Origin of the sequence: Streptomyces sp. NPDC050508 (genome assembly GCF_040655155.1) — a bacterium.
GTDB lineage: Bacteria > Actinomycetota > Actinomycetes > Streptomycetales > Streptomycetaceae > Streptomyces.
Map to the genome: position 1 here is coordinate 171135 of NZ_JBFAJJ010000016.1, position 55675 is coordinate 226809.

General features: G+C 69.5%; 57 protein-coding genes and 1 pseudogene (2 of these 58 only partly in view). 37 read left to right on the top strand and 21 right to left on the bottom strand.

Going from position 1 to position 55675, the window contains the following annotated elements:
- The 9 genes in view from AB0I69_RS36770 to AB0I69_RS36810 are tightly spaced (at most 56 nt apart) and all read left to right on the top strand, a layout consistent with a single transcriptional unit that may run on beyond the window.
- Positions 1–527, top strand: the 3' portion of a protein-coding gene (locus tag AB0I69_RS36770; protein ID WP_363100072.1) for an amidohydrolase family protein. It extends 478 nt beyond the left edge of the window; the window shows 527 of its 1005 coding nt (coding positions 479–1005); its start codon lies beyond the left edge, outside the window; its stop codon occupies positions 525–527.
- Positions 528–538: 11 nt separating this feature from the next.
- Entirely contained in the window at positions 539–1552 is a 1014-nt protein-coding gene (locus tag AB0I69_RS36775; RefSeq protein ID WP_363100073.1) for a hypothetical protein, read from the top strand.
- Entirely contained in the window at positions 1549–2247 is a 699-nt protein-coding gene (locus AB0I69_RS36780; RefSeq protein ID WP_363100074.1) for a 4-carboxy-4-hydroxy-2-oxoadipate aldolase/oxaloacetate decarboxylase, read from the top strand. Before AB0I69_RS36775 ends, AB0I69_RS36780 begins: the two co-directional genes overlap by 4 nt.
- Positions 2244–2891, top strand: a complete 648-nt coding sequence (locus tag AB0I69_RS36785) for an RraA family protein (protein WP_363100075.1) — start codon at positions 2244–2246, stop codon at positions 2889–2891. The genes AB0I69_RS36780 and AB0I69_RS36785 overlap by 4 nt, the downstream gene beginning before the upstream one ends.
- Positions 2888–3529, top strand: a complete 642-nt coding sequence (locus tag AB0I69_RS36790; protein WP_363100076.1) for a dimethylmenaquinone methyltransferase — start codon at positions 2888–2890, stop codon at positions 3527–3529. The genes AB0I69_RS36785 and AB0I69_RS36790 overlap by 4 nt, the downstream gene beginning before the upstream one ends.
- Positions 3526–4557 (top strand): flavin reductase, encoded by a 1032-nt coding sequence (locus AB0I69_RS36795; RefSeq protein ID WP_363100077.1) that lies wholly within the window; start codon positions 3526–3528, stop codon positions 4555–4557. Before AB0I69_RS36790 ends, AB0I69_RS36795 begins: the two co-directional genes overlap by 4 nt.
- A gap of 56 nt (positions 4558–4613) precedes the next feature.
- Positions 4614–5759 (top strand): cupin domain-containing protein, encoded by a 1146-nt coding sequence (locus tag AB0I69_RS36800; protein WP_363100078.1) that lies wholly within the window; start codon positions 4614–4616, stop codon positions 5757–5759.
- A complete protein-coding gene (locus tag AB0I69_RS36805; RefSeq protein WP_363100079.1) occupies positions 5756–6607 on the top strand; it encodes a fumarylacetoacetate hydrolase family protein in 852 nt (283 codons plus the stop codon). The genes AB0I69_RS36800 and AB0I69_RS36805 overlap by 4 nt, the downstream gene beginning before the upstream one ends.
- On the top strand, positions 6604–7326 hold the full coding sequence (locus tag AB0I69_RS36810; RefSeq protein WP_363100080.1) for a maleylpyruvate isomerase family mycothiol-dependent enzyme: 723 nt from the start codon (positions 6604–6606) through the stop codon (positions 7324–7326). The genes AB0I69_RS36805 and AB0I69_RS36810 overlap by 4 nt, the downstream gene beginning before the upstream one ends.
- A 64-nt stretch (positions 7327–7390) precedes the next feature.
- Here AB0I69_RS36810 and AB0I69_RS36815 read toward each other — a convergent pair whose 3' ends face one another.
- The 4 genes from AB0I69_RS36815 to AB0I69_RS36830 all read right to left on the bottom strand — a co-directional run bounded on the left by AB0I69_RS36815 (position 7391) and on the right by AB0I69_RS36830 (position 11941).
- The gene (locus AB0I69_RS36815) at positions 7391–7546 is read right to left on the bottom strand and encodes a hypothetical protein (protein WP_363100081.1); all 156 of its coding nucleotides are present in this window, start codon (positions 7544–7546) and stop codon (positions 7391–7393) included.
- A gap of 680 nt (positions 7547–8226) precedes the next feature.
- Positions 8227–9588 (bottom strand): glycine cleavage T C-terminal barrel domain-containing protein, encoded by a 1362-nt coding sequence (locus AB0I69_RS36820; RefSeq protein ID WP_363100082.1) that lies wholly within the window; start codon positions 9586–9588, stop codon positions 8227–8229.
- A gap of 174 nt (positions 9589–9762) precedes the next feature.
- Complete coding sequence (locus AB0I69_RS36825; protein ID WP_363100083.1) at positions 9763–10893, bottom strand: MBL fold metallo-hydrolase; 1131 nt, start codon at positions 10891–10893, stop codon at positions 9763–9765.
- Between the two features lie 136 nt (positions 10894–11029).
- On the bottom strand, positions 11030–11941 hold the full coding sequence (locus AB0I69_RS36830) for a LysR family transcriptional regulator (protein ID WP_363100084.1): 912 nt from the start codon (positions 11939–11941) through the stop codon (positions 11030–11032).
- A gap of 759 nt (positions 11942–12700) precedes the next feature.
- Here AB0I69_RS36830 and AB0I69_RS36835 point away from each other — a divergent pair.
- The 5 genes from AB0I69_RS36835 to AB0I69_RS36855 all read left to right on the top strand — a co-directional run bounded on the left by AB0I69_RS36835 (position 12701) and on the right by AB0I69_RS36855 (position 18366).
- On the top strand, positions 12701–13867 hold the full coding sequence (locus tag AB0I69_RS36835) for a substrate-binding domain-containing protein (protein WP_363100085.1): 1167 nt from the start codon (positions 12701–12703) through the stop codon (positions 13865–13867).
- Between the two features lie 17 nt (positions 13868–13884).
- The gene (locus AB0I69_RS36840) at positions 13885–15468 is read left to right on the top strand and encodes a sugar ABC transporter ATP-binding protein (RefSeq protein WP_363100086.1); all 1584 of its coding nucleotides are present in this window, start codon (positions 13885–13887) and stop codon (positions 15466–15468) included.
- On the top strand, positions 15468–16496 hold the full coding sequence (locus AB0I69_RS36845; RefSeq protein WP_363100087.1) for an ABC transporter permease: 1029 nt from the start codon (positions 15468–15470) through the stop codon (positions 16494–16496). The genes AB0I69_RS36840 and AB0I69_RS36845 overlap by 1 nt, the downstream gene beginning before the upstream one ends.
- A 49-nt stretch (positions 16497–16545) precedes the next feature.
- The gene (locus AB0I69_RS36850; protein ID WP_363100149.1) at positions 16546–17151 is read left to right on the top strand and encodes a TetR/AcrR family transcriptional regulator; all 606 of its coding nucleotides are present in this window, start codon (positions 16546–16548) and stop codon (positions 17149–17151) included.
- A gap of 102 nt (positions 17152–17253) precedes the next feature.
- A complete protein-coding gene (locus tag AB0I69_RS36855; protein WP_363100088.1) occupies positions 17254–18366 on the top strand; it encodes a cobalamin-independent methionine synthase II family protein in 1113 nt (370 codons plus the stop codon).
- A gap of 197 nt (positions 18367–18563) precedes the next feature.
- Here AB0I69_RS36855 and AB0I69_RS36860 read toward each other — a convergent pair whose 3' ends face one another.
- From AB0I69_RS36860 to AB0I69_RS36890, 7 genes are all read right to left on the bottom strand, one after another.
- Entirely contained in the window at positions 18564–19631 is a 1068-nt protein-coding gene (locus tag AB0I69_RS36860; protein ID WP_363100089.1) for a chorismate-binding protein, read from the bottom strand.
- Between the two features lie 76 nt (positions 19632–19707).
- The gene (locus AB0I69_RS36865; protein ID WP_363100090.1) at positions 19708–20571 is read right to left on the bottom strand and encodes a bifunctional 5,10-methylenetetrahydrofolate dehydrogenase/5,10-methenyltetrahydrofolate cyclohydrolase; all 864 of its coding nucleotides are present in this window, start codon (positions 20569–20571) and stop codon (positions 19708–19710) included.
- Between the two features lie 204 nt (positions 20572–20775).
- Positions 20776–21684 (bottom strand): formyltetrahydrofolate deformylase, encoded by a 909-nt coding sequence (gene purU, locus AB0I69_RS36870; RefSeq protein ID WP_363100091.1) that lies wholly within the window; start codon positions 21682–21684, stop codon positions 20776–20778.
- Positions 21681–22553, bottom strand: coding sequence for a methylenetetrahydrofolate reductase (locus tag AB0I69_RS36875; RefSeq protein WP_363100092.1), 873 nt, complete (start codon positions 22551–22553; stop codon positions 21681–21683). Before AB0I69_RS36875 ends, purU begins: the two co-directional genes overlap by 4 nt.
- Before the next feature lie 202 nt (positions 22554–22755).
- Positions 22756–24099, bottom strand: coding sequence for an aminomethyl transferase family protein (locus tag AB0I69_RS36880; RefSeq protein ID WP_363100093.1), 1344 nt, complete (start codon positions 24097–24099; stop codon positions 22756–22758).
- Positions 24100–24212: 113 nt separating this feature from the next.
- Positions 24213–25184 carry a dihydropteroate synthase gene (gene folP / locus AB0I69_RS36885; protein WP_363100094.1) on the bottom strand — a complete coding sequence of 324 codons (972 nt, stop codon included), beginning with the start codon at positions 25182–25184 and terminating at the stop codon, positions 24213–24215.
- A gap of 86 nt (positions 25185–25270) precedes the next feature.
- Positions 25271–26695 carry an NAD(P)-binding protein gene (locus AB0I69_RS36890; protein WP_363100095.1) on the bottom strand — a complete coding sequence of 475 codons (1425 nt, stop codon included), beginning with the start codon at positions 26693–26695 and terminating at the stop codon, positions 25271–25273.
- A 446-nt stretch (positions 26696–27141) separates the two neighbouring features.
- Here AB0I69_RS36890 and AB0I69_RS36895 point away from each other — a divergent pair, with 446 nt between their 5' ends.
- From AB0I69_RS36895 to AB0I69_RS36905, 3 genes are all read left to right on the top strand, one after another.
- Complete coding sequence (locus AB0I69_RS36895; protein ID WP_363100096.1) at positions 27142–28074, top strand: LacI family DNA-binding transcriptional regulator; 933 nt, start codon at positions 27142–27144, stop codon at positions 28072–28074.
- A 714-nt stretch (positions 28075–28788) separates the two neighbouring features.
- Positions 28789–30132, top strand: coding sequence for an aminomethyl transferase family protein (locus AB0I69_RS36900; RefSeq protein ID WP_363100097.1), 1344 nt, complete (start codon positions 28789–28791; stop codon positions 30130–30132).
- Positions 30133–30292: 160 nt separating this feature from the next.
- A complete protein-coding gene (locus AB0I69_RS36905; protein WP_363100098.1) occupies positions 30293–30436 on the top strand; it encodes a hypothetical protein in 144 nt (47 codons plus the stop codon).
- A gap of 103 nt (positions 30437–30539) precedes the next feature.
- On the opposite strand, the gene AB0I69_RS36910 is transcribed toward AB0I69_RS36905, so the two are convergent.
- The 3 genes from AB0I69_RS36910 to AB0I69_RS36920 form a co-directional block, all read right to left on the bottom strand.
- Entirely contained in the window at positions 30540–31385 is an 846-nt protein-coding gene (locus AB0I69_RS36910) for an MOSC N-terminal beta barrel domain-containing protein (protein WP_363100099.1), read from the bottom strand.
- A 65-nt stretch (positions 31386–31450) separates the two neighbouring features.
- Positions 31451–32140, bottom strand: a complete 690-nt coding sequence (locus AB0I69_RS36915; RefSeq protein WP_363100100.1) for a M24 family metallopeptidase — start codon at positions 32138–32140, stop codon at positions 31451–31453.
- A gap of 44 nt (positions 32141–32184) precedes the next feature.
- A complete protein-coding gene (locus AB0I69_RS36920) occupies positions 32185–33483 on the bottom strand; it encodes a methyltransferase domain-containing protein (protein ID WP_363100101.1) in 1299 nt (432 codons plus the stop codon).
- A gap of 323 nt (positions 33484–33806) precedes the next feature.
- Here AB0I69_RS36920 and AB0I69_RS36925 point away from each other — a divergent pair, with 323 nt between their 5' ends.
- The 4 genes from AB0I69_RS36925 (at position 33807) to AB0I69_RS36940 (ending at position 36881) form a co-directional block, all read left to right on the top strand.
- Positions 33807–34226, top strand: coding sequence for a TOBE domain-containing protein (locus AB0I69_RS36925; protein WP_363100102.1), 420 nt, complete (start codon positions 33807–33809; stop codon positions 34224–34226).
- Between the two features lie 297 nt (positions 34227–34523).
- The gene (locus AB0I69_RS36930) at positions 34524–35168 is read left to right on the top strand and encodes a molybdopterin-dependent oxidoreductase (RefSeq protein ID WP_363100103.1); all 645 of its coding nucleotides are present in this window, start codon (positions 34524–34526) and stop codon (positions 35166–35168) included.
- Positions 35169–35255: 87 nt separating this feature from the next.
- Positions 35256–36221 carry an alpha/beta hydrolase gene (locus AB0I69_RS36935; protein WP_363100150.1) on the top strand — a complete coding sequence of 322 codons (966 nt, stop codon included), beginning with the start codon at positions 35256–35258 and terminating at the stop codon, positions 36219–36221.
- Between the two features lie 108 nt (positions 36222–36329).
- The gene (locus AB0I69_RS36940) at positions 36330–36881 is read left to right on the top strand and encodes a YciI family protein (protein WP_363100104.1); all 552 of its coding nucleotides are present in this window, start codon (positions 36330–36332) and stop codon (positions 36879–36881) included.
- Positions 36882–37008: 127 nt separating this feature from the next.
- On the opposite strand, the gene AB0I69_RS36945 is transcribed toward AB0I69_RS36940, so the two are convergent.
- From AB0I69_RS36945 to AB0I69_RS36965, 5 genes are all read right to left on the bottom strand, one after another.
- On the bottom strand, positions 37009–38022 hold the full coding sequence (locus AB0I69_RS36945) for a toluene hydroxylase (RefSeq protein ID WP_363100105.1): 1014 nt from the start codon (positions 38020–38022) through the stop codon (positions 37009–37011).
- A 62-nt stretch (positions 38023–38084) separates the two neighbouring features.
- Positions 38085–38399, bottom strand: a complete 315-nt coding sequence (locus tag AB0I69_RS36950; protein ID WP_363100106.1) for an MmoB/DmpM family protein — start codon at positions 38397–38399, stop codon at positions 38085–38087.
- Positions 38396–38746 carry a Rieske 2Fe-2S domain-containing protein gene (locus AB0I69_RS36955; protein WP_363100107.1) on the bottom strand — a complete coding sequence of 117 codons (351 nt, stop codon included), beginning with the start codon at positions 38744–38746 and terminating at the stop codon, positions 38396–38398. Before AB0I69_RS36955 ends, AB0I69_RS36950 begins: the two co-directional genes overlap by 4 nt.
- Entirely contained in the window at positions 38739–38993 is a 255-nt protein-coding gene (locus AB0I69_RS36960; RefSeq protein ID WP_363100108.1) for a toluene-4-monooxygenase system B family protein, read from the bottom strand. The genes AB0I69_RS36955 and AB0I69_RS36960 overlap by 8 nt, the downstream gene beginning before the upstream one ends.
- A gap of 14 nt (positions 38994–39007) precedes the next feature.
- A complete protein-coding gene (locus AB0I69_RS36965) occupies positions 39008–40492 on the bottom strand; it encodes a toluene monooxygenase (protein WP_363100109.1) in 1485 nt (494 codons plus the stop codon).
- Between the two features lie 208 nt (positions 40493–40700).
- Here AB0I69_RS36965 and AB0I69_RS36970 point away from each other — a divergent pair, with 208 nt between their 5' ends.
- The 14 genes and pseudogenes from AB0I69_RS36970 (at position 40701) to AB0I69_RS37035 (ending at position 51990) form a co-directional block, all read left to right on the top strand.
- Positions 40701–42653 (top strand): Xaa-Pro dipeptidyl-peptidase, encoded by a 1953-nt coding sequence (locus AB0I69_RS36970; RefSeq protein ID WP_363100110.1) that lies wholly within the window; start codon positions 40701–40703, stop codon positions 42651–42653.
- A gap of 108 nt (positions 42654–42761) precedes the next feature.
- The gene (locus tag AB0I69_RS36975) at positions 42762–43025 is read left to right on the top strand and encodes a hypothetical protein (protein ID WP_363100111.1); all 264 of its coding nucleotides are present in this window, start codon (positions 42762–42764) and stop codon (positions 43023–43025) included.
- Positions 43022–43210, top strand: a complete 189-nt coding sequence (locus AB0I69_RS36980) for a hypothetical protein (protein ID WP_363100112.1) — start codon at positions 43022–43024, stop codon at positions 43208–43210. Before AB0I69_RS36975 ends, AB0I69_RS36980 begins: the two co-directional genes overlap by 4 nt.
- Positions 43159–43380 (top strand): integrase core domain-containing protein, encoded by a 222-nt coding sequence (locus AB0I69_RS36985; protein WP_363100151.1) that lies wholly within the window; start codon positions 43159–43161, stop codon positions 43378–43380. Before AB0I69_RS36980 ends, AB0I69_RS36985 begins: the two co-directional genes overlap by 52 nt.
- 231 nt (positions 43381–43611) lie before the next feature.
- The gene (locus AB0I69_RS36990) at positions 43612–44439 is read left to right on the top strand and encodes a helix-turn-helix transcriptional regulator (protein ID WP_363100113.1); all 828 of its coding nucleotides are present in this window, start codon (positions 43612–43614) and stop codon (positions 44437–44439) included.
- 280 nt (positions 44440–44719) lie between these two features.
- Positions 44720–45670 (top strand): alpha/beta hydrolase, encoded by a 951-nt coding sequence (locus AB0I69_RS36995; RefSeq protein ID WP_363100114.1) that lies wholly within the window; start codon positions 44720–44722, stop codon positions 45668–45670.
- A 49-nt stretch (positions 45671–45719) separates the two neighbouring features.
- Positions 45720–46623, top strand: a pseudogene (locus AB0I69_RS37000) (alkene reductase); the annotation flags it as partial.
- A 22-nt stretch (positions 46624–46645) separates the two neighbouring features.
- Positions 46646–47176, top strand: a complete 531-nt coding sequence (locus tag AB0I69_RS37005; protein WP_363100115.1) for an SRPBCC family protein — start codon at positions 46646–46648, stop codon at positions 47174–47176.
- A 310-nt stretch (positions 47177–47486) separates the two neighbouring features.
- Positions 47487–48401 (top strand): NADP-dependent oxidoreductase, encoded by a 915-nt coding sequence (locus AB0I69_RS37010; RefSeq protein WP_363100116.1) that lies wholly within the window; start codon positions 47487–47489, stop codon positions 48399–48401.
- Between the two features lie 199 nt (positions 48402–48600).
- Positions 48601–49068 carry a cupin domain-containing protein gene (locus tag AB0I69_RS37015; protein WP_266527036.1) on the top strand — a complete coding sequence of 156 codons (468 nt, stop codon included), beginning with the start codon at positions 48601–48603 and terminating at the stop codon, positions 49066–49068.
- A 144-nt stretch (positions 49069–49212) separates the two neighbouring features.
- Positions 49213–49749, top strand: coding sequence for an LLM class flavin-dependent oxidoreductase (locus AB0I69_RS37020; protein WP_363100117.1), 537 nt, complete (start codon positions 49213–49215; stop codon positions 49747–49749).
- Positions 49737–50090 carry a hypothetical protein gene (locus AB0I69_RS37025; protein WP_363100118.1) on the top strand — a complete coding sequence of 118 codons (354 nt, stop codon included), beginning with the start codon at positions 49737–49739 and terminating at the stop codon, positions 50088–50090. Before AB0I69_RS37020 ends, AB0I69_RS37025 begins: the two co-directional genes overlap by 13 nt.
- A 193-nt stretch (positions 50091–50283) precedes the next feature.
- Entirely contained in the window at positions 50284–51237 is a 954-nt protein-coding gene (locus tag AB0I69_RS37030; protein ID WP_363100119.1) for an alpha/beta hydrolase, read from the top strand.
- A gap of 276 nt (positions 51238–51513) precedes the next feature.
- Positions 51514–51990 (top strand): DUF6884 domain-containing protein, encoded by a 477-nt coding sequence (locus AB0I69_RS37035; protein ID WP_363100120.1) that lies wholly within the window; start codon positions 51514–51516, stop codon positions 51988–51990.
- A 107-nt stretch (positions 51991–52097) separates the two neighbouring features.
- Here the strand turns inward: AB0I69_RS37035 and AB0I69_RS37040 are convergent, their stop codons facing one another.
- Positions 52098–52790, bottom strand: a complete 693-nt coding sequence (locus AB0I69_RS37040) for a DUF4232 domain-containing protein (protein WP_363100121.1) — start codon at positions 52788–52790, stop codon at positions 52098–52100.
- A gap of 507 nt (positions 52791–53297) precedes the next feature.
- Between AB0I69_RS37040 and AB0I69_RS37045 the strand changes: the two genes are divergently transcribed.
- On the top strand, positions 53298–53780 hold the full coding sequence (locus AB0I69_RS37045) for a hypothetical protein (RefSeq protein ID WP_363100122.1): 483 nt from the start codon (positions 53298–53300) through the stop codon (positions 53778–53780).
- 790 nt (positions 53781–54570) lie between these two features.
- On the top strand, positions 54571–55521 hold the full coding sequence (locus AB0I69_RS37050) for an RIO1 family regulatory kinase/ATPase (protein WP_363100123.1): 951 nt from the start codon (positions 54571–54573) through the stop codon (positions 55519–55521).
- An 86-nt stretch (positions 55522–55607) separates the two neighbouring features.
- Here the strand turns inward: AB0I69_RS37050 and AB0I69_RS37055 are convergent, their stop codons facing one another.
- Positions 55608–55675, bottom strand: partial view of a hypothetical protein gene (locus AB0I69_RS37055; protein WP_363100124.1) — the final stretch only. It continues 220 nt past the right edge of the window; only the last 68 of its 288 coding nucleotides appear in the window; the start codon falls outside the window, past its right edge; the stop codon is at positions 55608–55610.

The window sequence follows — 55675 nt, forward strand, 5'->3', positions numbered from 1 at the left end:
GCGACCGCTACTGGTACCCGCTGTACGAGGCACTGTGCGAGCTCGACGTGCCCGCGGTCATTCACTCCGCCGGGTGCCGTCCGCCGACCCGCGAGCCCTACAGCCTGCACTTCATCCAGGAGGAGACGGTCGCCGTCTGGAGCCTGCTGTCCTCCTCGGTGCTGACCGACTTCCCGGACCTGAAGATCGTGGTCTCGCACGGCGGCGGCGCGATCCCGTACCAAGTCGGCCGCTTTGAGCCGGACTTGGTGCGCTCCGGGGGCGGATCCTACGTCGACCGGCTGCGGCGGCTGTGGTTCGACACCTGCCTGTACACGCAGGACGCCATCGAGCTGCTGATCCGCACGGTGGGCGTGGACCGCTGCCTGTTCGGCACGGAGAAGCCCGGCACCGGCTCGCAGATCAACCCCGCCACCGGCGGCTGGTTCGACGACATCCACACCCTGGTCGACGGCATCGAGTGGCTCAGTGACGGGGACCGCCAGGCGCTCTACGAGAAGAACGCCGTCTCGCTGTTCCGGATCTGACGGAGGATCACATGGCTCGTATCGTCACGGGGATCGGCTCTTCGCACGGCCCCCAGCTGAAGATGGCACCGGAGTTGTGGCACGTGCGCGGCGCCGCCGACCGCCGCAACAGCTCCCTCGACTTCCGGGGTGAGACGTACTCGTTCGCCGAACTGGCCGCGCTGCGCGAGGACTTCACGGACCAGTGCACGGCCGAGGTGCAGACGCGGCGCGCGGCCTCCTGCCAGAGCGCCCTGGACGACCTCGGCCGGCATCTGGAGAAAGCCGACGTGGATGTGCTGGTCATCGTCTCCAGCGACCACAAGGAGGTCTACGACGACGAGTTGCTCCCTGCATTCGCCGTCTACTGGGGCGACGAGGTGGCCCATGTGCCGTTCACCCAGGCGCAGTTGGACGCGATGCCGCCGGGTCTGGCGGAGGCGGCGTTCGGGGATGTGCCCGACCACCTGATCGTCCGGCCCACCGCCTCGGCGCTGGCTCGCCACCTCATCGAGGAGACCGTCGGCGTCGGCTTCGACACGGCCGCCTCCAAGCGGCTGCCCGCGGGCGACTACGCCAACCACAGCATTCCGCACGGCTTCGGCTTCATCTACCAGCGGATCCTGGGCGAGACCTCGGCGGTGCCGTTCGTGCCGGTGTTCGTGAACACCTTCTACGAGCCCAACCCGCCGACGGCCAGGCGCTGCGTCGCCTTCGGCCAGGCTCTCGCCGCCGCCATCGCCTCCTTCCCGGAGGACATACGAGTCGGCCTTGTCGCCTCGGGCGGTCTGTCGCACTTCGTCGTGGACGAGGAACTCGACCAGCGTTTCCTGACGGCCCTGCGGGACGGGGACGCCGCCGCCCTGACGAAGTTCGCCCCCGAAGAGATGCGCTCGGGCAGCTCCGAACTCCGGAACTGGATCACCGTCGCCGCTGCCGCGAACGTCGCCGGACTGAGCGTGAACTCCGTGCGCTACGAGCCCTGTTACCGCACCGAGGCCGGCACCGGCAACGCGATGGGCTTCGTCACCTGGAGCCAGGCATGACGACCAACGCCCTTACGGACACCGCCGATCCCCTGGTTCTCAAGCAGCTGCGCGAGCTGGACGCCTGCGCCGTCTCCGACGCGCTGGACTCGCTGGGCCTGCCCGGTGCCGTCACCGGTATCGCCCCCATGTGGGCGGCACCGGGCGTCACGGTTGGCCGGGTCCGCACGGTCAAGGCAGTTCCGGTCGGCACCGACGGCCCCAGCACCCACATCGCGTCGCCCCTCGTGGCCGTCGCGGGAGCCGGTGATGTCGTGGTCGTCGACAACGACGGCCGGACGGACGTCTCCTGCTGGGGCGGACTGCTGGCCGAGGCCGCGACCGTCCGCGGCCTCGCCGGCGTCATCGTCGACGGTGCCTGCCGCGACGTGCAGGAGTGCGAGCAGCTCGGCCTGCCGCTCTTCGCCCGCGCCGCCGTACCGGTCAGCGCCCGCGGCCGGATCGTCCAACAGGCCATGGACGTCGCCGTGTTGATCGGCGGCGTGAGCGTCGAGCCCGGGGACTGGCTGGTCGCCGACCGCAACGGGCTCGCCTTCGTCCCACGTGCTCGCCTCGACGACGTCGTCGCCGCCGGCCTGCGGATCGTGCGCCGCGAACGCCTCATGGGTGAGGCCGTTCGGACCGGGCGCTCGGTCGTCGACGTCATGCACGACTCGCAGTTCACCGCCGCCCGCTTCCAGGAGCCGACCCCATGACCGACCTCACCGACTGGTCCGGCCTCTCCACGGCCACCGTCTCCGACGCCCTCGACCGTCTCTCGCTGCCCGGCTCGCTGCATGGTCTGGCGCCCCTGGGCTCCGGGCAACGGCTGGTCGGCCGCGCCTTCACCGTGCGCTACCAGGCCGCGGGATCCCCGCCGGGCACGGTGGGCGACTACCTCGACGACGTCACGCCCGGCCAGGTCGTCGTCCTCGACAACTCCGGCCGTACGGACGCCACCGTGTGGGGCGACATCCTCACCGCCGTCGCCCATCAACGCGGGGTGGCGGGAACCGTCATCGACGGCGTCTGCCGCGACACCCACCGCGCTCTCGGGCTCGGTTACCCGGTCTACAGCCGGGGCCGGTTCATGCGCACCGGCAAGGACCGCGTGGAGGTGGCCGAGGTCCAGGGACCCGTCGCCGTCGGCGGCGTGCAGGTGCGGCCGGGCGATCTGCTGATCGGCGACGAGGACGGCGCGGTCGCCGTGCCCTGGGACCGCGCCGAGGAAGTCCTCGGTGTGGCACGCGAGATCGAGCAGCGGGAGGCCGGCATCCTGGCCGCCGCGCTGGAGGGCGCCACCATCGCGGAGGCGCGGGCCCGCTTCGGCTACCACCTCCTGCAGCGGAGGTCGTCATGAGCGCCCTCGACACCGGTGAGCTGAAGGAACTGCTGGACCTCGGCTCGGCCACGGCCTACGAGGCATCCGGACTGCCGTGCGCCCTCCCGCCGGTGTTCCGGCCGGCCTGGGCGGGCGCACGGTGTGTGGGTACCGCCCTGCCTGTCGCCGCGGCACCGGGCGACAACCTGCCGCTGCACTGGGCTCTTGAGGCGGCGGTTCCGGGCGAGGTACTCGTCGTGGACGCCGGCGGCAGCGAGCACGGCTACTGGGGCGAGGTCCTCGCCGCCTCCGCCCTTGCCCGCGGTGTCGCAGGGCTGGTCATCGACGGTGGCGTGCGCGACACCGACCGGCTGCGCGAGCTCGGCTTCCCCGCGTTCTCGACGTCCGTCTCCATCCTGGGCACCGGCAAGTCCTGGCCCGGCCGGGTCGGCAGCCCGGTCCAGTTGCGGGGCCATCGCGTGGCACGGGGCGACCTGGTCGTCGCGGACGCGGACGGCATCGCGGTACTGCCCGCCGCCGAGATACGGCGCGTCCGGGACGCGGCGCTGGCCCGTGCCGCCAAGGAGGACCACTACATGGCACAGCTGCGCGAAGGCGCCCTCACCCTCGACCTCTACGGCTTCCGCGAACTGGGACAACCGGAGGACCACCGATGACCACCACACCATCCACCACCGCCCCCTCACCTCCGCAGGCGCAGAACCTGGCCGAGCTGGAGGACGCCTTCCGCGCCGCCGCCGGCCGCTTCGCCTCGGGCGTGACCGTCGTGGCCCTGCGCGGACCCAGCGGCCTGTACGGCCTCACCGCGACCTCGTTCGTGTCGCTGTCGCTGCGCCCGCTGCTGGTGTCGGTGTCGGTGAACACCGGCAGCGCCCTGCTGGACGAGGTGCGCGCCGCCGGTTCGTTCTCCGTGAACGTGCTGGGCCAGGATCAGCAGGCCGTGTCGAAGTACTTCGCGACGCGCGGCCGAGGGTTCAGCCAGGACGCGTTCCCCGGCATCCCGAGCCACGCGGAGGTCACCGGCGCGCCCGTCCTGGACGGCAGTCTCGCCTGGTTCGACGCGACGGTGGAGGCGATCCTTCCCGCCGGCGACCACGAGACCCTGGTCGGGACCGTCAAGGCCGCGGGCCGCCGCGACGGCGAACCCCTCGTCTACTGGTCCGGCGGCTACCGTCGCCTGGACCCGACGGATCCCGGTTCCCCGGATGACCGCATCGCTCCCCTGTCGGCCGCCCTGTCCGAGCAGTTGAGCGCCTCGGGCCTGTCGCCCGCGGACCTCATCGACGCCCAGCTCGCCCTGGAGCCGGTGGCCGCCGAACTCGCCGCGTTCCGCCACGACCCGGAGACTCTCGCCACGTTGCGCGAGACCATGCGCCGCGCCCACGCGGCGGCGGGCGACCCGGAGGCGTTCACCGCCGAGGCCGTCGCCTTCCACACCGCCCTGGGCCGGGCCAGCGGCAACCCCGCCATCCGCGCGGCGCTCGACACCCTGGTCCACGCCCGGCACCGGCACTACGCGGCCGGCACCGACGAAGCGGCCACCGCGCACACCAACACCGCGCATCAGCTGATCTACGACGCCATCGCCCGGGGCGACGCCGAGGCGGCCCGCGTGGCCATGACGGACCACCTGGCCGTCGTACGCACCGGTCTGCGCCAGGCCCGGCCCATGACCGGCGACTGACCGGATCGCACATCCGCCACCAAGAAGAACCAGTGAAGCAGCAGGAGGTTCTCCGCATGAGCGGAACCGACACGCCCGTCCGGCTGGAAGCCGTCGCAGCGGACGGCCAGCCCGAGGTCACCCCCGGACTCCGGTCTCTCTACCGCGGGTTCGAGGAGGAGTTGCTGGTCCCGCTGTGGACCGAGATCGGCGACCTGATGCCCGCACATCCTCGGTCCAGGGCCGTACCGCACCTGTGGCGCTGGGACCGGCTCCGCGAACTGGCGGGCCGGGCCGGGGAGTTGGTCCCGGTGGGCCGCGGGGGTGAGCGCCGGGCGATCGCCCTCGCCAACCCGGCGCTGGGCGGGCGCCCTTTCGCGACTCCCACTCTGTGGGCGGCGATCCAGTACCTGATGCCGGGTGAGGACGCCCCCGAACACCGTCACACGCAGCATGCCTTCCGTTTCGTCGTCGAGGGCGAGGGGGTGTGGACGGTCGTGGACGGCGACCCGGTGCCCATGCGACGGGGCGACTTCCTGCCTCAGGCTGGCTGGAACTGGCACGCCCATCACAACGCCACCGCCGAGCCGATGGCCTGGATCGACGGCCTGGACATCCCTTTCCAGTACGTCACGGAGGCCCAGTTCTTCGAGTTGGGCCGCGACCGGATCAGCGACGCGGAGCGGACCACGCCCGACCGCTCACGGTCGGAACGCCTGTGGGGCCACCCCGGACTCCGCCCCGTCTCGGCCGGTACGACGGCTCCCGGCTCACCGCTGCTGGCGTACCGCTGGGAACACACGGACCGGGCCCTGGCCGACCAACTCGCCCTGGATGCAGAAGGGTTCGGGGCAACGGTCGAGCCCGGTCACGCTGCGGTCCGCTTCACCGACCCGGCGACCGGAGCGGACGTGCTGCCCACCATCCGGGCCGAGATGCACCGGGTCGCACGAGGTGCGGAGACCTCCCCCGTACGCGAGACCGGCTCCTCGGTCTGCCAGGTCTTCGACGGCTCCGGCACGGTCACCGTGGGCGAGAGGACCTGGTCGGTCACGCGGGGCGACCTGTTCGTCGTCCCCTCCTGGGAACCCTTCTCGGCACGTTCCGAGGCGGGAGCCACCGACTCCGACTCGGGCTCCCTCGACCTGTTCCGTTTCAGCGACGCGCCCGTCTTTGAGGCGCTCCACCTCCACCGCACGCACACCGAAGGAGCCGCCCGATGAAGCTCGCCACCCTCCGCACCGACGGCACGACCAGGGCCGTCCGGCTCGGCGGAGACGTCCTGATCGACCTCGGGGACTCCGACCTCGGCACGTTCCTGGCCCGACCGGACTGGTACGAGCGCGCCAACAACGCGACTACGGCTGGTACGACGATGTATCCGGTGGCCGGTGCCGACTTCGCACCCGTGGTGCCCCGCCCCTCCAAGGTGGTGTGCGTAGGGCTCAACTACCGCAACCACATCAAGGAGATGGGCCGCGATCTGCCCGAACACCCCACGCTCTTCGCGAAGTTCGGGGACAGCCTGATCGGAGCGGGCGACGACATCGCACGACCGGAGGAGACCGCCCAGTTCGACTGGGAGGTGGAACTCGCGATCGTCATCGGCAAACCCGTCCGCCGAGCCACACCGGCCACCGCCGTGGAGGCGATCGCGGGGTTCACCGCGCTCAACGACATCACCTGCCGCGACTGGCAGTTCCGTACCCGCGAATGGCTCCAGGGCAAGATGTGGGACTCCTCGACGCCCGTCGGCCCCTACCTGGTGACGCCGGACGAACTGCCCGGCGGTGTACGCCCGGTGCTCGACGTACGACTTGAGGTGGACGGCGAGGTCATGCAGTCCGACTCCACCGGCGACCTGCTCTTCGACCCCGTGGCGCTCGTCGAGTACGTCTCCACGATCGTGCGGCTCAACCCCGGCGACATCATCGCCACCGGCACTCCCGGCGGAGTCGGCCACGCCCGCAAGCCTCCGCGTTTCCTGCTGGGCGGCGAGACCGTGGTGGCGGAGGTCGCGGGCATCGGCCGGCTCGACAACCGGGTCGTCAAGGAGGGCCAGGTCCGATGAGCCGATCCCTCGCGGACACGCGCCGCTGGATGCGGGAAGGAACCGAACTCCTCGTCCACGCCACGACCCGACTCGACGAGGCAGCGTACGACGCGCCCTCGCTCCTCCCCGGCTGGTCCCGCAAACACGTGGTGGCACACGTCGCCGCCAACGCGGACGCGCTGGCCAACCTGGTCCACTGGGCCGCGACCGGTACGCCGACCCCGATGTACGCCTCCCCCGAGGAACGCACGACCGGCATCAGGGAAGGCGCCCGACAACCCGGCACCCGCCTGGCGGAATGGCTCCGCCTCTCCTCCGACGCCTTGGAGAAGGCGATGGACGAACTGGACGACAACCAGTGGGCGTCCCGCGTCCTCACCGCACAGGGCCGTACCGTCGCGGCCACCGAGATCCCGTGGCTGCGCTCGCGCGAGGTGTGGGTGCACGCCGTCGACCTCGGCGACGGAATCGACTTCACCGCCGTGCCCACCGACTTCCTCACCGCACTGTGCGACGACATCGTGACCAAACGCCGGGGCACCCCAGGGCCTGAGGTCGTCCTCCGGCCGACCGACATGCCCACTCGCTGGTATCTGCCCGGCCCACCGGAGACGGCCGAGGAGGTGATCACGGTCACGGGCCCTCTCTCCGAGATCACTGCCTATCTGGCCGGCCGACCGCATGGCACGATGGCGATCGGATCAGCGACGGTACCGGTACTGCCTGCCTGGCTGTGAACACCGGGCGGGCGGTTCCGAGTCGTCCTGCCCCGGTCGCGAGAGGAACGAAGGTGACGGGTCGTCAGGCAACGGTCGGAAGATCGGGCGCCCGACGCGAGCGGGTCGCCTGCTCCACGCCGTAGGCCAGATTCAGCAGGTCCTCCTCGTGACAGGGCAGTGCCATGAGTTCCAGCCCGACGGGCAGCCCTTCGTCGGTGAATCCGGCGGGAAGGCCCACCGACGGCATCCACCGCTGGGACGCGATCACCGTGTTGGTCGGGCACTCCAGGCACCTCCCGCCGTGAAGCAAGCACTTCATCACGCGTCGGGGCCAACGGAATGATCAACTCCAGCCGGGGCAGCGGAGGGGGCACCTACGTGGTGGTCCCAGCTGCCGAGGATGCCGCCTCGCTCCTGAGCGAGTCGATCATGCTGGTGATTCCGAGCCGGGGACGTGTCCGTGGGAGAGGTGGACGAGGCACGGCTGACCGTGGAACGGCAGTGCGTGGCCCTGGCCGCGGAGCGGCGCACCGAGGCGGACCTGAAGGCGATGGCCGCACCGCCGGCCCGGGCGCAGGGCCCCGCGTTGGACATCACAGAGTGGCTGAGCACGGACCTGGAGTTCCGTCTTCGTCGACCCGCGCATCGCGTTCTCCCGCAGCCGCTGACCCAACTCCCGTCAGCAGCAGCTCCTATGACTGTTGTCGGAAAGTCCGGCCGGCAGAAGTCACGGAATACCTCCGGTCGCAGCTCGCGGTCAAGGCCCCGGGGGGTGGGCTGCTGTCACCGCACGTCACGTCAGCACGCGGGGCTCAGCCCGATCACGCCGCCAACTCCCGCCGCTCAGGGCTGACTTGACCGGTCCATGCGGGTGTGGGAGACAAAGGGCGGTGGAGATCGTGGAGCGAGGCGAAACGGTTACCGCGTAGTGACGTCGGTGCGCCGGTTGTCCGGCTTGAAGGGCAGCGATGTGACCGTCGCCCGGATCTCCCGCTGCGGGGTGCCGGGACGGCCCCACAGGACGACGACCTCCGTGCCGGGTGTCGTGTGCGCCGGGTCGAGCACGCAGAGGGAGATCATCGACCGCAGGGTCGGGCTCACCGTCCGGCCCGTGGCCACGCCCACCGGCTCACCCGACACCAGGACCTGGTCGAAGTGGGGACCGCGTGCACGCGGCATCTCCATCTGGTCGGGCAGCTCGGCCTCGCTCAAGAGCGAGGTGAGAATGTCGGTGACATCCTGTTCGTTCCAACGCAGACCGACCAACTGGCGGGCGGGTACGCCACTTTCGGCGTCCCTGAACAGTGAGTCCCGTCCGATGAAGTCACGGTCGGGGACGCCCTTGCGGAATCCCCAGCCGAGTTCGGCCGGCTTGCGGAAGTAGTCGGTCACCCCGCCCACCGGTACGAAACTGCCGCTGGGCGTGCCCTTACGGAACTGCCTCGGCGCACCCGGCGTCAGGATCGACGCCGGCAGATAGTCCAACCCGTTGGTCGCGATCCCGGCCTCGATGTGCTGAACAGGCTGGGCGCGGAAGCCCAGTTGACGGATGCCGACGTCCTGGCCGCTCGCCACGACCGCCGCCCAGATCTCGTTGGCGTGCTCGGTCGGCCCGTGCAGCTCGTACCCGAGTTCGCCCGAGATCCCGGTACGCAGGACCCGTACCGGGACCCCGTCGACCGTCGACATACGGCTGCGGCTGAAGCCGACGTCGCGGAGATCGTCCCCCGTCAGCTTCTCCAGCGTGGCCAGGGACGCCGGGCCCTGGACGCCGAGGATGAACGCGTCGGGGCTGATGTCGGTGGCGGCGGCGTCCCAACCGCCCAGGCTCAGCTGCCACAGCAGCCAGTCGCAACTGCCCGCCGTGTAGACGAACTCCTCGGGGCCGAGTCGGCACAGCACGCCCTCGGAGGCGATCCAGCCGTTCTCGTCGAGCTGCACATGGTGCTTGATCTGCCCGGTCTCGAAACGAGACAGGTCCCGCATCCCCAGCCGGCTCAGGAACGCGAGTGCCTGCGGACCGTGCACCTTCACCTTGTGCAGCGAGGTCCAGTCTCCGACGTAGCACGAGCCGACATGGGCGGCGCTCTCCTCGACCCAGTCCGAGTACTCCTCGGGGAGCAGGATCTGCGCGAAGCGGCCGTAGGTGCCCCGCGTGTTTCCCTCGTCCTGGGCCGCGGCGGCCGGGCTGAACATCGCCGGGCGCTCGGTGACGAACGGTGCGTCGTTCAGCCGGAGGACCGCTTCGTAGGTGCTGCGCTGTTGTGAGAGAAGGTTCATTTCACTCTCCGTCGAGTGGCCGTCGTCCAGGGTGCCGTCCGGAGCGGCGCCCCTGCGCTAGATCGATTAAGCCGGACGGTAACAGGCGTTTCGGGGCGAGGCGAGAGTCGTGACGCACCGGTGATCGGTCGCGCGGCGCAAGCAATGCGGAACTTCCGCGCGATGCCGGACCGGTCAGGATCGGCGGGGGCCACGCTGTCGTACCGGCAGATGCAACAGGTCGGTGCCCAGCACCATCGACCCGCCGAAGTCGGCCCGGCGGGCGCTGTCGTGGAGCAGGCTTCGCCAGGTCGCGTCGGAGACCACGGTCTGCTGTCCCGGGCCGAGGTGGGTGGCGACCAGCGTTCCCGCGTCCGACTCGGCGGCGATCCGGCCGAGTTGGGCCACGTCCGTGTGGGTCGACGTGATGTGGTCGATCAGCGCCTGGGGCAGGCCCAGGCTCGCGAGCCCCGCCGGGTAGAGGGCCTCGTGCACCAGGACGTCAGTGTGCGCCGCGAGCGTGATGATGTTCGGGGTCGGCGCGGTGTCGCCGGAGAAGACGACGCTGCCGTGGTCGGTGTCGAAACGGTACGCGTAGGCGGGGAACACCGCGCCGTGCGGGACCAGGACGGCGGTGACCTTCATGTCGTCGTTCTCCATGACGGTGAACGGCGCCATGGCCGGCGCGGAGTTCGTCGCCGAGGCGCCGACACCCGACGGCGGCAGCACGTCGTGGACGTTGAGCATCGTCGCCGGGTCGATGCCCGCGTGCTCGGTCATGAAGAAGGTCGGTGAGGCCGCGTACGCCTGACCCGCCAGCTTCGTCATCTCGACGGCGCCCGGCACGATCCCGGGAGCTCCGGCGACGGTCGACGCGATACCGGCGGAGCCGGGGCCGTAGACCTCGATCGGGTTCTGGAAGCCCTGTGCGCCCGAGGCGCCCGCCGACAGCAGCGGGAAGGAGTAGTAGTCGACGATGTGGTCCGCGTGCAGGTGGGTCAGGAAGATCCCTGCCAGCGACGGCATCGACAGTCCGGCGCGCAGATACTGGGTCACCGCTCCGCGTCCGCAGTCGATGACGTACGTTCTGCCGTTCACCGTCAGCGCCGACGAGATGCCGTATCGGTTGGCCAGCGGCGGTGGGCCGCCGTTGGTGCCGAGCAGCGTCACGGACAGGCCCGTTCCGGAGGGCGCGGATCCGGTGTTCGTCGCCGCCGCGGCCTGTTGCGCGCCGATCAGTGGTACGGCGACGGCGGCAGCGGCGGAAGCCGCCATCGCGCCCAGCATCGTCCGGCGGGACGTCGGTTCACCCAGGGGTTCGCACATGAAGAGACAGCTCCTTCGCGGCTCGATTCGCGTTGCCACAGTGGCCACACCGAGCACGGCTGTCCATCAGTCGGTATAAAATATGAGTTCCCGTGACGAACTATAAGCTTTCGCTCCGCGCAAGTGTCGGCGGATGTCAACGGCCGATCGTGGGAATCGGGTTCTCCGCGAACCACTGGGCGAGGAAGTCCAGGAAGACCGTGATCTTGCGCTGGGTTCCCGGCCCGGGCCCGTGGATCGCATAGAGCGGCCGGTCGGGTGCCGCCAGGTGGGGAAGCTGAATCTGGAGGGCCCCGGAGACGAGATCGTCGTAGGCGGACCGCTGCGGCAGCAGGGCGATGCCGCGCCCGTGGACGGCCGCCTTCTGCAGGGCGATGTAGGAGTTGGACGAGAAGGCCACGTTGCGGATCTTGTGCAGCGTGGAGGTGGGGCCGTGCCCGATGCGCCAGACCGGGTCGTTGACGTGCACCAGGCAGTCGTGGGCGGCCAGGTCGTTGGGGTGCGTCAGGGGGCCGCGTTCGTCGACGTACGTCTTCGACGCGCACAGGACGAAGGGCAGCGAGGCGATCTTCTTCAGCCGGACGTTGGAGTCCCGTAGGTCCCGGGTGTGGAACGCGAGGTCGAAACCGCCGTCCAGGAAGTCGTACGTCCGGTCGGACACGCCTCCCAGCTCGAACCGGACTTGGATCTTCGGGTACGCGGCGGAGAACGCGGCGATGGCGTCCCCGAGGTCCAGGCTCCCGATCCACTTCGGGCAGATGATGCTCAGCACGCCCTCCGCCCGGTCGTGCAGATCCGCGATGCTGGAGTCCTCGGCGTCGATCTCCTTCACGATGCGGGAGGCGAACTCGGCGTACCGCAGGCCCGGTTCGGTCAGGCTCACCGAGCGGGCCGTGCGGTTGACCAGCCGGACGCCGACCTGCCGCTCCAGCTCGGCGACATGCCGCGACACCAGTGATCCCGACGACCCCAGCGCCTTGGCCGCGCCACTGAAACTGCCGAGGTCGGCAACGATGACGAAACAACGCATGAGAAGCAGACGGTCCATGGCGGTCCTCCGGTCGTCCACGGCACCGGTGTCCCTCCGGGCCGCGTCGAACATGGGGCGATGCAGTCGGGCGGAGCCATCTCGCAGGCGGCGAACCCGGACGGCAGACGCTGACGGAGCGGAAGACCGTCAGGGTCACATCGGTCAACGCAACTACCAGCACTATATCGATCTAGTGAAAGTAACGGAACCCCCCCTCGCGACCGCGAGGCCTGAGCTGGAAAACCCGGTTCGGCACAGTGCCGGGCCCCTTCGCTCCGTAACAGCACCGGACGCCCCGGACTGGTGCCGTACAGCGCGACGGCGTCGGCGAGGGCAAACCCCTGGGGAGGCCGCGGTCCGTGCGCGACTCGCAAACTTAACTTGTTGCCGATGCGCTTCCGCGTGCCTGCCGACATGCACACACTTTCGGCCATTGACGGGAATGGGTCCGCGAGCTGGGCCTTTGCGGCAGGCAGGGGTTGACGATGCGGTTCGGGAATCCTCGGCTGTCGGACGACCGCGCGGTCCGCATCAGTCCGCGGTCTTTGTGATCGACGAGCGGTACGTGGACGAGGGCGCATCGGTGGCCCCACCGAGCCACGGTCCGCTCCGCGATCCGGTTCAGGTGTGAGGTGCCGCTGCGGCTCAAGTCACGGTCCAGGGCCTGAACGCACTCCTCTCGTATCTTCTCCGCCCACGCAGTGACGGTGGGCGGTTCCGGACACCACCAGCGTCCGCTCAAGGATGTACGGACGCTCGGCCATGGAGGCATAAGCAATGGCGCTTATCAGAGAAAGATGGCTGGCCTCGGGCACGGCTGTGCTCGCCGCGTCGGCGATGCTGGCAGGCTGCGGCAGCTCCGGCTCCGACTCCGCTTCCGGCTCCACCACATCGGGCAAGGACAGTTCCGCATCGGGGCTTGCCACGGCCGAGAAGAACGTGGCGGCCCTGCAGGCCGTCGCCAAGACCTACCCCGTCCCCACCGCGAGTGTGCCGGGCGTGGACAAGTTCAAGGGCCGCAAGGTCTTTTACATCCCGATCGTCCAACAGGTCCCCGCCTTCGTCGCCACGGCCGGGTCGACGAAGCAGGCGCTGTCCAAGGCCGGCCTCTCGCAGCAGGTGTGCGACGGCAAGGCCCAGCCGACGGCGATCGCCTCCTGCGTCCAGCAGGCGATCACCGCGGACGCGGCCGGGATCATTCTGGACGCGATCCCTTACGGCATGGCGCAGAACGCCCTCGACGCCGCGAAGGCCAAGGGCATCCCGATCGTCGTCGCGGACCAGAACCCCCCGGCCGGAGTCGAGAACAGCAACCAGGTGAGCTATGTGCCGGGTGCGAGTTCTCAGGCGTCCGCGATGGCCTGGTGGATCATCGCCGACTCGAAGGGCAAGGCCAATCTGATCATCGCGCAGAATGCCGACAGCCCCACAGCGATCAAGATGGTGGCCGACTCGCTGCCGATCTACAAGAAGTACTGCCCCGGCTGCAAGGTCACGGTCAAGGAGATCACCGCCTCGACGCCGGCCCTGCTGGCCTCGAAGGCGAGTTCCAACGTCCTGAGCAACCCGAATGCCGACTACTACTACACCGAGTTCGAGGACAGCCTCCAGGCCACCCTCCAGGGCGTCCAGCAGTCGGGGCGTTCTTCGAACATCTCCGTGTCCACAGCGGCCGGTTCGGTGAACGGACTGGGCCTGATCAAGACCGGTTCGGTCAAGGCGGTCGTAGCCGCGGACCAGCTCTACATGGGCTTCGGCTTGACCGACGAACTCCTGCGCATGATGACCAAGGCCGGGCCCATCGACGAGGCCCAGCCCATGCGGCTGTTCACCAAGCAGAACATCGCCAGCATCAAGGTGACGGCCGCGGCCCAGGCCTCGGGCGAGTGGTTCGGCGACGGTTCCTTCCAGGCGGACTTCGCCAAGCTCTGGGGCATCGGGTGACGAACGAGGCGCACACCGTGAGCGCCGGCTCGCGGACCGACCCGCCGGACACGGCCCCGCGCCATCGTCTGGAAGTGGCCGAACTGTCCAAGGCGTTCGGCTCGACCCGGGCGCTTCGCGGGGTCCATCTGCGGATCACCCCCGGAGAACTGCACGGGCTGGTCGGCCAGAACGGGTGCGGGAAGTCCACCCTCGTCAAGATCCTCACGGGCGTGTACGCGCCCGACCCGGGAGCGTCCATCGCGGTGGACGGACAGCAGTTGGCGCTGCCCGTCCGCCCGATGCAGCAGCGCGCGGCGGGAGTCTCGGTCGTCCACCAGAACAGCGGACTGGTGGACGACCTGACGGTGTGGGAGAACGTGCGGCTGGGGCACTACCGGGCAGGCCGGCTCTCGCGGCGCATCAACCGCCGCGAGGAGCAGCGGGCCACCGAGCAGGTCCTGGCCCGGCTGGACCGACCCCTGGAGGTCGGCCGTAAGGTCGGGCAGCTCTCGGCGGAGGACCGGGCCGTGGTCGCCATCGCCCGGGCGGTGCAGGACCACCGCCCGGGAGGTGGGCTCATCGTCTTCGACGAGTCGACACGGGCGCTGGGCAGGTCAGCGCGGGCCCGTTTCTTCGAGCTGGTCCGGTCGCTCGTCGACGAGGGCACCTCGGTCCTGCTGATCTCACACCAGTTGGAAGAGGTCGTCGAAGCGACCGACCGGGTCACCGTGCTGCGCGACGGCGCCGTGGTTGAGGCAGGCCTGCCCACGAGCGAGGTGGACGAGGTCTCGCTCACCCGCATGATGCTCGGACGTCACCTCGTGACGCACGGGCGGGTCGGGAGCCACGTCAAGGACGAGGTCGTCGCCTCGGCGCGGGGTCTCGCGGTCGGCCCGGTGACCGGGCTCGATCTCGACGTCCGGCGCGGCGAGATCCTCGGCCTGACCGGGCTGATCGGCTCGGGCTTCGTCGAGACGGCCGAGGCGCTGGCGGGCGCACGCCCGGCCGACGCCGGCACGCTGTCGGTCCACGGGCGCGACCTCGCCCTGGACCGCAGACGTGGATGCACCGAAGAGTTCGTGGACGCGGGGGTGGCGTTCGTACCCGAGCGTCGCCTGGAGGCGGGGGTGGCCGCCGAGCTCTCGGTGGCGGACAACCTGACACTGCCACGCGTGCGCGCCCGCGGCAGCCGACTGCGGACCGGCTCCGCATGGCAGGCCGAGGAGACCGCCGCGATGATCGCGAAACTCGACATCCGGCCGCCCCACCCACAAGCGCCGGTCCACACACTGAGCGGCGGCAACCAGCAGAAGGTCCTGCTCGCCAAGTGGCTGGCCGGCGCACCGAACCTGCTGGTGCTGCACGAACCGACACAGGCTGTCGACGTCGGCGCCCGCCACGACATCATCGACGCGATCCGGGAGGCCGCACGGGACGGCTGCGGAATCGTCCTCGCCTCGATCGACCCCGTCGACCTCGCCGTGCTGTGCGACCGGGTGCTGGTGTTCCGCGACGGCCTGGTCGCCAAGGAACTGAGCGGCGAACTGGAACAGGACGCCATCGTCCAGGCGGTCTTCGGCGACGACACAAAACCTCAAGAAAAGGGGCAGGGAGACTGATGGACGTCACCAGCCGGCAAGACACCGACACACCCCCCGCCGCGCCGAAGGCGACGCGAACCGGGACGCTGACATCAGCCTCCGCCTTTGCCGGGCATTTCGCCTCGCGCTACTCGGTGATCGGCATCTGGGTGGCCATGATCGCGGTGTATGCCGCCGCGGAGCCGGGGGTGTTCCTGACCAAGGGCACCTTCCAGACCATCTTCGGCTCCCAACAAGCCCTGGTGTTCCTCACCATGGCCCTGCTGTGCACCGTCTGCGTCGGAGAGTTCGTGGACCTGTCGGTCCCGGCGGTCTTCGGGTTCTCCGCCACGATCCTGCCCGTTCTGGTCGTGGAGCACGGGTGGGGAGTGTGGCCGGCGGCGTTCGTCGCCGTCCTGGGCGCGATCGTGGTCGGCGTGGTCAACGGCCTGCTCGTCGTCGTGGTCGGGGTGAACACCATCGTGGTGACCCTGGGCATGGGCACCTTCCTGGGCGGCATCGCCCTGTGGCTGTCGCACCTCAACACGGTCAGCGGTCTGCCGACCGGGTTCGGCAAGATCGCGTTGTACTCCGTGGGCGGGCTGCCGATCTCGTTCTACTACGGCGTAGTGCTGGTGGCGGGCTTCGCCTATCTGCTGGCGTTCACACCGCTGGGCCGCCACATCCGCTTCGTCGGAGCCAACAGAGAGGTCAGCCGGCTCTCCGGCATCCGCGTCAACCGGATCCGCTTCGGCTCCTTCGTCGCCTCCGGCGCCCTGTGCGGTGTCGGCGCGGTCATCTCCGTCGCGGCCCTGGGCGGCTACAACCCCACCACCTCCGACACTCTGCTGCTGCCGGTCTTCGCCTCGGTCTTCCTCGGCACCGCGATCGTCCTGCCCGGACGCTTCAACCCGGTCGGTACCTTCGTCGGTATCTACTTCCTGGCGACCGGCATCCTCGGGCTCCAACTGCTGGGCCTGGAAGCGTGGGTCTCCTCGGTCTTCTACGGAGGTGTCCTGGTGGCAGCGGTCACCATCTCGACCTTGCTGCGCCGCCGCGGTCCATGACCGGCTCGCCGAGACCGGCAGGCAGACACCTAACATGGCCGGTGTGAGGATGACAGCGACGGACCGGCGACAACTCATCACGCGGGCTGCGGGTGAGCTGTTCATCGCTCGCGGCTACGCGGGTGTCTCCATGGAGGACGTCCTGGCGGCGGTGGGCGGCTCCAAGGCGACCCTCTACCGCTATTTCACCGACAAGAGCGCCCTGTTCCGCGCGTCCGTGGAGGCGCTGTGCGACGAGTGGTCCCAGCCGCTGCACACGTTCACGCCGGGCAGCGAGAACCTCACCGAAACGCTGGTCGCGCTCGGTGAACACTTCGCCGGTGTCGTCCTCACGCCCGAGGCGATCGCCCTGCACCGCCTGGTCACCTCCGAAGCCGTACGCATTCCCGGGCTCGGCGAGGTCTTCGCGGACCATGGGCCGAACGCGGGTCACGCGGTGCTCGGGCGCTGCCTCCAACAGGCCCACGACGACGGCCTGATCAAGGTCGAGGACCCGGTGCGAGCGGCGGAACAGCTCTACCAGGCCATGCTCGGCCACGCCCAGATGCGGCTGCTGACGGATGCGCCGGTCAAGCTGACGGACGCCGAGGTCCGTGCGTCCATCAACGAGGCGGTACGGGTCTTCCTGCACGGCGTTTCCGTCGACCCGGTCTAACCTTCCCCACGGAGCCCGCCGTAGCCGCCAGATGTCTTGCCCTCGAAGCGTACTGGACCGTACCGTACAGTCGCCCGAGTGTCAGGCGTGAAGGGACGGCCGATGCCGACGACGATCCGAGCCGAACATGTGGGAAGCCTGTTGCGCCCCGAGGAGTTGCTGACGGCACGCGCCGCACGCCGTCGCGGTGCGCTCTCCGACAAGGAACTCACCGAACTGGAGGACCAGGCCGCGGCAGCCGCGGTGAAGCTGCAACAGGACGCCGGGATACAGGTCTTCACCGACGGCGAGGTGCGCCGGGACGACTTCATGGCGTCGGTGGTGGAGACGGTCGGCGGGCTGGCACCCGCCGAGGAGTCCTCGTCCCGTCCACGCTGGATCCGCGACAGCGACGGCGCCAAACTGGAAGGCGACGTCGCGTCGGTGGCCATCACGGAGCCCCTGTACCGGCGGACCCCGCTGCCCCTCGCCGAGGCCCGCTGGCTGTCCGGGAACGCACCGGGGCCGTACAAGATCACCATGGCCAGTCCGACGATGGTGGCGGGTTTCTGGCGGCCGGGGATCTCGGACGGCGTCTATCCGACCCGGCAGGACGCGGTGGCGGCGCTGGCCGACATCTACCGGCGGGACATCGCCGACCTGATCGACACCGGGGTCTCCTGGCTGCAGCTCGACTCGCTGGCCTACTGGGCCAACATCGATCCCGAGGCCGCCCGGATGCGCCGGGTGACGGACCTGGAGGGGCATCTCTCCCACATCATCGACACGGACAACGGCCTCATCCGTTCCGCCCGTTCGAGGCGCCCCGACATGACCGTGGCCATGCACTTCTGCCGGGGCAACATGCGCAGCGCCTGGTCCGCCCAGGGCGGCTACGAGCCCATCGCGGAGCGGGTGTTCGGCGAGGTGGAGGTCGACCGCTTCCTGCTGGAGTACGACACGGAGCGCGCCGGCGGTTTCGAGCCGCTGCGGTTCGTGCCGCCCGCCAAGACCGTCGTCCTGGGGCTGGTGTCGTCGAAGGTGGCGGAGCTGGAGTCGGTGGATACGCTGCGGCGGCGCATCGACGAGGCGTCGCAGTATCTGCCGCTGGAGCAGCTCGCCCTCAGTCCGCAGTGCGGTTTCGCCTCGACGAGCCAGGGCAACCTGCTGACCGTCGACGACCAGCGCCGCAAGCTGGAACTCGTCGCGAAGACGGCGCGTCTGGTCTGGGGCTGACTGCGGAACACCGCACACCGCCCCGGGGCCTGATGTGGCGGGCGAGTAACTCGGGTGCCGGGGCGGCGGGGCCTCAGGCAGCGCAGCGGCCGGGGCTGGGGGTCAGGTGCCGTAGCGGCCGGAGGTCGGGCGCCATAGCAGGCCGGGGCTCAAGCGCCACAGCAGCCGGGGCCTCAAGCACCGCAGCCGCCGGGGGCTCAGGCGCCGGGGCGGGCGGCGAGGCGTTGGTGCGGCTTCGCGTCGTAGGGTGAGCCGTTGGACGCGATGGTCAGCAGTCTCTCCGCCTTCAACTCGGTTTCCTGCCATTCCCGTTCGGGGTCCGAGTCCCAGGTGATGCCCGCTCCGGCGCCGAAGTTGAGGCGCTGCCGGGCACGGTCGATCCAGAACGTGCGGATGCCCACGGCCAGTTCGCCGGTGCCGCGATCGGCGTCGACCCAGCCGATGCCGCCGCAGTACGGTCCGCGCGGCGCGGTCTCAAGGGCGGTGATGATGCCGAGGGCGCTCTCCTTCGGGGCGCCCGTGACGGATCCCGGCGGGAAGGTCGCCGCCAGCAGTTCGGGCCATCCTGCTCCGTCCCGCAGTTCTCCGCGCACCGTGGAGACCAGGTGGACGAGGCCGGGATGACGTTCCACCGCGCACAGGTCCGGCACGGTGACACTGCCGGTGGCGCACACGCGCCCGAGGTCGTTGCGGACCAGGTCGACGATCATCACGTTCTCGGCGTAGTCCTTCTCCAGGAGATCCGCCTCGGTACGCCCGGTGCCCTTGATGGGGCCCGACTCGATCAGGCGCCCGTCGCGGCGCAGGAAGAGCTCGGGGGAGGCCGAGGCCACCTCAAGTCCGAGGCTCGGCAGTCTGATGAAGCCTGCGTACGGGGCCCGGTGCCGCGCGGCCAACCGGTCGGCCAGGGCCTCGATGTCGACGTCCGCCGTGATGGGCGCGGACAGTACACGGCAGAGGTTGGCCTGGTAGACCTCACCACGCGCGATGTGCTCGCGGATCCGCCGTACGCCCTGCGTGTAAGCGTCGCGGTCCAGCGAAGTGGCCCACAGGCCGGGCGCGGGCCCGTCCCATCGGGCAGCTCGGACGGGGTGCTGCGCGGCGGGCCGTACGTCACGAAAGCGGGCGCAGGTCAGGCGTCCTTCGAAGTCGGCCACGACGGCCCAGAAACCCGCGGAGTCGAGCGCGGCGGGGTCATGGGTGACGTCGGCCAGTCCGGTCGCCACCCGGCCGCCGAGCCGGGCCGACGGCGGGAGTTGCATCATGTCCGGCACCTTTCCTGAGCACGGACGAACAGCGCGGACACGCAGCACCGCCCTTGGCGCCGACCGCCCAACTCGCTTATACGGGCACGGTCTTGGGCACGGCGTTCCACTCGGCCGCCCGGAGGGTGTTGACCATCAGCATGGCGATGGTCATCGGGCCGACCCCACCCGGTACGGGCGTGATGCGGCTGGCGATGCCGTCGAGCTCGGCGGCCCGGACGTCACCGGTCAGGCCCTCGGGGGTGCGGTGGATGCCGACGTCGATCACGGTGGCGCCGGGCTTGACGTGCTCGGGTCCGACAAGTCCCCGTACTCCGGTGGCGACGACGACGATGTCGGCGGGGCGGGTGACGGCGGCGAGGTCGGCGGTGAACTCGTGGGCGACCGTGACGGTGGCGCCGCGCCGCAGCAGCAACTGGGCCAGGGGTCGGCCGACGAGTTCGCCCCAGCCGACGACAGCGACGGATGCGCCCCTGAGTTCGATGCCCTCGGTGTCGAGGAGTTCGATGACGCCGCTCGGGGTACAGGGGCGCAGTCCTCGTTCGCCGCGGGCCAGTCGGCCGGCGCTGGCCGTGGTCAGTCCGTCGACGTCCTTGGCAGCGGGAATCCGGTCGATCAGGGTCGCGGCATCGAGCCGGGCGGGCAGGGGCAGTTGGAGGAGGATGCCGGAGACGTCCGGGTCGGCCGCCAACTCGTCGATGACCGCGGCGACTTCGTCCCCGGAAGCGTGCCGGGAGAGGTGTCGGTGGAAATCACGCATGCCGGCCTCGCGGATGGCGCGGCGTTTGGCGGCGACGTAGACGGCGCTGGCCGGGTCGTCGCCGACCAGGATGGTCGCCAGACCGGGCACCCGTCCCAGGGCCGCGGTCTCGGCGACCCGTTCGGCGACCCGGGCCCGGATGTCACGGGCGATCCGGGCCCCGTCGATGGTGGTTGTCATGATGGCGAACCGCTTTCTGCTGGTGAACGCTTCACCCGGTCAAGAGAACTGCCTGCCGAGGTCGCGGCGGGCCGACCGCGGATGTGTAGATGTACGGCACCGGGACCGCGCGTCGGATGGGGGCCCTGCCGTGTCCACCGCCCCCCGGTAACCAGGGGCGACACAACCACCGTTCCCTGCAGGGGCGTTGGGCCGATACGCGGTTCAGGCGAAGACGATGGTGTGCTTGCCGTTGCGTATGACCCGGTCCTCGGCGTGCCACAGCACCGCGCGGGACAGTACGGCGCGTTCGACGTCGGCGCCGCGACGGGTGAGGTCGCCGGCGGTGTGGGCGTGGCTGACGCGCACGACGTCCTGCTCGATGATCGGGCCCTCGTCGAGGTCCTCGGTGACGTAGTGGGCGGTGGCACCGACCAGCTTCACGCCGCGCTCCTTGGCCTTGGCGTACGGGCCGGCGCCGATGAAGGCGGGCAGGAAGGAGTGGTGGATGTTGATGATCGGCACGCCGACCCGCTCGATGAAGTCGCCGGAGAGGATCTGCATGTAGCGGGCGAGGACGACGAAGTCGACGTTGTCCTTGAGCAGCCTCAGGTGCTCCGCCTCGGCCGCCGACTTGTCCGCGCCCATGGACGGCACGTGGAAGAAGGGGATGCCGAACGACCGTACCTCCTCGGCCGTGTCCGGGTGATTGGAGATCACCATGGCGATGCTGACGGGGAGTTGACCCTGCCGGTGGCGCCAGAGCAGGTCGAGCAGGCAGTGGTCGGACTTCGAGGCGAAGATCGCCACCCGCTTCGGCACCGACAGGTCACGCAGCGTGTAGGAGAGGCCGTACGGCTTCACCAACTCCTTGTCGAAGTCGGCGCGCAGGCCGGGCAGTTCGGCCCGCAGGCCGTCCAGTCCGAAGACGGTGCGCTGGAAGAAGGCGCCGCCCTGCGGGTTGTCGGAATACTGGTCGAGGGAGACGATGTTGGCTCCGTGCCGGCCGAGGACCGAGGTCACGGCCGCCACGATGCCGGTGGCGTCGGCGCCCTGGACGATCAGCGAGGCCTGGTGCCCCGCTCCCCCGGTCTTCTGGGCGGTGCGGGTGGGGGCGGCCTGCGTGACGGTCATACGAGGTTGTCCTTCCTGAACTGTGCGATCCATTCGGATGTGGCCCGCAGGCCGCCGAAGGTGTAGAAGTGGATCTTTATGTCTCCGTGGCGGGCCGGGTCGTGGCCGTCGGCGAGCGCCCGCAGGAACTTGTCGGGGCCTGCGGTGCCCATCAGGTTGGTGATGGACAGGCCGTATTTCTTGGCGATGGAGGCGCTGGTGCCGACGCCGAACCGGGTGGCGTAGGACATCAGGCGCCGCACGCCGGCTGGGCCGGGGACGCCGATCCGGACGGGAAGGGTGATGCCCTGCCCGCGGACCTTCTCCAGCCAGGCCAGGACGGGGTCCACGTCGAAGCCGAACTGCGTGATGACGCTGCCGTCGAGTTCCTGCCCGGCGATGGACGCGTTCTTCTCGCGCAGCGCGGACCACAGCGCGTCCCCGGCGATGTCCGGGTGGCCTTCGGGGTAGCCGCTGATGCTGACGTGCCGGACGCCGTACTCCCCCAGCAGTCCCGTCTCGATCAGGGCGAGCGAGTCCTCGTAGGGGCCCTCGGGGCGGGTGGGGTCGCCGCCGACGGTGAAGACGTTGGCGCCGGTGCCGTCGGCCCGCAGGGCGGCGAGGAACTCCTCGAACTCGGCCCGCGAGCCGAGGCGTCGGGCGGAGATGTGCGGCACCGGCACGAAGCCGAGGCGCTTCACCGCCCGGGACGCCTCCAGACGCATCTCCAGGTTCTCGTTGCCGAGGAAGGTGACGTTGATGCGGGTGCCCTGCGGGATGGAGTCCCGGGCCTCTTCCAGCTTGGGGACGTCCTTGCCTGTCATCTCCAGGGAGAAGTCCTCCAGCAGCGATGTGCTCACCGCCGCCGAGGCTGTGCTGAGGGGGTTCATCGTGCTCCTTGTCGATAGGGAAGGGTGGGGCTCTCGGCCCGGGGAAGGGGGAAACGGGCAGGGCGAGGGGCAGAGGGTGGCCGGACGCGTGACGCTGCCTCCGGCCACCGGCCGTGCACGGTGCGCGCCCCGCAGGGGCGCGGGGAACTGCGCGACCAGCCACGACGGACCCGCAGACGACGCACCGGCCCCCCGCGGAGCGCTACGCGTTACGCCGGTACTCGGTGCGCGCGTGCCGGTCGAACGGGCTGGCCTGAACCGTGGCGCGGATGCGCGGGAACCCGAGGTCGGCCTCGGGGTCGGCACCCGGGCCCGGGTGCTCGCCCCAGACCACGGTCACCTCGGTGCCGGGCTCGGCGTGCGCGGAGTCGATCAGCGTCTGCGCCAGGACGGTGCCGACGGGGTCGATCGACGCGGTCTGCATGGTCGTACCGACCAGACCGGCCGAGGTTTCCACCCGATGGCGGGCGTAGGTGAGGACGAAGCCGGGATCCTCTCCCCCGCCGACGACCCGGCGCACGTCGTCGGCGTCGAACACCAGGGTGACCTTGGTGCGGCGGGGCTCGTCCTTGGCCTTGAGGAGGGCGTCACGGCCGTGGAAGTCGTGCCCGAAGTGGATCAGCTTGCCGTAGCCCAGCTCGTACGGGGAGACGTAGTAGTCGGCGATGTCCTCCGAGAAGTAGCTGCCGTTGAGGGGACGCTTCCCCTCAATGCCGAACAGGGGCAACCAGGCGCGGTATTCCGCGAGTTCGGGGTCCACGTAGATGCCCGGGACCGGCGAGGGGATCCAGCCGCTCTCCACACTCGGCGTCGTGTACGCCAGCGCACCGACCTGGACCAGCCCCAGCGGTTCGCCTGCCTTGAGGAACGCCTCGTGCACGTACGCCGCGTGCTCCCACGGACCGATGAACTCGTAGCCGGCCTGCCCCGCCATGCCGTGGCGCAGCGCCTCGAAGGAGCGGCCGTCCAGGGTGACCGGCGTGGAGTGGAAGAACTTGGTCTCCGGCAGCGGGCCGCCGAAGACCTTCTCGATCAGCTCCAGCGCCAGCGGGCCCTGAATCTGGTAGCGGAACAGCTTGGGGTCACCGCCGCCGGGGCGGAAGGCGGAGGACGTGTCGGTCTCGAAGGCGACGTCGTAACCGCCCTTCTCCGCGTGGTACTGCACCCAGTGCTGGGCGGCGGGGACACCGCTGAGGAGGTACTTGTTCTCGGCGCGCCGGGCGAGGATGCCGTCGGTGACGATCTTGCCGTCCCGGGTGACCGGTACGTACTGCTTGGCCTGGCCGATCGCGAACTTCTCGAAGTTGTTGGCGCCGTACTCGGCCAGCACACGGGTGGCGTCCGGGCCCTCGATCCACAGGTCGTACATGTGGTGCGAGAGGTTGAGCAGTGCGACGCCCTCGTGCCAGGCCGCCTGCTCCTGACGCCAGCCGACGTACTCCCGCTCGACCACTTCCGGGGTCCACGGCTCGGCGTTCGGCTGCCACAGCAGACCGATGGGCGAACCGGCCTTGTCGATGCCGTCCTGAAGACTGGGGATTGCCATTGCGGCTCCTCTCAAAGCCATCTCCCTGAAGTGCTAGATCGATCTAGTGACGCGGCTCGTCACATGGTGATCGGGTCAACTTCGGGAAGGGAAAGGGGGATCGCTAGAACGATCTAGCGCAAGTTAGCAGACGGGTTTGGAGCTTGGCGAGACTCGTGCAGCGCCTTTCCGCACCGGCTCCGCACGACGGTCTCCGGCGCCGAGACCTGGCGATCGCCCGCCCAGGCGGCGGCCACACACACCGCGTGCAGGCTGGAGCGGACGTCGTGCACGCGCACACAGAACGCGCCCGCTGCGGCGGCCAGCGCGGACACCGCCGTCGTCGCCGCGTCACGGTCGCCGGGCACGGAGTCGATCCCCGCCCGATCGCTCAACGCGGCACCGATGAAACGCTTCCTGGACGCCCCCACCAGCACGGGAAAACCGGTGGCCAGCAGGGCGGGCAGATGCGTGAGCAGTTCCCAGTCGTGGGTGGCGCGCTTGGCGAACCCGAGTCCGGGATCAATGATGATGCGCCCCGCATCGATTCCGGCCGCGGTGAGCGCCTCCACGCGGCGCAACAGTTCGGAGGCCACCTCGCCGACAACGTCGCCGTAGACCGCGTGACGGTCCATCTCGCGACCGGGCGCACGCCAGTGCATCGCCACATACGGCACCCCGGCCTCCGCGACGACGGCGGCCATGGCGGGATCCGCCAGCCCGCCGCTGACGTCGTTGACCAGACACGCGCCGGCCTCGATCGTGGCGCGGGCGACCGCCGCGTGCATGGTGTCCACACTGACGGCCACCTCCGCGCGCACCAGTTCCCGCACGACGGGCACCACGCGGGCCAACTCCGCCTCCACCGGGACGGGTTCGGCTCCCGGCCGGGTGGATTCGCCGCCCACGTCGACCAGGTCCGCGCCCTCCTCGGCGAGCCGCAGGCCCTGTTCCACGGCCCGTCCGGTCTCGGCGTATCTGCCACCGTCGGAGAACGAGTCGGGAGTCACGTTCAGGATGCCCATCACCAGACATCGGCCGGGCTGCGGGAGCCCCGCCGGGCCTCTCGGGGGTGGTTGCGCGAACGCGCATCGCATGTCGATCATCGGTCGAACGACCTCCTCCACTGCGGGCGTCCGCCCTGCGAGCTGGAAAAGCTAAATCGATATAGCGAACACGTTACAACGGACCGCTAAATCGTTCTAGTCCTTGGCGGTTCAATTTCGTCGCCCGTCATCCGACGCCGCCCCTCGACGTGGGCGCAGCGGTCGTGACCGACCAGAGCGCTACGGCGCCAGACGCCGGACGTGTCCCGCAACCGGATCTCGTCGCGATGGGCGACCACGTCGCCGACCGGCTCGGCACGCAGCCGAGCGACCACATAACCGGCGGCCAGACCGGTGATGTCACAGACCACCCCCATGGGCAGCAGCGAGCGCGTCTCAGCGATGGCGTCGTCCTCCCCCGCACGCATCACCACGCGGATGTGCGGCGCGACCCCGTGGGCGGCGAGGGCCACAGCCACGTTGTCCAGGTCGTCGGATCCGACGGCGGCCAGCGCCCGGGCGTGACCGAGACGCAGCCGTTCCAGCACATGGCGGTCGCCGCCGTGACCGTCCATGACGGGAATGCCGAGGGTGCGCGCCAGCCGCGCGGTGGCGGCCCGCGGGTCGCGTTCGACGCCCACGACGGGGATGCCGAGTCCTTGCAGCTCGACGCAGAGCCGCATGCCGACCTGGCCCATTCCCACCACGATGACGTGCCCCGCGCGGGGCAGGGTGCGTGGACCGATCAGCCCGATCAGACGCGGACCGAGCATCCGCTCGACCACTCCCGCGGTGAAGAAGGCGGTGAAGACGACCGTGCTCAACATCGCGAGGACGGCGAAGAGTTGGTAGCCGTGGGCATCCCGCGGCGCGGCGGCCGGACCGACTCCGGCCACGACCCGGGCGGCCTCGAACAGCGCCTCGGACGGGCGATGACCGGCCGCCGTGAGCCACACCCAGTCAGCGGCGAGGACGACGAGCATCGCGAGCAGGCCCAGGACGAGCAGCCGGGTGCCCGGATCGTGGGAGCGCAGCTGCAACCCGACCCACCTTCTGCGGTACCGGCGACGCCACTGCCCCGGCAGGGCCGATTCCTCGGCTTCCAGGACGCCGTCGCACTCTCGGACGACCTGGACACACCCTCCGCGTCGGCGGGCGGCGACGAAGGAAGGGTCCAGGCATGGGCCGGCCAGTGACGGCGCCGCGAGGTCGGCCGGCGAGGTGACGTCGCACTGAGGCAGGAGGCGGGAGAGCTCGTCGGCGATGGTGCGATCGAAGATGGTGACGATCAGAGGTACGTCGGGCGCGACGTGCGCGACGGCCAGCGCGTAGCGCAGGGCCGCGACGTCGTCGTGGAGCAGTACGGCCACGCCCGCCGGCCGCAGGGCCAGCGCCGCGCGCAGTTCGGGGTCACGTGGACGCGGGAGGTGCCGCACCGCGTCGGACGAGGTGTGAAGGGCACTGCACACCCGGCCGGCCAGGTGGGTGTCACCGATGACGACATACGGACGGATGGGGCCTTGATGCGTGTGATGCGCGCGATGTGCGTGATGTGTCGGATTCGAGGTCATGGGGTCGACGTCCTGTCTTGAGAGATGACGGTGAGCCGATGGGCAGCCGACTGGCTGGAGCCCGTCCGGGGAGCCGAGCCGGTAGTCAACTGGCCTTCGGCCGACGGTGATCGTCGGGGATGACCGACGGAGGAGCCACGGCCGGCCTTCCGATGGCGCCGCGGCGTACCGCCTCTCGCCCGTCCTTTTAAGACGGCTCGGCGCGACGACGCGAGGGCACAGAGGGACGCGGAACTCGCGGTACGAGCCCGCTTCAAGGTCCTGATCCCCGCCGCGCCGTACCGTACGGTTCAGTGCCGTACGAAGCAAGGCAATTCGATCCGGCAGAACCGGTGCACTCGGCGTCCCGTATCCGCCAGTGCTTCGGCTCCCGTCGACTTCCTTACAATGAGTCAACGCCGTGTCGCTGGGACTCAGGTGTGCACGACAACGTCGGAGCAGGGGTGATGGGGACGTCCAGAAGAGTCACGCTGAACGACGTGGCCGCGGCGAGCGGTGTCTCTCGCGCCACCGTCAGCTTCGTCCTCAACGACGACCCTCACCAGACCATCTCGGCCGCCACCCGCGACCGGGTGAAGGAGGCGGCCCGGACGCTCGGCTACGTTCCGCACGGTGTGGCGAGAGCCCTGCGCGAAGGGACCTCCCGGGTGGTCGTCCTGAACATCGACGCGGGCATGGAAGGCGCGTACTCCCGCAGCTACATCCACGGACTCGACGCAGAACTGGCCGCCCACGACCATGTCCTCCTGGTCCGGCACGGCCACCACACCGAACAGTCCACACAGCAGGTCCTCGACGTCATCGTCCCCCGCGCGGTGATCCGCTTCGGCGAGACGTACCTCACCGGTCACGCACTCGACGACATGGGAGGCGGCTGGCGTAACGGTCTCGCCGCCCACACCGCCCTCCAGCTCCGTCACCTCGTCGACCACGGCCATACCCGCATCGCCGTGGCACTGCCGGACACCGAGTCACCGCTCGCCGCGACCCGCCTGCGCTTCACCGGGCACGCTGCGCGGAACCTGGGCATCCCCACTCCGGTGTCCTTCATCGCCCCTCATGATCGGTCCGCCTGCGCCGACGCCGTCAGCGCCTTCCTCTCTCAAGCCCCCGAGGTGACCGCGATCGCCGGCTTCAACGACGACGTGGCCCTGCGTGTCCTCACCGCCCTGCGCGACCTGGGCCGGCGCGTGCCGGACGACACGGCTGTGATCGGCTTCGACGACAACGGCTACGGCGAGCATGTCATCCCCTCCCTGACCACGATCAACGTCGACGGCGAGGCCCACGGCCGGCTCAGCGCCCGGCTCGCCCTGGGGCTCGACACCAGTGGTCTGGAGCCCCCGCCCGCACGGGTCGTCGTTCGTGAGTCGGTCTGACGGGGCGGAGCTCCGCATCGTGACCGTGCACCGCACGTCGTCTCCCAGGAGGTACGCGCCTCACCCGCGGTGATCATGGAAACGGCGTCGTGTGACTACACCGACCGGAGGCCCTACGCCCTCGCCGGCACAGGCGGGCACTACCTCCGGGCCTGCGGCCGGGCTCGGCTTCACGTGCACGCGTTCACCGCCGAGAGCGTCCGCCGTGATCGCCGCCGACGCCACTCCTCAAGACACGGTCAGTCGTAGTCCCTTATAACCATGAGTTCCGACAGCGTCGGTTCCTGTGCCTCGAATACGCCGCGCACGTCCCTGTCTCCACTGACGCCGAAGACCTCCTGAACGCCTCGGCGAAGACCAGCGCCCGCCGGGTTGTGCATGGGGTCCAGGGCACCCGTCGGGACTCCCGCGCGACGCCATCCGCCCCGGGGACGAAACAGTCCGGGCCCCCTCATGAACCCTCAGGAAAATCCGCGCCCCGGCTCTTGAGCACACCACGAGTGTACCGTACCGTACAGTTCACATCGCCGACGGAGACTTCCCCCTCCTTCGGCGTGCCCGCCCGTACGTGCTGTACCCATCAGCCGTGACACCCCGAGCCGGGTCACTCACGACGCCAGGCGCCGCAAACGGCTTCGCCCCGCCGCCACAACGGCCGGCTCCAACGCCCTTGCCACCGCCTCACCTACGCATCGCGACGACATGGAGAAACCGATGGCACACCTCGAAGACCAACTCCAGGCGGCCGGAGGCCCGTTGGGCCTGCTGCGCAGCGGCCGTTCCGGTGCCTACCCGTTCCCGATCAAGGCCGAGTTCACCAACTGGCGTGACGAGCAGGAGAGTTGGCGCAACTCGGCGGCCCTGATGGACCTGTCCCACCACATGACCGACCTCACCGTCCAAGGACCCGACTGCTACCGGCTGTTGGCCGACGTCGGCGCCAACACCTTCCAGGGCTTCGGCCCGATGAAGGCCAAGCAGTTCATCGCGGTCAACCAGGACGGCTACATGATCGGCGACTGCATCCTCTTCTGCCTCGCCGACAACCACGTCCGCCTCGTCGGCCGCCCGCCGGCCCTCAACTGGGTCCAGTTCCATGCCGAGACCGGCGGCTACGACGTCACCCTGCGCCGCGACGAGCGCACCGCGCAGAATCCCAACGGCCGCGAGTTCTTCCGACTCCAGCTCCAGGGCCCGCATGCCTCGGCGATCTTCGAGAACGTCAACGGCGGCCCCATGCCCGACATCCCGTTCTTCAGCATGGGCAAGTTCAGCATCGGCAAGCACGAGGTCACCGCCCTCAACCACCGTATGTCGGGCTTCCCCGGGCTGGAGTTCTTCGGCCCCTACGAACACATCGACGACGTCCGCGACGCCATCCTGGAAGCCGGCGAGCCCTTCGGAGTCCGTCAGATCGGCGCCCGCGCCTACGCTTCCGTGGCCACCGAGTCCGGCTGGATCGCCAACACCGTCCCCGCCGTGTACTCGGGCGACAGCATGAAGACCTACCGCGAATGGCTCGGCGTCAGGACCTTCGAGGCCAACCTCTCCCTCGGCGGCAGCTTCGCCTCCGACCGCGTCGAGGACTACTACGTCACCCCCTGGGACCTCGGCTACGGACACATCCTCAAGTTCGACCACGACTTCATCGGCCGCGAGGCCCTGGAGCGCCTGAAGGGCGAGAAGCACCGCCGCAAGGCATGGCTCGCCTGGCACCGCGACGACGTCGCCCGCGTCTTCGCCTCCCAGTACGAACAGGGCGACCGGCGCTTCAAGCACATCGAGATGCCCGCCGCCTTCTACGCCGCCTCCCAGTTCGACCGCGTCGAGAGCAACGGCCGGCTCGTCGGCATCTCGACGCTGTGCAGCTACACCTCCAACGTCCGCGGCTGGATCTCCGTCGTCATGGTCGACGACGACGTCCACTACGGACAGCAGGTCGAACTGGTCTGGGGCGAGCCCGACGGCGGCTCCGCCAACCCCACCGTCGAACGCCACTCCCAGACCACCATCCGCGCAACCGTCACCCGCAGGCCCTTCGCCGGCGACAAACGCTGACACCGACCGGCTACGGCATCTCCCCCGCTCCCGGCGGGGCACCAGGCAGGCGGCTCCCGCCTGGTGCCCCGCCCGCACCACACCCCGCTCCCCACGCGCACAACCGCGCGAGCACTCGCCCCGACGCGGAGATACGCACGCCGTGGAAGTCGGTGGTCAAGTGGTCCAGGATCAGACCGGCGACGGCAAGGCCCTCGAACGGGTCTTCCACCAGGCCGCGTTCTGCTCGATCCAGCGCGATGTCACCTCGCGGACCTTCTACGACCGCAGACGATCGGAGGGCAAGCGGCACCATCAGGCCTGATCGCCCTGGCCCGACGCAAGGTGAACGTCCTCTACACCATCCGGCGCGATCGCCAGCCCTACCGGGCCCGGCCGCCTCTTCGTCTCGTGGCTTGAGAACAGCATTAGGCAGCCTCCTCCAACGCGATCGGGTCGCCCACCCGGACCGTCCCTGCCTCCAGGACGTCCAGGTACACGCCGACGCACGCCAGTCGGCCCAGGTCGAAGACCGGTATGCGGTGCTCCCGGGCGACCGCGCGCATGATGCCGGGGTCCGGCGGCAGTTCGTCATGGCCGAGGGTGGGGACCACACAGCGCGGTGTGGGCACCAGGACCCGGAACAGCGCCTCCCCCACCCGCAGGTGTGACCCCACCCAGGCGTCCTCCGGAAAGCCCGGCCCTCCAGGGGTGTTCACGACCAGGTTCGGCCGGAAGCGGCGGGCGTCGAAGTCCCCCGCCGGACATACGGTGCGCATCCGCTCCAGGGCGGCCGTGGTGACGAGATGGACCCGGCCGAAGTCGAAGAACGTCCCCGGGGCGACACCGCCCGTCGTGATGCTCTCCCCGGTGACGTCGACGGTTGCCGACTCCCGCGCGGCGTCCGGGACACCACCGTCGTACTCGGGTACGGCGCGTTCCAGTCTGCTGTCCTCCGGTACGACGGCCGAGAGGAACACCTGACGACCCATCAGCTTGGACAACTCCCCGTCCAGGTCCGGGTCTTCGACCGGGAGGGCGGTGCCGTCCGGCAGTACGACCCGGACCACGCCGGAGTCGTCCAGCCGGCTCCGGCAGCGCAGCAACTCACCCCATTTGCGCGGGTGTTTGGCGCTGCCCACCGCGCCCGTACCGTCGAGGACGGCGTACACCCGGTCCCCGGACAGCCCACTTTCCGTGACCGCCACGGCGCTCACGGCCTCCCCCAGCATCGACTTCACCGGATACCGGTACAGCGCCTCCACAGTCCCCATGGATCAACTATCGCGGCAGGTCCCGTGGAATCCCGGTCAATTTCGGAACACGGTCGCCGACAGGGTCAGAGGGTGAGCAGTTCCTCGTAGAAGCCGCCGAACCCGCGCTCGCGGTCGATCAGATGGATCTCCAGGATCCAGTGGCAGGTGCGGCCGGTCTTGTCGGTGCGGCGCATGGGGGTGGCGTTGTCGGGGGCGACGTACGACTCGACGTGAGCGCCCTCGATCGTCTCGTGCGGGAACTCACCGACCAGATGCCCGGCGTGCCAGCCGCCCAGTTCCCAACCCGCCTTGTCGGCAAGGCCTGCGACCTCGGCGTAGAGGCGTTCGCCGGTGATGTCCGGGGTGTTCTCGAAGAAGCTCTTCCCGGCCGCGAACATCTTGGGCAGGTCGTCGCGCAGTCGGTGCTTGACCGGGTCGTCGCCGAGGACGAAGGTCCGGCCGAAGTCGGCCTCGTACTCCTCGAAGATCGGCCCGAAGTCGGCGAACACGATGTCGTCCGCGCCGATCACCCGGTCCGGCGGGTTCTCCTTGTACGGCTTGAGCGTGTTCGGTCCCGAGCGCACGATCCGCTTGTGCCAGTGCCGGGTCGTGCCGAACATCTCGTTCGCGAGGTCGCGCACCCGGTCGCTGACCGCCCGCTCCCCCTCGCCGGGCGCCACGAGCCCGCGCTCCTCGATCTCCGTGAAGAGCAGTGCGGCCTTGGCCTGGGCATCGAGCAGGCGTGCGGCCCGCGTGGGTTCGTCATCAGCCATGCGGCGAACCTAGCCAGGTAGATCGTTCCCGGCAACGGTATTCCCTACGGCCGGCTCGCTTCACCCCGTGAGGCGACCCGTGACGCGCGGGCCAGGAAGTGGTGCGGTGCGTCCTCGTAGCAGGAGAGGTCCCAGCCTGCCGTCCGCAGGGCGGGGCGCAGGTTGGTCTCCGCGAGAGGGTCGTCCGGGTCGAGGGGGCGGCCGTGGCGGGCGGCGCGTTCGGCGCGGCCGGACGGGTGGAAGAGCAGCAACGTGCCGTCCGGGGCGGTGACTCGGGCCCATTCGCGCAGGGCCGTCGCGGGGTCGGGTACGTGGTTGACCAGGCCCGCGCTGAAGATGGCGTCCAGCGTCGCGGTCGGCAGCGGCAGTCGGCAGGCGTCGGCCAGCAGCAGGTGCCCGTCCTTGTCACGGCCTTCGCGGAGGGCGGCGGTGAGCATGGCGGGCGTGAGGTCGATGCCGAGGACGAGGCCCGTGTCGCCGACCTGTGCGCGGAGTGCGGGCAGCGCCCGGCCGGTTCCGCAGCCCAGGTCCAGGACACGGTGGCCGGGGCGCAGTTCCATCCGGTCGACGGCCGCCGCGTACCGGGGGCCGTCGCCCGTGAACCGTTCCTCCCAGGTGGCCGCCCGCCGGGTGAAGAAGGCGCGCGTGGCCGTCTGTTGGGCGCGCGCCGCGACGAAGGCGGCGAAGCGCTTGAACACGCCGTCACGGTGGCGGGCCAGCACGGCCAGTTCCGCGGGCGCGGACTCCACGACGCCGGGGGCGGTGGCCGCTTCCTCCGGGAAGGCGTCGGCGAAGGCACCGACCGCCGACTCGTCGGCCTCCAGGTGGAACTGCATGCCCCACGCCGAGCCGCCGATCCGGAACGCCTGCACCGGGTAGCGGTCGCAGGAGGCCAGCAGTGTCGCCCCGGCCGGCAGGTCCATCGTGTCGCCGTGCCAGTGCAGCACCCGCAGCCGCTCGGGAACGGTGGTGAACAGGGCGTCGGCGTGCGCGGCCTCCGTCATCCGTACGTCGGCCCAGCCGATCTGTGCACCATTGCCGGGCCGGGCCGCACCACCCGCCGCGACGGCCAGCAGCTGCGCGCCGAGGCAGACACCCAGCACGGGGATGTCGGCGTCCAACGCGGCGCGCAACAGGGCCAGTTCGGCGCTACGGCCGGGGAAGTCCTCGTAGGCGGCCATGGCTCCGCCCATCACCACGAGGCCCACCAGGTCGTCGGCCGTGTCCGGCATCCGGTCGCCCGCCCAGGTCCGGCAGACCCGAGTCGGCAGCCCGGCCGCCTCCAGCGCGGCGCCGAGGGCGTAGGGGCCTTCCTTCGGTGCGTGCTCCACGATCTGGATCACGGGCCACCACCTCCCGCACGACCGTACCCGGACGACGGCCTGATCGAAACGCGGATACGGGACGAAGGATCCGGATCGCCTTGCATTTGCCAGCTCATTTCCTTCACTGATCCAGCATGCGCGAACACCTTCGACGGAGCGGCGGGATTCCGCCGGTCGACGTCGCCGATCGCGAGTTCCTCCGATCTGCCAGGACGAAGCGAACTCCCAGGTGGCGGATGCGGTGGGGTCGGCGACGGGCGCGCCGGGAACGGCTAGCTTATGGACTCACAGTCAGCAACAAATCCGGCAATCCAGACCTTTTCTCTGTGAGGCGTTCCGTCATGAGCTTGAGCATCCGCAACCAGATTCCCGGCACCGTCACGGCCGTCACGCCGGGCGCGGTGATGGCGACCGTGAAGGTGCGCCTCGACGGCGGCCAGGACCTCACGGCGGCGATCACGCTGGAGGCGGTGAAGGACCTGGGGCTCGCCGAGGGCACTGCCGTACGCGCCATGATGAAGTCCACCGAGGTCGCGCTCGCCACCGGCCGGGTGGAGGGGCTGTCGATCCGCAACCAGTTGCCCGGCACGGTCAGCGATGTCGCCACCGGCGGGGCGATGGCCGTCGTCAAGGTCACGGTCGCCGGAGGCGAGCTGACCGCCGCGATCACCAAGGACGCGGTCGGTGACCTCGGCCTGGCGACCGGTTCGCCGGTCGTCGCCCTGATCAAGTCGACCGAAGTGTCCCTAGCCACCGTCTGACTCGGGTCCGTCCCGGTCAGGAGTTGATCGGCCCGGGCCCTTCGCGACGGACCCGGGCCTCGCGCCGCCCCCTGCCGTGCCGTGTCCTCCCGTTCGCCCATGATCGCGGCCCTCCCCGCTCGACGCGTCGGCTCCGGGAAACCCCCTGCTGGGCGAGGTGCCGCGACCTGAATGCCGGTGAGAGGCGACGCGTGCGCCCGCACCGGGACCCGCCCTCGGCCCCGTCGCGCGTGACCGCCTACGCTGCTCGGGGAAGGTGGCCGTAACCGGTGCACCGGCGAAGAAGGGACGTCCCGCGTGGCAAGCGACCGACAGGGCACAGCCGAGGCCGCCGCCGACGCGTCCCGCCGGATCCCGCCGGGCCAGCGCCATGTGCAGGGATGGCCTGTCTCGCACTACGGGCCGGTCCCCCGTTTCCGCGCCGAGCGCTGGAACCTCCGGGTCCACGGCGCCACCGCCGACGGCACCGAGCACAGCTGGACCTTCGACGAACTGGCTCCCCTGCCGCACGTCACGGTCGTCGCCGACCTGCACTGCGCGTCCGGCCCGACCTCCACCGACCACGAGTGGTACGGCATCCCCGCGACCGCTCTGCTGGCCCTGGTCCCGCCCGCGCCGGAGGTCACGCACGTCATGGCCTGGGCGGAGTACGGCTATTCCGCCAACCTCCGCCTGGCCGACTTCGCAGCCCCGCAGACCCTGCTGGCCACCCACCACAACGGCGAACCCCTCACCGCCGAACACGGCTTCCCGCTGCGCCTGGTGGTACCGCACCTGTACGGCTACAAGAGCCCCAAGTGGCTGCGCGCTGTCGAGTACCTCACCGAGGACCGCCGCGGCTTCTGGGAGGAGCGCGGCTACCACAACATCGCCGACCCCTGGAAAGAGCAGCGCTACTCCTACCAGGAGCAGGACGAGGACGGCACGGAACAGCACGACTGAGCGGCCGGGACCCCACCTCGGGGCCAAGACCCGCACCGCCGCCCGAAGATCACGACACGTAGGCTCGTCGCCATGGTTGCGCATCGAATGGTTGACGTGAACGGCGTCCGGCTGCACATCGCCGAGCAGGGCGAAGGCCCCCTGGTGGTGCTGCTGCACGGCTTCCCCGAGTCATGGCACTCCTGGCACCGCCAGATCGGCCCGCTGGCCGACGCGGGCTTCCGGGTGGTCGCCCCCGACCAGCGTGGATACGGCAGCAGCGACCATCCCGACGACGTCGACGCGTACACCATCTTTCATCTGGTCGGCGATGTCGTCGGCCTGATCCAGGCCTTGGGCGAGGAGAAGGCGTACGTCGTCGGACACGACTGGGGTGCGCCGGTCGCCTGGCACACCGCGTTGCTGCGGCCGGACATGGTGCTCGGGGTGGCCGGTCTGAGCGTGCCGCCGCCGCACCGGGGGACGCAGCGTCCGCTGGCCATGATGCAGGAGCTCTTCGGGGGCCGGTTCTACTGGAACTACTTCGACCGCCCCGGTGTCGCCGACGCCGAGTTCGCCAGGGACACCCGCACCACGCTCCGCAAGTTCCTCTACTCAGCCTCCGGTTCCGCCTCTCCCAGCGGCGAGATCATGCAGCCTCTCGTCGACCCCGAGAAGGGCTGGCTCGCGGCCATGGAGGATCCCGAGGTGCTGCCGGAGTGGCTCACCGAGGACGATCTCGACGTACTCACCGAGAGCTTCTCCAAGGGCTTCACCGGCGCCCTGAACTGGTACCGCAACCTCGACCGCAACTGGGACCTGACCGCGCCGTGGCGCAACGCCGTCGTCACCCGGCCCGCCCTGTACATCTACGGCGACCGCGACCTCGTCCCCGCCTTCCCCGGCGCGCGTGAACTCATCGAGCAGCTGCCGGACTTCATGCCCAGTCTGTTGCGCGCGCCCATCGAGCTGGCCGGCTGCGGGCACTGGACCCAGCAGGAACGCCCGGACGAGGTGAACGCGGCGCTCATCGAATTCCTGAAGGCATGCGAGCAGGGTGTCGGCGCCGGGTGAGGAACGAGGTCGGACCGGTCATGATCACCTGAACCGCATGACCTGGTCGGAGGGTCGGGCAGGGAAACCCGCTCGACCCGGCCACCTCCACGAGGAGATCCTTCAGACATGGAGTTCCTCTGCTACCACCGCGACCGGCCCGGCTCCCTGGCACTGCGCGACGAACTGCTGGAACAGCACTGGTCCTACATGGATCAGTACGCCAAGGAGATGATCGCCCGGGGCCCGACCCTCGCTGACGACGGCGACACCCCCACCGGCAGCGTGCACATCCTCGACCTGCCCGATCCGGCCGCCGCCCGCGCGTTCGCCTTCGACGAGCCGAACTACCAGGCCGGGGTCTACCGGGACGTGCTGCTGCGCCGGTGGCGCAACGCGCTGGGCCGCACCATGTGGGACTTCCCCGGCGGTCGGACCGGCGGCAACCGGTATCTGGTGATCGGCCTCGGCACCGGGCAGGCCGTGGACCTCGCGGTACCGCCCGGCCGGGACGAACTGATCGCGTACGGGCCGCTGTTGTCCGACGACGGTGCCACTTGGCTGGGCACGGCGGCGCTGCTCCGGGCACCGGACCCGGTGACGGCACGCGCCGTGCTGACCGAGGACCGGTACGCGGACGTCGAGGTGCACAACTGGCAGTTCGGCGGGCGTCCGTCCTGATCCGGGGATTGTCCCAACACCCCTTGCCGTACTACCCGTTGACCGGCCGGTCCGTCGAGGGTGAGTCGGCCGCACTGCTCGGCCGGATGGACGCCGCCTGGTCAACTGACGCCGGACTCCCCCGAGTTCACGCCGACGATGTCCGGGGGCGGGCCAACCCGCCGACTGACAGCAGTTGGTCCCATGTGTCCAGTGCCGTGGCCTCGATGTCCGGCCTGCCGATCAGCCGGGCGCCCGCGGCGGCCATGGCGGTGCCGTGTGCGGCCCAGGTGTCGAGGTGGCCCTGAAGGACCGCCCGGTTTCCGGGGTCCGCGTCGGAGAGGAACTCCAGCAGGGCCCGGGTCCAGCGGGCCGAGCGCTGGGCGTCCCGCCACAGGTCGTCGGTGATCAGGGAGTCGAGGGGTACGCCGACGGTGTCGAGGCGGCGGGCCAGACCGTGCAGGAGTACGGCGTCCGCGACGGGCTTGACGACCAGTTGGAACGCGACAAGGGCCAGGTCCCAGTCGTAGGCGACCAGCGCCTCCTCGACGGCCCGGCGGAACGGTTGCCAGTCCGGGTGGTTCTCCCAGGTCGTGCGTTCGGCGATGGTGAAGGCGCGGTCGGGGTGACTTCGGGCCAGCTGGGTGGTGCGGTAGGCGAGCAGTTGGACGCGGCGGAGCTGGTCGGCGGTCTGGAAGGCGGCGCAGGTGGCGATGTAGCTGCCGGGGGCGAGTTGTTGGAGGTAGGCGGAGAGCATCTGTTGCCCGTGCACCAGGTAGCGGGCGGGGGTGAAGGCCAGTGCCAGCAGGTCGAGTTGACGTGCCGTCAGGCGTTCGTCGTGCTGTTCCTTGTCGAAGCGTTCGAGCAGGCCCTCGACGTACGTCTCGCGGTCGTCCTGCATGGCCACATAACTGCCGTACGTCACCCGGTCGGGATCGCGGAAGGCGTCCCAGTCCGGCACGGTCAGGGCCATGCCGTCGCGGTGTTCGCGCAACCAGCGGTTGCCGTGCGCGTCGGGGGGCAGTTCCAGTGGGGTGGCGCCCATGGTGTGGTTCATGCCGTGGGTGAGGATCTCGTACTCGCTGGGGCGGCGGCCCAGGTCGCCGAAGGCGCTCCAGGTGCGCAGGCGGGTCGCGCGCTGCCGGTCGCGCTGCTGTGCCATGGCTTCTCCTGACTTCGTCACTGACTGCCTGGTCACTGTTTGCCTGGTCCCTGGCTGTCTCGTCACTCGCTGTGGAACCACAGGTATTCCTGCGACCGGGAGCGCATCCTTCCCTTGAAGGAGGGCATTTCGATCTCCAGGGCGGAGAGTGGGAAGGTCCCGCCGAGGTGTTCCTCCAGACTGCGCCGGGTCAGCCGGCACTCGTTGGGCGTGTGGACGCGTACGTAGTCGTCGCGGTCCACGACGTACACGTCACGGTCGGGGTTGTCGTCGGACACCGCCTCGATGACGGCGTCGGCCAGCGGCCCGGACCGCAGCACCGGGCCGACGAGGACGGGGTCGAGCGGGGCGTCGCTGTCCAGTTCGTAGACGGTCATGGAGTGGGTGCCGGCCTTTCGTCGGACGGGTGGCGGCTGACGTACACCTGGCCGTCGGCGACACGGGTGTCATGGCGTACGAGGCAGGAGCCGCGCGGGTTGATGCCCCGGCCGGTGCGCACGTCGAACTCCCACAGGTGGAAGGCGCAGGTCAGGACGGTGCCGTCGAGCTCTCCCTCGGCGAGGGACTGCCGTTGGTGCGGGCAGGTGCCCTGGTAGGCGAGGTAGTCGCCCTCGACGCGAAGCAGCAGGATCTCGGTGCCGTTGACCTCGAAGGGCTCCATCTCGCCGTCCCACAGGGCGTCCTGGGAAGCCACCGGCACATAGTCGGGGGCTTCCTCAGTCACGGAACCGCACGTCCAGCCATTGCAGGGGCAGCAGGGACAGTTCGCCGAGTGTCACCGCCGGGTCGATCTTCCGGTCGTCGAGGTACACGTCGTACGACGGGACGCCGGACGGAGCCGCCACCCGCCGCCCGACGCTGTGCACGGCCACCTTCTCCGCGACCGTGTCCATGGTGTCGTCGGTGTCGACGGCCACCAGGTGCGGAATGAAGTCGCCGACCAGCCTGCCGACGATGGGGAACAGTGCCATGTGGATGAATCCCCTTATGCCTTGGGCTCGTTGGCGTACTCGCGCGCCCAGCGGTAGCCGTCCGTGTCGTCGCCCATGACGTCCGGGGTGAGGCCCATCCATGCCAGTGCGCCGGGCAGGTCCATGGGTTGGATGTCGCCGCCGATGAACCGGTCGACGACCGTGCGGTGGCCCGCGTACCGCTCGGGTTCCTGCTCGAAGCACCACTTGGAGATCTCGCTGTCGAAGTGGTGGACACGGCCGTCCCGGACGAGGGAGACGGGGTTGAGCCGCTCGCGGGACATGGCGGTACCCAGAGGCAGTTGGGTGACGCTGCACAGGGCGGGGAGTGTCTCGGGGAGGGTGCGGTCGATGTGTCCGGCGTTGATGTTGCGGATGATCTCGTCCCAGAGGACGCCCCAATTCTCTTCCCATTGGGGGTACTTGTCGTTCAGCCAGGCCCGTTCGTCCTTCGACACACCGGCGCTGGTGTTCCAGAACAGGGTGGGCCGGTAGAACCACAGCCCCAGTTGCATCGCGTGCTGGCCGTTGTCCAGGGAGTACAGGAAGTCGTCCCAGTACCACGGGCGCTTCAACCCGTAGTCCTCCAGCACCCGTTCGTGCTGGTCGACGATCCATTCCAGCATGAACTCCTTGTAGGACATCTTCCGTTTGTCGAGCGGCGTGTAGTAGTCCATCGCCGGTCCGGTGAGGGTCTGGAAGACCCGGGAGGCGCGCCAGAACGCCACGTCCACGATCCGCTGCGCGCGTTGCGGATCGTGGGCCATCACCACTTCCAGGGTGGGGAAGCCCTGTTGGGCGTGGCGGGCCTCGTCGGTCTGGATGGAGGAGAGCAGGTTCGACCAGTTGACGTCGCCGGCGGCCATCGCGTCGGAGGCCAGCGCGACGAACTGGATGTTGCTGAAGCCGTGTTCGAGGGTCAGGTTGGAGGCGAGGCACGCCTCCACGCAGTCGGCGTTGAGCATGATGTCGTCGAAGAGGCTCTTCGCCGCGACGACCGCCCACTGGTTGGTGTGGTAGGCCTTCTGCGCCCAGTCGAAGCGGGTGTCGTGCTTCAGCAGGGCGTGTGAGAAGCGCAGGCTGAGCTGGGTGTGCCGGGTCTCGTCCAGCAGCCCGAACACGCCAAGGTTGCGCCATTTCGGGGAGGGGGCGAAGCGGCAGAAGCGGCTCTGCATGGTGACGGCCATGTACTCGACCATCGTGATCAGGCCCATGTGCATCTGCGAGGCGGCGACATGGGAGGCGGGTAACTGGTCGTAACTCCCCGCCCGCTGAAGGGCGTTGCTCACCGCCTTGACCCCGGACTCCTTCTCCCGCTGGACGCGCACGTAGTCCCGGTACGAGACACGGAACGGCTCCTCCCAGGCGTCCCACGCGTCCTCCGGGATGCCGTCGGCGCCGGTCCACTCCGCGGGAAAGGCGGCGGCACGGTCCACGTACGAAAAGGTCCAGTCGAGGTCGCGCGAGGTCTCGTACCAGTCGTCCTGGGTGAGAAGCATGCGGATCACATCCTGACGGATCGGTGCGCGGGCTGCCTCGTAGCCGCATTTTCCACCGGCATACCACCCACTGCCAGCAGAACGCGACACATGTCCGACATTCGCCCATGTTGCTGACGCAGCGTCAGTGTGGTTTAACGCGGAGCGACTTGACTGTTCTCGCCGACGTCAAGACAACCTCCAGCGGGGGCCGGTGCGTTACCCATGCGTGCACCCCAACATTTCCACGACCTCATCCCACGAACACCCTCCCCGGAGGCCGTTCGCGCTGTCGGCCCTCGTCGCGACCGCGACCGCCGCCCTGCTGGTCGGCTGCTCCTCCTCGGCAAGCCCCACGGTCACGCGGGCGGTCGGCACCACCTCGACGACTGCGGGGGCGTCGGCATCGACGGGTCCTTCCGGAGAGAGCAAGCCGGTCTACTCGTACAAGAAGGCCGTCCGGGAGACCGTCTGGGTCGACACCGGACGCGACGAGGACCGCGACGGGAAGAGCGACCGGCTGGCCGTCGACATCGTGCGCCCCGCCGAACCCGCCGCCGAGGGCCGCAAGATACCGGTCATCATGGAGGCCAGCCCCTACTACTCCTGCTGCGGCCGCGGCAACGAGAACCAGAAGAAGACCTACGACCCCCAGGGACACCCGGCCCGCTTCCCGCTCTTCTACGACAACTACTTCGTCCCGCGCGGCTACGCCTTCGTCGCCGTCGACCTCCCCGGCACCGGCCGCTCCGACGGCTGCACGGACGCCGGCGGACCCATCGACATCCAGTCCACGAAGACCGTCATCGACTGGCTCAACGGCCGTGCCCACGCCTACACCACGCACAGCGGCACCGCCCCTGCCCGGGCCACCTGGACCAACGGCAACACCGGCATGATCGGCAAGAGTTGGGACGGCAGCATCGCCAACGGGGTCGCCACCACCGGTGTGCAGGGCCTCAAGACGATCGTCCCGATCAGCTCGATCTCCTCCTGGTACGACGCCTACTTCTCCCAGGGAGCCGGGCTGGTCGGCAACGCGCCCACCCCCGGCGCCCTGATCCGCATGGTCGAGAGCGATGCCGTCGGCAAGCGCTGCGCCGCCGTGAACAAGCCGCTCAACGCCACGACGGTCAAATCCGGTGACTGGTCCCCGATCTGGGCCGAGCGGGACTACGTGACGCACGCGAAGAAGGTGAAGGCGAGCGTCTTCGTCGTACACGGCCAACAGGACCTCACGGTCCGCACCAAGGAATTCGGCCAGTGGTGGGACGCCCTCGCCGACAACGGCGTCGAGCGCAAGATCTGGCTCTCCCAGACCGGCCACGTCGACCCCTTCGACTACCGTCGCGGCGCCTGGGTGGACACCCTGCACCACTGGTTCGACCACGAACTCCTGGGCTACGACAACGGAATCGACCGCGCGCCGATGGCCGACATCGAACGAACCCCGGACCACTGGACGACGGACACGGTCTGGCCGCCGAAGTCCACAACTCCCGTGAGTCTCCTCCCCGTTCAGGGCTCGCAGGCGGGCGTGGGAACGCTCGGTACGAAGCCCGGAAGCGGGACCGAGACCTTCACCGACGCCACCGGCGAGTCCGAGATCGACTGGGCCGCGCACATCGACCAGGCGACCGGCGAGAAGGCCGGCTTCGTCACCGAACCGCTCACGAAACCGCTGCGCGTCTCCGGGGCCCCGACGGTGACCGTCACCGCCACCTCGACGACCGCGACCGCGAACCTGTCGGCGGTCCTCGTCGACCTGGGCCCGGCCACCATCCGCGACTACAACCCGGGTGGCCTGGGCATCACCACGGTCTCCGGAACGTCCTGCTGGGGCGAGAACTCGGCCCAGGACAGCGCCTGTTACAAGAAGACGGCGACCGACACCATGCACGTCACGAGCACCGTCTTCAGCCGGGACTGGGCCGCGCTCGGCACCGCCACCGACGCGCACAGGGTCCAACCGCTCACGCCCGGCAAGCCGTATCCCCTCACTCTCACGCTCGCGAGCGTCGACCACGTCGTCCCGGCCGGGCACCGGCTGGCCCTGATCGTCGCGGGCACCGACTGGGGCATCGCCGATCGTGCGGCGGACCGGCCGACGATCACCCTGGACCTGGCGCACACGTCCCTGCGACTGCCGGTCGTCGGGCAACCAGGTCTGCCCTCCACGTAGCCTCCCGGGCCGCAGCTCGCAGGGGCCCTGCTGGAAGCCGCTGTCTCCCAGCAGAGAGGCAGCCGGTCGTGGCACAGCCACCGGTCACCGGCGCATGCTGGCTGTCCGATGAACCACAACCGTCCCGGAACGGGCCCCCTCACCGTCACCGTCCTCGTCTTCCCGGGCGTCCGGCTGCTCGATGTGACCGGCCCGATCGAGGTGTTCGCGTCGGCCAACGAGTTCGGCGGGCGCTACCGGGTGCGGGTCGCGTCCGAGGACGGCGCCGCGGTGATCACCTCCGCCGGAACCCGCATCGGCGCCGACCGTATGTTCGCAACCGGTCCGGCTGGGCGTACGTGGCGTACGTCCTGGACGTGTACTCGCGGATGATCGTCGGCTGGCAGGTCGCGAACAACATGCGGACCGAACTGCCGTTTGCGGCCCTGGAAATGGCGTTGTGGAGACGCCGCATCAAGAAGGACTCCGGCCTCATTCATCACAGCACCCAGGGGTCGCAATATGTATCAATTCAGTATACCGAGAGGCCGTCCGGCATCGGGTCAAGGCCGAGCTGATCGAGATGCAGGGCCCGTGGAGGGACGTCGACCAGGTCGAGCGGGCGATCTTCCAGTGGGTCACGTGGTACGACGAGGAACTGCTCCACTCGGCCCTCGACTACGTACCGCCCGCCGAGTACGAACGCGACTGGTGGCGACAACAGGAAGCCGCCCCGCAGTACGCCTGAATCAAGATCACCGGACTCTACGAAACTCAGGGCAGCTCACTCTGCCGCTCCGGTAGGTCTCAAGCCAGTGGTCCGGGTGTTGGGGACGGTACCCGTCCGACAGGCAGATGCGCAGGCCCGGGCGAGCCGACTGAAGCCCAGCCAGGGACAACTTGTCCGCGGTTAAAGTCGGCCTTCATCTAATTTTCGGTTCGCGCCAGGATGGGTGTGTCGAACAGGGGAGGTCGGACGATGGACCGGGCGTTGCTGGCGGATTTTCTTCGCGCGCGTCGTGAGGTGTTGCAGCCGGAGGATGTCGGGCTTCCTCGTGGGCAGCGGCGCCGCACCGGTGGGTTGCGGCGCGAGGAGGTGGCGGCGCTGGCCGGTATGTCGGCCGACTACTACAGCCGGATCGAGCAGCAGCGTGGTCCGGCTCCCTCCGAGCGGATGCTCGTCGCGCTGGCCCGGGCGTTGCGGCTCAACCTGAACGAGCGCGACCACCTCTTCACCCTCGGCGGGATCGCGGCGCCCCGGCGGATCGTGCGTGATGACCATGTGGGTCCCACGATGATGCGGATCGTCGCCGGCCTCTCGGACGTGCCCGCCATCGTGCTGTCACGGTTCGGTGAGGCGCTTTTGCAGACGCGTCCGGCGGTTGCGCTGCTCGGTGACTTCACCCGGTACTCGGGTCTGTCCCGGTACCTGGTCTACCGCTGGTTCACCGACGATCCGCAGGTCCGCGGCCTGTATCCGGTGGAGGACCATCCGCTGCGGGGCAGGGTGTTCGCCGCGGAGATCCGGGACGCCTACACGGCGGACCCCACGGGGAAGGCCGGTGAGATCGTCGCGGCCCTGCTTGAGGCCAGCCCCGAGTTCGCGGAGATCTGGCGGTTGCACGAGGTGGGGGTGACCCATCACCACGACCTCAAGCGTTACCTGCACCCCGAGCTGGGGGAACTGGAGCTCTACTCCGAGATGCTGATAGATCCCGAGCAGTGCCAGCAGCTGCTGGTCTTCACCGCCACGCCCGGCTCCCCGAGCCATCGCAAGCTCCAACTCCTGGCCGCTGTCGGTCCTTAGCGGCAGTCGCCGCCCTCTCACCCTGTAATGCCGCTTCGAAACCGGAGTGTCCTTCAGCCTCCTAACGCTTCAAAATTGAAGCACATCACGTGGAGCGAACGTTGAGGTCGCGCTGCCCGTCCCGGCGGTCGAGCCGGTGCGGGACTCCAGACGGCCAGGTCTCCTGAACCGTCCAACGGCGAACCCTTGCCAGCCGAACCCGGAAACTTCTGGGCCCGCTGATTCCACGAATGACCAGATCAGAACCAACCAACCAACCAACCAAGAAGGCGGGACAGCCATGCCACTCAGTTTCGACCCCGAGTTCACCCAGGTGTTCGCCGCCATGGCCGAGGCCATGGCGGGCGCCACCCTTCCGCCGGTCGGCGACGTCGCCGCGCGCCGCGCCATGTGGGAACCGATCATCGGTGCCGCCTCGGCGGCCCAGCCGGTCCCGGCCGACGTCACGACCACCGAGTACTACGCGACCGCCGACGACGGCACGAAGATCACCATGCGCTGGTACGCCAAGACAGGCGCCCCTACCGGTCCGGCCGCGCTGTTCTTCCACGGCGGCGGGTACATCTTCGGCCACATCGACCTGTTCGACGGCCCCGTTGCCCGCTACGTCTCCGCCAGCGGGGTGCCGATGCTGTCGGTCGAATACCGCCGGGCCCCCGAACACCCCTTCCCCACACCGGTCGAGGACGCGTACACCGCCCTGCGCTGGCTGCACCAGCACGCGGACGAGCTGGGTGTCGACCCCGCGCGGATCGGTGTGATGGGCGACAGTGCCGGAGGCGGACTGGCCGCGGCGCTGTCGATCCTCACCCGGGAACGCGGCGCCCCGGCGATCGCCCGGCAGATCCTGCTCATGCCGATGCTCGACGACCGCACCACCACGCCCGACCCGCACATCGAGCCCTACCTGCTGTGGTCCTACGACGACAGCCGCACCGCCTGGCCGGCCCTGCTCGGCGACGCCGCGGGCGGACCCGACGTACCCGCCACGGCCGCTCCGGCCCGCCTGGAGGACGCGAGCGGTCTGCCTCCCGCCTACATCGAGGTCGGCCAGCTCGACGTCTTCCGCGACGAGGACCTCGCCTACGCCCTCAAACTCAGCCGGGCCGGCGTACCCGTGGAGTTCCACCTCCACCCCGGTGTCCCGCACGAGTTCGACTCCATCGCCTTCACCACCGACGTCGCCCGCCGTGCCCTCGCCGACCGCGTACGCGCCCTCACCTCCCTCTAGCCCCTCCCCACCCGACTCTGATCACCCCTGAAGCAGAAGGCGCTCACCCATGACTGTCTGGACCCCCGTCACCGTCGGTGCCATGAAACTGCCGCACCGGCTCGTCATGGCGCCCATGAGCCGTGACCGCTCCCTGGCGGACGGCCTTCCCAGCGAGCTCAATGTCGAGTACTACCGGCAGCGGGCCTCCATGCCCCTGATCATCACCGAGGGCACCCAGCCGTCCGAAGACGGTCAGGGCTACCTCCTGACGCCGGGAATCCACACCGACGCGCACATCGCCGGCTGGCGACAGGTCACCGGCGCCGTCCACGCCGAGGGCGGACGCATCACGGTCCAGCTGATGCACGCCGGCCGTGTCTCCCACCCGGACAACACCCCGCACCACCGCACGCCCGTCGCCCCTCGGCCGTACAGCCCAAGGGCCTCATGTTCACCGCCACCGGCCTCCAGGAGATGCCCGTCCCCCGGGCCCTCACCGCCGACGAGATCGCCGGTGTGGTCGACGAGTTCCGCCGGCGGCGGCCGTCGCCGCCGGGTTCGACGGCGTGGAGATCCACGGCGGCAACGGCTACCTCGTCCACCAGTTCCTCTCCTCCTACGCCAACGAGCGCATCGACCGGTACGGCGGCTCCGTCGCCCACCGCATCCGCTTCGCCACCGAGGTGACGTCCGCGGGGGCCGCCGAGATCGGCGCCGACCGCACCGGCCTGCGCATCTCTCCCGGCAACCCCTACAAGGACAGCACCGAGCACGACATACACGACGTCTACCCGGCGCTGATCGTCAACCGCGGCGGCACCCCGCTCGACACCCGCTTCGCCGACCTCAACTCCGGTCTGGCCGACGCCCTCTCGGTCGGCGCCACGGCACTGGCCAACCCCGACCTGCCCCACCGCGTCCGCACGGGCGCTCCGCTCAACGAGCCCGACCCCGCCACCTTCTACGGCGGCGACCACCACGGAGAGCTGAACCATGACCACACTCCTCATCGGCCCAGCCGACAAGACCGTCACCATCACCGTCCAGCAGCGGACCCGCGCGGCACCCCAGGACGCCTTCCGCATCCTGGTGCCCATCGACCTCCCCACCGTCTTCCGCCCGGTGGCCCCGTTCCCCGGCATCAGCAGCGTGAAGAACCAGACCGAGGCCTGGGACCACGCGGGCCCGCGAAGAAACCCGCAGTTCGACGACGGCTCCCAGGCCGACGAAGAACTCACCGAGTACGTACCGGGCTCCAGCTTCGCCTACCAGCTGACCGGCTTCACCAACGTCCTCTCCCGCCTCGCGGCCGGCATCCGGGGCGAGTTCAACGTCAACCCCGACGGTGACGGCACACTCATCCGCTGGACCTACGAATTCAAGCCGCTGCCCGGCCGCCGCTGGATCCTCGCCGGTCCCTTCACCCCGCTCTGGCGCCGCTACATGGTGGCCGCCCTCGACCGGTGCGTCCACGTCATCGAAACAAAGGACAACAGCGCGCAGGTGCAGCTCCGGGCCGGGTGACGGCCCGAAGCAGCGGCACCAGAGTTCCGACCCGGTCGTTCCGGCCGAGCTGAACTCGTAGGAACCCGTCTTCGGGGCCGGCCTCCCACGGACTCCAGCCCCGACGATCAGCTCGGACACGAAGACTTCGCTCAGGCCGGAAGCTGCTGAACAGCCCTGGGCGCGGGCAGGCGGCCCGAAGTGCCACGGCTCCAGCCAGCGAACGAGCCCACCCAACAGATATGTGGCCAGCCATATGACTGGCGGCACGTTTAGGTATCCGGCCACCTCATTGGTTTCGCCGGATCAACTCATTGAAGGAGACACAGTTATGAAAGCCATCGTTTTCGACACGTTCGGCGGCACTGAGGTCCTGCACGAGGCGCAGACCGAGGTCCCCGAACCCGGCTCCGGCCAGGTCCGCGTGCGTGTACAGGCGGTCGGCGTCAACCCGGTGGACGGCAAGATCCGCTCCGGGACCATGGAAGCCATCTTCCCCACCACCCTGCCCGCCGTCCCCGGTGGTGAGATCGCCGGGATCGTCGACGCCGTCGGCGAGGGCGTCGACCATCTGAAGGTGGGCGACGAGGTGCTGGGCTGGTCCGACACCGGCGCCTACGCCCAGTACGCGCTCGCCACTGCGACCGTCCTCGCCCTCAAGCCGGCCGGTCTGGACTGGACGCACGCAGCCGCTCTGCCCGTGGCGAGCGACGGCGCCGACCGCGTCCTGGACCTGCTCGACGTCAAGGCCGGCGAGACCCTGCTCATCCACGGCGCGTCCGGCGCACTCGGCACCATCGCCGTCCAGCTCGCCGTCGCCCGCGGCGCACGCGTCATCGGCACCGCCGGCCCGGCCAACCAGGAGTACGTCACCTCACTTGGCGCCATCGCGCTGGTCTACGGGGACGGCTTGGTCGAGCGGGTCCGCGCGCTCGCCCCCCACGGTGTGGACGCGGTGCTCGACGCCGCGGGCAAGGGCGCGCTGGAGGACTCCATCACCCTGCGCGGCGGCACCGACCGGATCGTCACCACCGCCGACTTCCGCGCCCGCGAACTCGGCATCGTCTTCGCCGAAGGCCCGCAGCGCCGCTCGGCGGCCCGGCTGGCCGAACTCGCCCAGCAGGCCGCCGACGGCACACTGATGACCACGGTCGGCGCGACCTACCCGCTCACCGACGCGGCCAAGGCCCAGCAGGCCAGCGACGCCGGCCACAGCCGCGGAAAGCTCGTCCTCACCGTCGACTGACCTCCTCCCGCGGCGGCCGGTCCCCGCACCTGCGGGGCCAGCCCCGCACAGCCGCCTGCAACCAGCCGGTCATCTCCATCTCCGGTCAGTCCGTATCCACCGGGATTCGCCCCGGGGGGCGAATCCCGACCCCTTGCCCGCTCCGCAAGAGTCCGATTCCGCCCCGGCCTGAAGGCCGGAGTTTCCCTGGAGGTCTCCGATGACCATGGCCTATCTGGCGCAGCCCGAACAGCAGCAGAAGCTGGAATGGCTCGACGGGGGAACGTTCTCCGTGCTGCTCGACAAGGAAGCCACCGAGGGCAAGCTGACCGTGGGCCGCTTCGATGTCGCCAAGGGCGAAGCCCCGCCGTTCCACCTGCATACCCGCGAGGACGAGGTGTTCATGCTGATCAAGGGCACGGCCCTGGTGTGGTCCGGGGAGGAGGAACACGAGCTACGTGAAGGCGGGATTGTCTACCTGCCCCGCAACGTCCCGCACGGCTACCGCATCACCTCCGACCGCGCCGACCTTCTGATGATCGCCACGCCCGGCGGCATCGAGGGCATGTTCCGCCACGCCGGACGCGACCTCACCAGCCCGCGCCCCGACGGCTTCGAAATCCCCAAGTCCCTCCTGGCGGAGGCATCCGAACTCTACGGCGGCGTCATTCTCGGCCCGCCGCGCTGAACCGCTCACGGACCCAAGCGGTGCCGCCCCGGCTGCCGCCTGCTCTTGAAGGCGCTGCCTCCGGGACGACAGCGGCTCCGTTCCCTTCCGCACCTGCGACCACCGCCCGGCCGGCGTCGAGTACCGGTTGCTCAGGAGACCTTCATGCCACTGCCTGTCCTGTTCGGCGCGAACGTAGAGCCGAACGCTTTACCTGTCGGCCGCTCCAGTGAGCAGGCACTGCTCATCGACAGTCTCGGCCTCGGTCTTCTCACCATCCAGGACCACCCCTACCAAGAGGCGTTCGACGACACCTGGACACTGCTCACCTTCCTGGCCGCGCGGACGCGACATGTCACGCTCGTCCCGACGGTCAGCTCCCTGCCGTTGCGCCCGCCGGCGTTGCTGGCCAAGGCTGCGGCGACCTTGGACAGACTGAGCGGCTCCCGGGTCCAACTCGGCCTGGGCGCCCGCGCCTTCTGGGAAGCCATCGAGGCCATGGGCGGCTCCCGTCGCACGCCGAAGGAGGCCGTCGACGCACTTGAAGAGGCGATCACCGTCATCCGGGCGATGTGGAGTGGCGAGCACAGTGTGCGGACGCACGGCGCGCACTACTCGCTCGCCGACGTCCACCCGGGCCCGGCGCCGACCCCCGGTCTGGGACTGTGGCTGGGCTCGTACGGCCCCGCATGCTGGCCCTGACCGGTGCAAAAGCGGACGACTGGCTTCCCTCGCACGCCTACCTCGGACTCGACGCACTGCCCACGGCCGTCCGCCGCATCGACTACGCAGCTCTGACGGCGGGCCGCGACCCGGACATGATCCGCCGGGTCTACAACATCGCCGGTGTCATCCAACCGGAGTCGGCCGGCCCGTTCCAGGGGCCCGCCGCCCAGTGGACCGAGCACCTTGTCACCCTCGTGCGCACCGTCAAAATGAACGGTTTCGTCATCTGGCCCAAACGAGACCACGTCCAGCAGATTCGCGCGTTCGCCGCCGAAGTCGTACCCGCAGTCCGCGAAGCCCTCGCACCGGAGACGTGAACCTCCTAGTGCTCCCGGACCGGGCAGCATGCCTCGCACAGGGGTGGCCTCCCGCGGCGGGGACCGGAGCACGGACCCTCACGAGGGTCGGTGTCCCGCACGGCATCGGCCGTACCCGTCAGGTTCTTCCTTCCCAGAGCAGTGTCCTCCCCCCTCACCTCCCCCTCCGGCTTCGAGAACGCCCCACCCGACGATGCCAGCCTCACTGCCCCGCACCGAACGCACCGAAGCCTGCATCACGTTCACCGACCAGGTACCGGCCGGCTCGCCGCCCGACGGATTCGAAAGCATCACCGTCGCGGCAAACGGCACCCGGCTGCATGCCGTGGTCGGCGGGTCCGGTGAACCCGTACTTCTTCTGCACGGCAGGCCCCAGACATGGCGGGCCTGGCGGCACCCCATACCGGCCCTCGCCGCGCACGGATACCGCGTCGTCGCGCCCGACCTGCGTGGCACTGGTGCCTCCGACCGTCCCCCGAGCGGATACGACAAGGACACACAGGCGGAAGACATGCGTGAACTCCTCGCACAACTCGGCATCCACAGCGGCGTGCGCATCGTCGGGCACGACATCGGTGGCATGGTGGCCTTCGCCTACGCCCGCCGCCACCCCGAGGAGGTCGAACACCTTGTCCTCGTCGAACTCGCCCTGCCTGGCCTCGGTCTTGAACAGGCAATGGACGTGGCCTCTGGCGGTCTGCTCCACTTCGGCCTCTTCATGACCGAAGAACTGCCCGAGTTGCTCCCCGAAGGCCGGGAAAGCGACTTCCTCACCTGGTGGTTCGATCGGTTGTCCGCGGTACCCGGGACCTTCCCGCCGGAAGAGATCGCCACCGTCGCCTCCTCCTACCGCGGATACGAAGCACTGCGCGCCGGCTTCGCGCACTACCGCACACTCCTTGAGGACGGCCGCATCAACCGGACCTGGAACGAAACCGGAGGAACCCTCCCCATGCCCGTACTCGCCGTCGGCGGCGAGCACAGCACAGACACCCGACTCGCCGACAGTCTGAACACGGTCGCACAGGGGCTGACCGGTGCAGTGATTCCGGGCAGTGGCCACTTCGTGCCCGAGGAATGTCCCGACGCCTTCGCCCGCGAGCTTCTCCCCTTCTTGTCTGCCCTACCCCGGCCCGGGCGCACCTGAAGACACACGCGGCCGGGCCGCCGACGGGTTCGGGGAAAATCGCACCGAGCAGGTCGGCGCAATTCGTCGGTTGCTCACCTCAGATCGCCCACACCGGCGGCTCCCCAAATGAGATCCAGGACTGCACATGCGTGAAGTCCTGTGCCGGGCACGGAGGCGGCTTGCACGCTCCGGGGTCAGCGCCACGCCCACCCGGCCAACAACGGAACAGGCTTCGAGCCCTGCCCCGTCTACCCGAAGCACCCGGTGAGCTTTGATCGACGGTCGGCAACCCGTGTGCAAGGCCCTGTCATTCGGGGACTCGCGTACGGGTTCTCGTGGCGCGGCGTCCAGGATTCCTGGAACCCGCGCGCCTTCCCGTGCGGCAGCCGCAAACTGGACCGGCCCGCGCGGGCCGCGGACCTGTACATCGGTTCGTACCACCGCGCGTGCCGCAAGGGGGCCGACGCACTGCGCCCCGACCGGTTGTTGATTCTGTCCGCGCGGTACGGCCTGCTGGACCTCGACGACATCGTCGAGCCCTACGACATCCCGCACGATACGACGGACGCCGTGACAGCCCAACTCATCCTGGAACACGCGACGTTGCGTGACATCGTGCTCCTCGCCCCCGTCGTCGCCCTCGGCAGGGTACGACACGTCGGCCTCGTCCGCTCCGTCTGGCCGCACGCCCGCACGCCACTGGCCGGAACCCGCGGCATGGGTGAGCAGATGGCCCGCCTCGCAGCACTACGCAGGGGCCCCGTCCACTAAGCCCGTCGACCACGAACTCCGACACCCTCTTCGCGGTCACCACAGCAAAGTGACCAACCCTCCCCAACACGCCAGCGGCCCAAAAACCCGGGCCGCAGGCGTGCGGGTCAGCCTCCCTGCCCGGCGCTTCCGATCGGGCCGACCTTCACCGGGGAGCCGGAGCCGTCCGTGACGGGCAGCGTGGCGGCGCCCGGCCAGTTGAGGGTGACCGACTTCGTCTCGTTCGGCGGGGTCACCACCAGTCCGGTGATGCGGACGCCGGAGCCGCCCGACTTGTTGAACGGGTAGTTGATGGGGAAGGCGATCGACTTCCCGTTCTTGACGACGACCGAGACGGCCTGCTGACCGGTGCGCTTCGCGGACAGCGACCCCGCGTTGGTCTTCAGGTCGACGCCCGCGTACCCGTACATCGTGCAGTCCCGGCCGCCACGGTTCGTCAGCTCCACCACGACCGTGCCGTCGGGGTCGCCGTCGATGGTGTTGTCCTTCGCCGCGAACTCCAGCTCGTCGGTACGGCACTTGCCGAGCTTGGCATTTGCGTTGGAGCCGGTCCCTGCGGCCGTACCCGTGCCGCCGGAACTCGTCGCCCCGGAGTTCGTTGCGGTGCTCGACCCGGCGGAGTCCTTCGCGCCACCTTGCTCCGAACTGCCGCCTGAGGAAGACGCGTTGGACCCGGACGACGCGGTGGACCCGTTCGACGGTGCGCTCTTTCCCGTGCCGGCGTCGTTGTTCTGGCAGGCCGTGAGCGAGAGACCGGCGGCGACGGCCAAGGCGGCGAAGGTGAGCTTGTGAACGCGCATCGTTTCTTCCTCAGTATCGGTGGGCGGTGCCGGCCGCTCGGTACGGGTCGGTACGAGCGGGCGTTTCTGATCATCAAGAGCGGCCGGCCCGATCGACCGTTCCGCACAGCCACCGCATAAGACATTCCTGTTACACGGACAGCCAGCCGCAAACGCCCACCATCACCGGACACACCACGCCGGGACCCGCCCACGGCCAGCCGGGACGACGGTTCCTGTCACCGTCCCGAACTTGTGCGCGGCCACGGTCCGTTGGGACAGACTCGTAACCCGACGGATCACAACCGATCGACTGCCCTCCTCGTCCCTCCTCGTCCCGCCTCGCCTCGCCTCGCCTCGCCTCGCCTGCCACGATGCCCCAGGCCCGAACCCTCGGCCTCGTCATCCACGCCGAGGCGCGCCTGGGCGGTCACAGCACTGTCCCGGAGTGGTCATGTCTACGCTGACGGCGTGACATTGGTATGGGTGACGGGCAATTCAGGTGCTGGAAAGTCCACGGTCTGCGGGGTGTTGCGAGCGCGTGGCTACGTTGCGCTCGACGCCGACGAGGACGGCTTCAGCCGCTGGATCGACCGGGCCAAGGGCGAGGTTGTGGTGGATCCTCCGGATCCGGTTCCTCAGGGCTGGCTCGACCGATACGGGTGGGCGATCGTCCGTGAGCGGGTCGAGATCCTCGTCGAGGAGTCCCGTTTCCGGACCGCGTTCTTGTGTGGATCGGCGGAGAACGAGGCAGACGTCCGCGATCTTTTCGACCTCATCGTGTGCCTGGTGATCGACGAGAACACCCTCCGCCACCGGCTCGCGACCCGCACCACGAACACATTCGGTCAGCATCCCGAAGAGCTCGCAGCGGCCCTGAAGTGGAATCCTCGGATGCGAGCGATCTACGAAAGCCGCGGCGCGACGATCATCGACGCATCCAAGTCGGTGACCGAGGTGGCGGACAGCGTGATCGACGCGGCTCAGGGACTGACGGGGTCCACCCGATAAGTAGACGTAGTACTTCACCGCACCACTCCACACCTGACAGCCTGCCCGACTCTCACTGACCGCCTGCGACCACGCAGGCCCGAATCTGCCGGTGCCCGTCGGTATCCGCGCCGCCCTCGATGCAGAGGAGCGGACGTTGTCACTGCTCGAACCGGCAGTACGCCCGCGCGCGATGACGGGACCGGTCGGCTGAGCAACGTGGAACAGCGAGCCAACGGGCCTCGGTAGCCCAGAGACCGACTGCGGACGCCCCGGCCGAACCGGGAATGGTGCCGTACCAATGACGCAGTCCGCCGCCCCTCCCTCACCAGGTCGCCTGCGGAATGCGCTATGCGGCATAGGACTCCCGTCAGGTCGCCCGGTCTGTGCTCGTGAGGAGCAGGTTGCGGGTCCGCGGAGTGACTTGGCGGAGGTATCCACCTCGGTTCCGCGGAAGAACCAGCGGGCTAGCTGCGACTGCTGTCTGCGCGGGCTGAAGCCAGAGGAGCAGCGCAAGTCGATCCCCGCGACAGCCGCGGATCCAGGGCCGACGACGACCCCGCCAACGTCAGCCCGTGCAGGGCCAGGACGAGCCGTGCACGAAGGATCACGCAGGAAACCTGCGGTACCGCTACGACCGCTCGACGCGGGCCGACTTTATTCGGTTGCCGCTCCCGGTGTCCGCCCCGCACCATGGGCCGGACACCGGGAGCTGCCCGGTGCTCCACGAGAGGAGGCACGACTGTGACCACGACTGCCCTCGGCCTGCCCACAGACCGCCTCCCTCTCACCTCATGGAGCACCTCCAGCGATGTCTCGCGACGATCTCCCGCAGCACCCTCAGCGCCCTCAACACCCGTCATTTCCTGACGTCTTCACCACCGACCCCGACCGCCACGTCCCGCAGCCGGACGACCTGGGCGACGTAGACGACCGCTTCGTCTTCGAGTTCCGTGCCTACGACGACAACCTTGAGGACGGCCAGCGCTGGTCGACCTGGCTCAGCGTCGAACCCCTCAGCCGTGGCCCCGAGCCGCTCCCGGACTGGGTGGTGACCTCGCAGGGCGCGATCGACACCGAACTCGGCGTCCTCAAGACCGGCAAGGAGGCCGACGTCCACCTCGTCGAGCGCGCCGACCCTCTCGACCCCGCGGCCGGCGTGGTCATGGCGGCCAAGCGGTACCGCTCCCCCGAGCACCGGTCCTTCCACCGCGCCGCGTCCTACACCGAGGGCCGCTCGATGAAACGCTCACGCGACGAACGGGCCGTCAAGCGGAAGAGCACCTTCGGTCGGCAGGTCGCGGCCGGCGAGTGGGCGGTATCCGAGTGGGCCGCGCTGGTGCGGCTCTGGAACCTCGGGCTGCCGGTTCCCTATCCGGTCCAGATCGACGGCACCGAGATCCTGATGGAGTGGATCACCGTCGTCGACGAGGACGGCACCGTCGCGACCGCGCCCCGGCTCGCCCAGACCCGCCCCTCACCCGAGCTGCTGGCGGCGTACTTCGAGCAACTGACCGACGCGCTCGCGACGATGGTGCAGAACGGCCTGGTGCACGGGGACCTCTCGGCGTACAACATCCTGGCCGCGGGCGAGCGGCTGGTCATCATCGACCTCCCCCAGATCGTCGACCTGGTCGGCAACCTCAATGGGATGACCTTCCTCCAGCGCGACTGCGCCAACATCTGCGGCTGGTTCCGCTCGCGGGGCCTCGACGTCGACGAGCACGTGCTGTTCGCGGAGTTGATGGCGCACGCCTTCTGAACCGGCCGCTCGTAGCGCTCCGTCCGGTGTGAGTGGGTGTTGAACTCGTTCGCGCTGATCGGAAGCCGGGGGCGATGGCCGGTGGTTCAGGCGCCGGTGATGACGGCCGCCGGGCCGCGATCAGCCTGCGAAGTGGCCCAGTCCCAGGCCATGT

Excerpts from the sequence above, each read along its gene's own strand:
- AB0I69_RS36880 (WP_363100093.1), bottom strand. The coding sequence starts at position 24,099 with ATGGCAATCCCCAGTCTTCAGGACGGCATCGACAAGGCCGGTTCGCCC.
- AB0I69_RS36910 (WP_363100099.1), bottom strand. The coding sequence starts at position 31,385 with ATGGGGACTGTGGAGGCGCTGTACCGGTATCCGGTGAAGTCGATGCTG.
- AB0I69_RS37025 (WP_363100118.1), top strand. The coding sequence starts at position 49,737 with ATGCTGGCCCTGACCGGTGCAAAAGCGGACGACTGGCTTCCCTCGCAC.
- AB0I69_RS37020 (WP_363100117.1), top strand. The coding sequence starts at position 49,213 with ATGCCACTGCCTGTCCTGTTCGGCGCGAACGTAGAGCCGAACGCTTTA.
- AB0I69_RS37010 (WP_363100116.1), top strand. The coding sequence starts at position 47,487 with ATGAAAGCCATCGTTTTCGACACGTTCGGCGGCACTGAGGTCCTGCAC.
- AB0I69_RS36960 (WP_363100108.1), bottom strand. The coding sequence starts at position 38,993 with ATGGCACTGTTCCCCATCGTCGGCAGGCTGGTCGGCGACTTCATTCCG.
- AB0I69_RS37005 (WP_363100115.1), top strand. The coding sequence starts at position 46,646 with ATGACCACACTCCTCATCGGCCCAGCCGACAAGACCGTCACCATCACC.
- AB0I69_RS36935 (WP_363100150.1), top strand. The coding sequence starts at position 35,256 with ATGGTTGACGTGAACGGCGTCCGGCTGCACATCGCCGAGCAGGGCGAA.
- AB0I69_RS36950 (WP_363100106.1), bottom strand. The coding sequence starts at position 38,399 with ATGACCGTCTACGAACTGGACAGCGACGCCCCGCTCGACCCCGTCCTC.
- AB0I69_RS36900 (WP_363100097.1), top strand. The coding sequence starts at position 28,789 with ATGGCACACCTCGAAGACCAACTCCAGGCGGCCGGAGGCCCGTTGGGC.
- AB0I69_RS36865 (WP_363100090.1), bottom strand. The coding sequence starts at position 20,571 with ATGACAACCACCATCGACGGGGCCCGGATCGCCCGTGACATCCGGGCC.
- AB0I69_RS37015 (WP_266527036.1), top strand. The coding sequence starts at position 48,601 with ATGACCATGGCCTATCTGGCGCAGCCCGAACAGCAGCAGAAGCTGGAA.
- AB0I69_RS36980 (WP_363100112.1), top strand. The coding sequence starts at position 43,022 with ATGATCGTCGGCTGGCAGGTCGCGAACAACATGCGGACCGAACTGCCG.
- AB0I69_RS36965 (WP_363100109.1), bottom strand. The coding sequence starts at position 40,492 with ATGCTTCTCACCCAGGACGACTGGTACGAGACCTCGCGCGACCTCGAC.
- AB0I69_RS36785 (WP_363100075.1), top strand. The coding sequence starts at position 2,244 with ATGACCGACCTCACCGACTGGTCCGGCCTCTCCACGGCCACCGTCTCC.
- AB0I69_RS36945 (WP_363100105.1), bottom strand. The coding sequence starts at position 38,022 with ATGGCACAGCAGCGCGACCGGCAGCGCGCGACCCGCCTGCGCACCTGG.
- AB0I69_RS37040 (WP_363100121.1), bottom strand. The coding sequence starts at position 52,790 with ATGCGCGTTCACAAGCTCACCTTCGCCGCCTTGGCCGTCGCCGCCGGT.
- AB0I69_RS36990 (WP_363100113.1), top strand. The coding sequence starts at position 43,612 with ATGGACCGGGCGTTGCTGGCGGATTTTCTTCGCGCGCGTCGTGAGGTG.
- AB0I69_RS36845 (WP_363100087.1), top strand. The coding sequence starts at position 15,468 with ATGGACGTCACCAGCCGGCAAGACACCGACACACCCCCCGCCGCGCCG.
- AB0I69_RS36790 (WP_363100076.1), top strand. The coding sequence starts at position 2,888 with ATGAGCGCCCTCGACACCGGTGAGCTGAAGGAACTGCTGGACCTCGGC.
- AB0I69_RS36830 (WP_363100084.1), bottom strand. The coding sequence starts at position 11,941 with ATGGACCGTCTGCTTCTCATGCGTTGTTTCGTCATCGTTGCCGACCTC.
- AB0I69_RS36810 (WP_363100080.1), top strand. The coding sequence starts at position 6,604 with ATGAGCCGATCCCTCGCGGACACGCGCCGCTGGATGCGGGAAGGAACC.
- AB0I69_RS36800 (WP_363100078.1), top strand. The coding sequence starts at position 4,614 with ATGAGCGGAACCGACACGCCCGTCCGGCTGGAAGCCGTCGCAGCGGAC.
- folP (WP_363100094.1), bottom strand. The coding sequence starts at position 25,184 with ATGATCGACATGCGATGCGCGTTCGCGCAACCACCCCCGAGAGGCCCG.
- AB0I69_RS36975 (WP_363100111.1), top strand. The coding sequence starts at position 42,762 with ATGAACCACAACCGTCCCGGAACGGGCCCCCTCACCGTCACCGTCCTC.
- AB0I69_RS36895 (WP_363100096.1), top strand. The coding sequence starts at position 27,142 with ATGGGGACGTCCAGAAGAGTCACGCTGAACGACGTGGCCGCGGCGAGC.
- AB0I69_RS36860 (WP_363100089.1), bottom strand. The coding sequence starts at position 19,631 with ATGATGCAACTCCCGCCGTCGGCCCGGCTCGGCGGCCGGGTGGCGACC.
- AB0I69_RS37050 (WP_363100123.1), top strand. The coding sequence starts at position 54,571 with ATGTCTCGCGACGATCTCCCGCAGCACCCTCAGCGCCCTCAACACCCG.
- AB0I69_RS36850 (WP_363100149.1), top strand. The coding sequence starts at position 16,546 with ATGACAGCGACGGACCGGCGACAACTCATCACGCGGGCTGCGGGTGAG.
- AB0I69_RS36825 (WP_363100083.1), bottom strand. The coding sequence starts at position 10,893 with ATGTGCGAACCCCTGGGTGAACCGACGTCCCGCCGGACGATGCTGGGC.
- AB0I69_RS36925 (WP_363100102.1), top strand. The coding sequence starts at position 33,807 with ATGAGCTTGAGCATCCGCAACCAGATTCCCGGCACCGTCACGGCCGTC.
- AB0I69_RS36915 (WP_363100100.1), bottom strand. The coding sequence starts at position 32,140 with ATGGCTGATGACGAACCCACGCGGGCCGCACGCCTGCTCGATGCCCAG.
- AB0I69_RS36875 (WP_363100092.1), bottom strand. The coding sequence starts at position 22,553 with ATGAACCCCCTCAGCACAGCCTCGGCGGCGGTGAGCACATCGCTGCTG.
- AB0I69_RS36855 (WP_363100088.1), top strand. The coding sequence starts at position 17,254 with ATGCCGACGACGATCCGAGCCGAACATGTGGGAAGCCTGTTGCGCCCC.
- AB0I69_RS36890 (WP_363100095.1), bottom strand. The coding sequence starts at position 26,695 with ATGACCTCGAATCCGACACATCACGCACATCGCGCGCATCACACGCAT.
- purU (WP_363100091.1), bottom strand. The coding sequence starts at position 21,684 with ATGACCGTCACGCAGGCCGCCCCCACCCGCACCGCCCAGAAGACCGGG.
- AB0I69_RS36780 (WP_363100074.1), top strand. The coding sequence starts at position 1,549 with ATGACGACCAACGCCCTTACGGACACCGCCGATCCCCTGGTTCTCAAG.
- AB0I69_RS36775 (WP_363100073.1), top strand. The coding sequence starts at position 539 with ATGGCTCGTATCGTCACGGGGATCGGCTCTTCGCACGGCCCCCAGCTG.
- AB0I69_RS36835 (WP_363100085.1), top strand. The coding sequence starts at position 12,701 with ATGGCGCTTATCAGAGAAAGATGGCTGGCCTCGGGCACGGCTGTGCTC.
- AB0I69_RS36940 (WP_363100104.1), top strand. The coding sequence starts at position 36,330 with ATGGAGTTCCTCTGCTACCACCGCGACCGGCCCGGCTCCCTGGCACTG.
- AB0I69_RS36820 (WP_363100082.1), bottom strand. The coding sequence starts at position 9,588 with ATGAACCTTCTCTCACAACAGCGCAGCACCTACGAAGCGGTCCTCCGG.
- AB0I69_RS36995 (WP_363100114.1), top strand. The coding sequence starts at position 44,720 with ATGCCACTCAGTTTCGACCCCGAGTTCACCCAGGTGTTCGCCGCCATG.
- AB0I69_RS36795 (WP_363100077.1), top strand. The coding sequence starts at position 3,526 with ATGACCACCACACCATCCACCACCGCCCCCTCACCTCCGCAGGCGCAG.
- AB0I69_RS37030 (WP_363100119.1), top strand. The coding sequence starts at position 50,284 with ATGCCAGCCTCACTGCCCCGCACCGAACGCACCGAAGCCTGCATCACG.
- AB0I69_RS36805 (WP_363100079.1), top strand. The coding sequence starts at position 5,756 with ATGAAGCTCGCCACCCTCCGCACCGACGGCACGACCAGGGCCGTCCGG.